Origin of the sequence: Methylomonas koyamae (assembly GCF_001644025.1) — a bacterium.
GTDB lineage: Bacteria > Pseudomonadota > Gammaproteobacteria > Methylococcales > Methylomonadaceae > Methylomonas > Methylomonas koyamae_A.
The window spans coordinates 1-44,708 of record NZ_LUUK01000012.1 but is presented as its reverse complement, the minus strand read 5'-3'; the positions used below and the strand labels follow the sequence as shown (position 1 = coordinate 44,708).

Genomic DNA, 44,708 nt, shown 5'->3' with positions numbered 1-44,708 from the left:
CAGTGCAACCCATCATCAACTTGCTGCGCGACCATCTGCTCGATGCCGATCTGATCCTGGGCGACGAAACCGTGGTTCAAGTGCTCAAAGAATCCGGCCGAGCCGCGCAAAGCAAAAGCTATCTGTAGGCACAAATGACCGGCTCCGGACCGCCGATTCGACTGTTCAGCTACACGCCCGGTCGTGGGGGCACTCATGCGCAGCCGCTGTATGACGGCATCAAACCCGGCACGGTGCTGATGAGCGACGGCTATGAAGTGTATAACGCCATTGCGGCGGTGCAGGGTGCCATTCACCTCGGCTGCTGGGCGCATGCGCGCCGCTATTTTGTCGAAGCGGAAGCGGCCATACCCAAGGCTGCACGCGGCCCGGAACAGCTGGCGACGCAGTTTATTGCGGCGATGGGCGAATTGTACGCCATTGAAGCTAAGACCAAAGACCTCCACGCCGAACAGCGCAGGCAACAGCGCCAGGAACAAAGCCGACCGGTTTTGGCCAAGATCGAAGGCTTGCTGCTACAGCATCTGCATGCAGTGACGCCTGGCAGTTTGCTGGGCAAGGCCCTGCAGTATCTATCGTCGCAATGGCCCAAATTGACGCGTTTCGTCGAGAATGGTGACTGGCCTATCGACAACAATCGCTGCGAAAACGCCATACGTCCCTTTGTGGTGGGTCGCCGAAACTGGTTGTTCTGCGACACAGTAGCCGGTGCCCATGCCAGCGCGAATCTCTATTCGCTCATCGAAACCTGCAAGGCCAATGGCATCGAACCCTACACCTATCTGGTGGCATTGTTCCGTCAGTTGCCACTGGCAAAAACCGTCGAAGACTTCGAAGCATTGCTGCCTTGGCGTCTCGCCAAGCCAACGGCTTAATCACTCTCTAACCGTTAGAACATTGTTCGATTCTGTTCAAGTACGTCATTCAAACATCGCTTACAAAACACAGAAACTTCCAAGCAAATCCAAATATAAAAAATCAATCAACTCAAATCAAAAACATTGAGTTCAGCTTTCTAATCAACGGTTTTTCAACATATCTATAAGTAAACATCCCAAAAACTAAGCAAATTACAACCATCATTACGACATAAACAGTCATCGGAAAATCGATATGAAGCCTTGTCAATAGGCGAGCCACAGCACCCAGAATAAACCCATGAAACAAATAAATACTGTATGAGGCATCTCCACACAGATGTAAAAACCTAGTAAACAGATTCTCTTCGCTCGCCCGATCCGATACGAACACGCAGGTTACAAAACAAACCACTCCAAATACAGCTATCTGGGCACTAACCAAAACGCCAGAATCAAGCAAATCGTCGTAAAAAAACAAAAACAAACTCAAAACAAAAAACACAACAATCATCGCGGATAGCTCATTCGTTATACCAAATGAGGGAAAATGCATACGTAACCGCGCAACCAGCATTCCACCGACAAAATAACCAAGTGAGTTCAAGTCAGTATAAAAATAAAAGCTTTTAAGAACATCCGAAGAATCCGCGGAAAGAGGGAAAAAATAGCTTAATAAGCAAAATACACCCAGTACTCCAGATACAAAAGCCAATCGCCATTGAGAGGCAACCAATATCGTCAATGCAAAAATCGTATAAAAAAACATCTCAAAATTTAACGTCCAGCCCTGCCCAAGAACCGGCTGCATTAATCCTTCATGGTTCACAAATGGAATAAACATAAAAGACAAAATCAACTGCTCGTATCCAACACTTACCCCTTGAAAACTAAGCTTTAAATAATAAATTATTGTAGCCCCGTAATACAATGGCAATATACGAATTAGCCTCTTAATCACAAAAATACGAAAACTAACCACGCCTTGTTTCAGTTTTTTTGTAGTTGTATAAATAATAAACCCGCTTATCAAGAAAAAAATTTTTACCCCAAGAGTGCCAGCTGGCATTGATCCAAAATCCCCACCTAAAACTTTTTTATAAAAGGTAAGCACTGCGTGGGCAACAACAACCAAAACCGCAGCGTATGCTCTTAGCCCCTGCAAAGCCAACAACTTCTGGCTGTATAAACTTTTTATCATGCCCCTATCCCAGAAAGAAACTTCGTTGCGCGAAATTGTAAATCAGCACCAAAAACAAGCGACAATTAAAATTTAGCGATATATAAACATCCGCAAACCCTCAAGACAAAAACCATCTTAAAATCGGCTCATCTATTAATCTTAAACAATCTAACCCAAACCAGATCGACAACAAAACACATCAAAAACCTTGGATTTGTAGTAAGATATCGTTTAACAAGACGCTTATCCTTGATCACCCTATAAACCCACTCCAGGCCGGAACGCTGCATCCATATCGGTGCGCGTCGGATATAGCCGGAATGAAAATCGAAAGCGGCACCGACGCCCAACTGCACAGGCACCTTGATTCTATCCAAATGGGCCGCGATCCATTTTTCCTGCTTAGGCGCCCCTAAACCGACCCATAGAAAGTCGGCCCCCGATTGATTGATCCTATCGACCAGCACCTGATCTTCCTCAGGCGAAAGCGGGCGAAACGGTGGCGAATAGTGCCCAACCAGTTCGGCCCGAGGAAACTGCTGGCGAGTGCGAAACACCAGCTCTTCCAATACTTCGTTTCTGCCGCCCAAGAAATAATGTTTCCAACCTCTCGCCTGCCCGACGTCCAGACACTTCAGCATTAAATCCGGACCGCATACTCGCGTGGCATCGACGTTATTAACATATTTGGCGTACCACACCAGCGGTAGGCCGTCCATGGTCGCCATCGAATTATTGGTGATATGCCTCAATTCGGCGTCGGCGCGGCACGATACGACCGTATGAACATTGGCAATGCAGACTTGATGTGGTATATCTGCTAGGACCCACTCCTGAAATATTTTCAACGTATCCTCGTATCCAAGGACCGGAAACGTCACCCCAAGAATCGTAATTTTTTTTACCGCTTGTATTCCGTGGACGGCGCCACTTTGTGTCTGTATCACTTTTATGGAGATTGTTATGTCAATGAGACTATTTCTACTTTTAGCATCGCTGCAAATTTGTTCGGTGTCAATGGCCCGAGACATTTACGTGTCACCTTCCGGTAGTGATTTACTGGATGGGTCCTCGGTCACCGTCAACACCAAAACCAAAACCGGTCCATTCAAAACGCTGGGCAAGGCCCAACAAGCAGTTCGCGACCTAAAAGCCACCGGCGGCCTAACGGAACCCGTTACTGTGCACATCGCGGCAGGCACTTTCCAACTTCCTTCAGCACTGGAATTCACCGACGCCGATTCGGGCGAAGTCGGCAAGGAGATCATCTGGGATGGAGTCAAAGGTGGAACTTTAGTAACCGGTGCCATTCAACTGAAAGGTTGCAGCGCTTATGATGAAAATCAACCTGAGCAAGTTCTTAACTGCCCACTACCGAATAGCACAGTCGCAAGTATTACACAGGAAACCGATTCCAGGATCAAAGGAAATGCCCCAAAATTTGAGGTCTTTGTCGACGATGTCAGAATGCAACTGGCACGCTGGCCAGATTACGGCTGGGCTTACGTAAGAACCCCATTGAATACCAATACTAAATTCAAGGCATTTCAAACCTTGCCCGACTTTCAATCCGAAACTAGTAATGCGCGTGTACATATTTATGCCGGTAACGACTATTTCGATCAGTATATCGGCGTGTCGAATATCGATCTTATCAACAATCAAATAGAACTCAGCACACCAACCAATAACGAAATTGGAGTAGGCCGCCGATTTTATATCGACAATGTAGCATCCGCACTGACAATAGAAAACGAATGGTTTTACGATAACGCGAATGAGCAAATATTATTTATTCCTCCTTATGGCAGCGCCGCAAAAAAAGTATATATATCGAATTCAAAGAATCTCGTAACTCTAACAGGCACAAAAAATATTAAATTTAGCAACTTAACGTTCAGACACAGCACAAGTTCGGCTATTGTATTGGACAACACCAATGCAATTATTCTGGATAATTTGGAAATAAATAACGTAGGCGGCGCGGGAATAAATGGCACTAATAGCACATCCGTCACAGTTAGCAATAACGTAATCCACAGCACAGGCCGCGGCGGAATAAGCTTATCCGGCGGCGACAGAGTCACACTAACTCAGTCCGGCAACAAAATACTTAACAATTATATTTACGAATATTCTGACATATTATTTAACATTGCAGACGCTATTATTGTTAACGGCGTAGGCGCGCTAATTAGCCACAACACTATTACAAACGGCAATGGCGGAGCAATATATATTAGAGGTAACGATCATTTTGTTGAAAGAAACGATATCTCTCGAATATGCATAACCTCCGGCGATTGTGGTTCAATCTATTCGGCAGGCGACTGGACTTATCGCGGCAATGTACTTCGATATAACTACATACACGATTCATACGGATATACTCTTAATTTAGATACGTTAAACGTTGATAAAAATATCATTCAGTATAAATACGATAGCGCCCGTGGCATATACCTCGACAACGGAGTAAGCGGCTTCAATGTATTCGGCAATTTAGTAGTGAATGCCGGCTATATAGGCATTCAAATTGGTGGCGGCAGAGACAACAACATCGAAAACAACATTGTAAAAACCAACAAAAAGGCAATATATATAGATTCACGCAGCCCGTATTACGACTGGAACATTAATCGGGATTCGCTCGATTCCATGCCAATCGATAGCCCTGTCTGGAAAACGAAATATCCAAAGCTATCAGAACCAATGAGCAACGAAACCTGGCCGGAAGGCAATCAGATCGTGAGGAATATATTTATTTCCACCACCTACCTAGGCTATTCGTTCAAATATCAGATCCCCTCCGTCGGTAATACTATTATGGACAACATTGTTTGGCATGCCACTAGTCAGTTAAGAATCGACTATAAAATATTGGATACTGGAGAATCGAAAGGTGGATCCCTATGGCCTGAATGGATGAAAAAAAACATTGAGCAGGGTACCATTAATGCCGATCCGTGCTTAAGCATAGTTGGTAAAAAAATTAGTTTGACGTGCGATTCGTCGCCCGCAATATCATTGGGTATTCAAGGCCTTCCTTCGGATTTTGGCATCGTGAAGTAAGCGGCGTGCCGCGCGGAAACCTTTCTATCCGCGCGGCAAAGCGCTAATACTGCGCAGAACCATATTACAAATAGATCGAGGCGGCGTCAGCATGAATAGATTCGATTACCTCGAGACCTTTCGCAAGACAGTAATCGCGATAATAATTGGGCAAACGGCCATAGTCCAGAGCGCGACGGCGACCGACTATTATATTTCCCCAAATGGTAGCGATGAAGCGGACGGACTATCTGAAAAACCAACATCACCAACAACTGGCCCCTTCCGTACACTGTTTAAAGCTCAACTATCGATAAGAGCGTTAAAAAAAACCGGCCAGTTTAGCGAACCTATAACGGTCCATGTCTCACCGGGAATATTCGATATAACCGAATCGCTAATTTTTGATGCCAGAGATTCTGGAACCACGGATAAACCAATTTTATGGCAAGGAGCGAGTCGCGACGAAACCATTATAACTGCTGGGAAAAGTCTTGCCTGCTCAGTAACAGAGACATCGCGACTGATATGCGAAATCCCGAAAACTCCGCTATCTGCCGAAAATACCACAGATCAAGATCAAAATAGCCGGTTGGATAATCTAAAACCGGGCTTCCAGATTTATATAAATGACACGAAGCTAACATTAGCCCGCTGGCCGAATGAGATGTGGGCGCATATCAAGCAACCTACCTCAACCAACCTGTCCTTCCAACCCTACGAACCGCCTCCCTTTCTGGATGGAGAAATAGACGGCTTACAAACTCATATATTTCCAGGCAACGGATGGTATGACGAATATCTTGACGTTGCAAATGTCAACCAAACAGGCAGTAACATATCACTGAAATATCCGACCAAATATCCCTTACAAGCCGGACGCCAATTCATACTCCAAAACCATCGCTCCTTACTTGACGCCCCTGGAGAATGGTATTTGAATTCCAACAAGAATACTGTCGAAATAATTCCGCCAATCAACAGTAATAGAGACATAATCACCATGTCTTTCACCCCGAACATACTTAGTATTAACGGCGCAAACAACCTCAAATTTTCAAATTTCACTTTTGTTTACAGCCGTAAATCTGCAATCACCGTAAATAAATCCCATTTCGTAGTATTCGGGAATGTTGATATTCACCACGCAGGAACAAAAGCGATAGATGTTAACGCAAGCGACAACATCAGAATTGAAAACAGCGTGATCCATGATACGGGAGGAGCAGGAGTAACCGTAGACGGTGGCGACTTAATAAAATTAGCTCCTTCAAGAAACATTATCGAAAACAATCATTTTTTTAATATTTCAACCAACATTTTCACTTCCCATCCAGCCATACTGGTATCCGGCGTCGGCACCACCATTTCTCATAATCTAATTGAGCGCAGCTCTAATATAGGAGTAATGATTTATGGCAATAATCACACCATTTCTGGAAACGAGCTGAATCACTTATGCCTTGATTGCGCGGATTGCGGTGCAATATATTCTGGCGGCAACTGGAGTTCTAGGGGCAATTTAATAAAACATAACTTCATTTCAGATATTATGGGTTATGGCCTGGACCATGTCGATCAAGTTGCAAACACTGCTATTTACAAATCGCCCGTGGAAGGCCGTGGAATTTATATTGATAACGGCTCAAGTGGTTTTGATATCTCCAACAATATTCTAATTAATCCCGGAGAAATAGGCATACACATTAACGGAGGTAGAGATAATAGAATTCGCAACAATTACATTGAAACCAATCAAAGCGCTGTTTGGATATTGAATCGAGAAAAGCGTATGGATTGGACGCAATTGCAAGAACGGTTAAAAAACTCACCGCATACGACAAAGGTCTGGAAGAACGCCTATCCGGACTTAGCCAAGCCAATGAACAATTACTTATGGCCGGAAAATAACGAAGTTTCAGAAAACATCCTCATTTCAACTAACACCGCCCAAAATTCGATATTTATAAGGTACGAAATCCCCATGAAATCAACTTCAATATATAAAAATCTAATTTGGAGCCAAAACTCGCAACCGGTCAATGTAAGATACCAAATACTGGATGAAGCATCTCCCTACAAAACAACAAATTGGCAAGATTGGATTAAATTTGGAACTGAATTAGACAGCATCTACGCCGACCCTTGTGCCACACTTCAAAATAAATCATTACAATTTTGCGAGACATCTCCAGCAAAGAAACTCAACTTTATTAACGCAACCGACCAAATTAGCATAACCAATTCTAAGTAAATGAAGCCATATAAAATAGGCGTAGATTACAATTTTGTAATCAGCATAACGAATAAGGTTAGATTGTGTGAGCAACGCGAACCACAATCTGAACCGGTTGTTGGACAAGCCTGGTGGCCACAGCGTTGACTGCATGCTTTATATAAGAAAATAGCTTTTCGGAGCACTTGGGTCACGAAGGCCTAATGATCGCTTCAAGCCCAGGAAACTCCCCGGAAGCATCGCCCCTGCCGCTTAGATGGCATCGGAAGCCCGTTTTTGGGGATGTTTTAGCCTGATTTTGGCCGAACGAAGCTGTCGACCTTAAAAAGGCCGATGATCGCTTGGCCGGCTGCGCTAATTGTTTACATAGCCTGTGACTTCCTCAACCCGGTTGGCCGGTGGGCATGGTCTGGCTGCGTAAGATCGGCGGGATGCGCGTTCCCACAATCCGCATTTCTCCGCCGCAGCAGGCGCAGGTGAATGGTGGCCGTTTTCTCAGCCATACCAGTGCCCGGTTTGGATTCAAGCCGATCAGGTATTGCAGCAAGCCGATCAGCCGTTTGCTGTTGGGGTGCAAAAAACCTAAGTTGCGGGCGCGCCTGAAGCCCTTGGGTAAAACATGCCGGAGGATCAGCCAAAGGAACTGGGCGCCGGGCAGCGTTCGAGTTCGCATTCGGCGGGTTTTACTGTCTTGGTAGCGAAACGTCACTTGGCCGTCCCTACAGGCGACAATGTCTTTTTCCTGGATGACGCCTTTATAAAGATAGCGTCCAAGATAAACCAGCGCCTTGTCGCCACTGCCGACGGACTTGACGTCTACAACCCAGGTTTCAGCGTAACGGGGCGGCAAATCAAGCCCGGCTCGCGTGATCGCCTCTAGCAATTTGGCGCGAAAGACCTTGGCCAATGTCTTGTGGTTGAACAAGTAGCCGGTTTGTTTTTTGTCTTGGCCTTTTTTACCGCGTTTGGTTCGCCACAAGCGCTTTTCCGTATCGATGGCCGCCGCAGGTATCACGCAATGGACATGCGGGTGGTAATCGAAGCGTTGGAATGGGTGTGCAATACCGTGATGGCGCCGGCATTCCCTTTGAGCTGCGGGTCGTTTTGCGCGAAGGTTTTCAGGGTCTTCCAACTACAGCGGGTCATTAAACTGTAAAGCGTACGTTGCTGCTGCCAAGCCAGCGACCTGAGTTCCTTGGGCAAGGTGAAGGTCACCAAAAAATACTCGGCGGGTACCTGCCTTTGCAATTGCCTTTCCAGCCATTGTTGAGATTCGTGAGACTGGCAATGCGGGCAGTTTCGATGGCCGCAGGAATGCGGCACGTAGACGTGTTGGGAGCAGTCGCCGCATTGTGCCAGCATGACGGGACTTTGTGAGGTGCGGCAGTGCTTCATGGCGGCCAGCGCCTGACGTTGATTGGGAAGAAGCCTATCCTGATAATCGGCTAGAAACTCGGCTTCGAAGGTTTCGATGATGGCGGGTAATAAAATCATCTGACCTTCCCCCAGTCGATGGCGAAGCCATTCATCAAGGCATTAATCGCCTCGCCGGCATTTTGGTTCGTGCCGTCGGTCAGATGGGTGTATCGGGCAGTGGTCAGCATGCTATGGTGGCCGAGGATTTTCTGCACTTCCAGCAGATCGACACCGGCTTCGATCAGATGGGTAGAGTAGCTGTGGCGAAGGCTGTGAGGGCTGATCTTTTTTTAAACCGCAATCTTCAGCTACCTTGCGCAACGTCGTTTGCACGCCGCCCCGATCCAGCGGCGTGGTCGCTCGACCCGCCCCATTCAGGCCGCCGTGACGATTAGGAAACAGTAGCACCGGGTTGCGATGAACTTGCCAGAAACGGCGCAGCAAATCCAAGGTCGCCGCCGGCAACGGCACCAGCCGATCTTTATTGCCCTTGGCATCGCGGATATGCACGCGCTGGCGGTCGGCATCGATATCCGCCACTTGCAGTCGCAAGCCTTCACCCAGGCGCAGACCCAGACTGTAGAGCGTGAAAAAGAACACCTTATAACTGAGGGTGCGGGTCGCCCAAAAAAGCTGCCGAGCCTCGTCCACCGTGACGATGTCCGGCAAACGCTGGGCTCTGGGCGGCTTGATCAGGCCGGGAGCGGCCCAAGGTTTATGCAGCACATGGGTATAATAGAACTTGAGGCCGTACAGATCGAGTTTGACCGAACTCCAGGAGTGCGACGCCAGCAAATCGGTGAAATAATCGGTCAACTGCGCTTCGGACAGGTCCTCAATCTGTTCGTCGAAATACTCGCCGACGCGGCGAATGGCACGGGCGTAAGCCTCTATCGTCTTGGGCTGCAAGCCTTTGAGCTTTAGGTGTTTAAGATGGGTTTGATAGTTTTGCTTGAAAGGGGATTCGGAAGATGTTGTCATTGACGCGTAACCTATTGATTCGTAGTAAAATGTTCCCTCGAAATGAGGGCTTGAGGTTACATTTTATAAACAACCAGACGTTGGGGTTCTTCTCCGCGTTAGCGGCTTCGTCCAACTATAAGATTAAGAGCGCCAGAAATAGAAACGCACAAATGCCACCCAAACTAATACAACACCCAATAAGCTACCTATCGTATCAACTAAAGCATCGCCAACACTTGGTGTTCTACCTTGAACAAATAGTTGTAACACTTCGGTGACCATGGCAAACAAAGCTATTTTAAAAAAAAAATGCGTTACATTTTCCCTCGCCGAACAATCCAAGACAGCAAGTGCAAAAAACAATAAGAAGTGTCCTATTTTAAAAATATCGAATGAAGGCAAAGAAAATGTGAAGTTAACTAGTCTCTTAATATCTAAACCATTCAGATGATAATCAACAAGAGCAGTTGTTTGAAATAAGGAGCCTAATTTAACCTTGAAGACTTCTGGAACTAATACACCTGCCAAGATTAAAAGAACACAAACACCTATCAAAAGGCGGCGATTGCCCGTATTATGTTCTAACAATAACGGCAACATTGCAAACCAAATAGCCAACACCCAAACTAGTAGCAAAACCCTGCGAATTACGGTGTGCGCATTATTAGGCTCAACAGGACAAAGCGACAATTGTTTAATAGCAACCACCCCCCTCTGATTTAATAACTCAAGACTTAAGCGTATTTGTATTGCCGAAGGTTCAATTTCAAATACTTTCTCAAACGAGTTCCAATTAGTATTCATATCCGAACTAAAAAGAACATGTGGGTAATCGTATCTAGCTTTATGATTACTATCGATAGAGAGCAAGATTATCCTAGCCTTTCCGCCGACCTGTGTTCTTTGCGCCTCTTTATTAAATAATGCAAGAGTCTTTACCCACAAAAAGCGGGGTAAACCGGAATGATTAATGTCGCAACTAAGCGATGCCGCAGGTTGACTAGAACTCGACCTTAATAAAATTTTATGGGTATTGGCGTCATACTCAAATACATTATTGCCTCGAGACAGCACCCAACTTTTAGCTTTGACACATTTTTCAAGCGCATCCATATCAGAATTTAGCCGACATATAAACCCAGGCACTGTTGCAAAAAAAAGCACGGTTATAGCAGCCAGTATTATCAATCCAACATATCGAGTATCTGTTGTCAACAGCATCCTGTTCTACGACAATTGTCAAAGGTTACTTAAGCTTTTAGTAAGCGCGACTTTAACGCAAGTAATGACGGCCTTTCTATGAATAGGAACATAAAGGACGCCAGTAGCAATGAGAAAAACAGCGGCACAAGAATCACAGAAATCGGGCTTGCAAAGCCATGTTTATATAACGAATAAATAATCACATACCCTACATTCTGATGAATCAGGTAAAGGCTGTAGGAAATACTACCCAAAAAGACCAACACCTTATTCGAAAGAAAACCCAACCGACCATTTACCAGAAAAATAAACGCTATAAAGTATGCGCCGCATATAATTGTGGTCGCAGGGGATATTAGAATCTCCAGGCAGAATGCAATAACAACATAACAATAAAGCCATTTACATTTTTGCGAATAAATCTTATAAAACATAATTCCTGCGATGAATAAATGCCCATAATCCAACACCAATAACTGTCTAATCTTTCCAGGAACATCAACTGTGAATAACTGATCGACTGCTAAGCATATGCATTCAGTAAGCAACCAAAACGCCATAGCAGTATCAAAGTATGCTTGTGGCACGACAAAGTATATGAAGGCAATAAGCACGTAGAATGACAATTCCACGTTAAGAGTCCAGTAAACCCCATCCACACTAGGCACCGAGAACCAATATTGAAGCATGGTTAAATTAATCAGCGCATCTTGTATTGAAACTTTCCGTTCGGTAAGTTCTGAAATTGAGACCACTACAAAAGTGATCAACACAGCGCACCAATATGCCGGAAACAATCTGATAATCCTAGACAGAACAAAATGTTTTACATATCGAGTTCTATTAAGGGTCATAAATATTACAAACCCGCTGATTAGAAAAAAAAGCTTCACGCCTTGCTTACCGAAATCAACACTCCAAATCGGATCTATTTTATGACCGAATAATTCATGATATCTGCAGGTATAATGATATAAAACGACCGAAACTGCGGCAACTCCCCTTAAAGAATCTAATTCTGTTAATCTGACCCTCGATTGAATAGCCATTAAATATTCCAAATATCATTATACATATATTGAAAACTGGATCGTAAGCTATTGAGATCAAACTCTGTTCTTGCTTTAACCAAAGCATTACTCGACAACTCCGAATATATTTCAGGATTTTTTACTAAAAACTCCACAGCGTGAACAACACCCATCATATTCAATGGCTGTATGATTAAACCGTTAAATTTATCAACTATAATTTCAGGTATTCCGCCAGCAGCCGTTGTAATCGAAGGAGTTGCCGAAGCCAAAGCCTCTAATAACGCATACGGAAGGCCTTCTTTAAAATATGTCGGAAATACAAACAACGAGGCCTTTTCCCATAGAAGCTGCTTAATGTTTCCAGTCACCAGCCCCAAAAACTTGCACTCGTCTTCTAATTTAAGCGCTTCCGCGACCTGCTTAAGCTCGTTTTCAAAAGGCCCCTCCCCGGCGATATCAAGATATATGTTTTTGTAACCTCTTGATTTCAGTTCGCTCAATGCCTCAATCACCTGTAATATTCCTTTTTCTCGAGTCAATCGACCTATATACAGTAAGCGAACGGCGTCTAGGCTGATTGACTTTGGCTTGACCGCTAAATTGCTGTCTATCGCGTTAGGCACTACCATTAGTTTTTTGTATTGACAAAAGGACTTGCCAAATTCCATTTCCCTTTGTGTGAGCAACACCACGACATCCGCATGCTTCAACACCATTCGTCGGAAACGCGATAAAAAGCATTTGGTTGCTAAAAAGAAATCATCGGGCTCCAAACCAGCATGTAATTGCAAAACGACCGGTCGGCCAAGAACTTTTGACAATGCGACAAATATCGAATCCCTAAAAAACCCTTTGTTGTCCATTGACGTATTGATATGAACGAGGCCTGGACGTTCTCGGAAGAGAACCATAACAAAACGCAAAGGGCCCAAAAAAAGGCGTAGAGATTTTCCAAGCTTAGTTTCATTACTTATAGGTGACCCTGTGCAAAAGTGTATAAACTGGCAATCGCTACCGTGAAAAGCAGAAATTAAATTCTCAAGATGAGTCGCTATGCCACTAGCGGTGCCTAACTGATTACCTGTCAATAAAATTTTTTTCATTATCGAACCCGTCATTTAAAAACTGGAAAAAATCTGTCGACAGCAAAAAACTATAAGCTCCGAAACTAAAATACGGCTTAATACATCCCATCGGTGTTAACATCTTTTCGAAATTTTACGGCGCAACTCATCGCAAACATCCCTATCAACCGAATACGTCGTGATGATAAAGATCGTGATCAAAGCAAGATTCCCTGCGACCGCTAATATCAAATAGTCCATTTCGGAGTTAACGTTATGCAATACCAATACTGCATAACAAGACCAACAAGCCGCCATAACATTCATCAATGTTGCAGGATATAAGCTTGGCCATATAAACCCATAATGCCTGGCTTTCACAATAACCCCGACCACCGCTATTGCCGAGCCTGCGAGCCATGACGCCCCGAGCCCAAGCGCTCCATAATCTATTAAAATCCCGATACAAAGCAAAGTACTAACAACCTGAAACAAGGCGATTTTAAACCGCGCCATACTGTCGCCTATAATCAATAAAATTCTACTTGATATCGAGTACAACACTAAGCCGTATACACCCCAGATCAGTACAACCGCCAATAGCAAACTCCCCATGTAAGCTGTTCCAGCGATCATTTTTATCAAAAACGGGGATAACGTAGAAAAGCAAGCGGCGATCGCGATAAATAGCGGAATCGTCGCTACCCAGCATACGCGGAATTTTTGGCGTAAATTCTCCATGCCTGATGAATAACTAGCGGATATGATCGGCACTAATGTCGTTACAAAGGGCTGATATAATACGTTTATTTGATCGGCAATTCGTTTAACAACATAATAATTAGCCAATGGCTCACTTCCAAATAAACTAGAAATCAATAAGGTATCTCCCCATACCCGTACGGCATTTACAATCGATTCCAAATAAAATCCCCAACTCCATTTCAGCCAAACCGGAGTTGTACAATGATTCAAATTAAACAGCCACGCTCTATGCTTGAAAAGCGCCGCCAAAACAAATGGCAACTGCCCTATCAGCAATCCATTCAACACAGGTTGAGCACTTATCTGCATAGTATAGAAACCTATCGCGCACAGCTTAGACAACATATCACTATAAATTCTATAAAAACCGAAGACATCAACTTTTCCGGTTAATTGAAAAGGTAAAGACAAAGCGTTAATTGCCATATACCCCAACAAAGGGAATATTAGATATCCAAAGTCATTTTCAGAGCTTTGACTTTTAAAAATAACACGGCCGATAAAGTCGGAATAAAAGATAAAGCATAACGCGACCAGAACAATCGCACCCAAATTTACTAACATCCCTTTGCGAAGAAGGCCAAAGGCTTTATGGGTATCACTAACCATAAGTTTTGGCACGTCTTTTTCTAAGAGCGTGTTTACCCCAAATGAAAACGTTGAGGTCATCAAAATGGCAAGCGATGGTACGATGCTGATATATGCAATATCGTCAGTAGAAAGCTTTCTTGCTATGTAAGCGAGTATAAATATTGAAAGTACTTTTCCAAATAACGTAAAAAAAGTTAGCCTAAAAAACCTACGCATATCACCCGTTTAAAAAGTTATCAAACATTTTCAATAGGCGCTGTCGTTTGTGTATTTTACTCACTCGTTGACCCGCTTCCGAGCACTTTGCCACGTATTGATCATAAGTCATGATCAGTTTGGCCGGTACTCCACCATACACGGAATTTGGCGGAACATCCTTGGTTACAACGGCACCTGCTGCCACTAAGCTATTCGGCCCAATCTTTACATTTGGCATTATTATCGCCCGTGCACCGATGAAGCAATTATCATAAATGCGAATTGGACCATAGCGCGTTACATCAGCGAGCTCATCGTATCGATCTCTATAAACCCATGTCCCGCCATCATGCGTAATAAAACAGACTTCAAAGGACAGCGTAACATGATTACCAATTCTAATTAAGTAAGGTTCAGACCCGTAATTAACCTTACCCATTGCTCTGAATCTTTCGCCAACTATCATGCCTTTCGATATGGCGTTTTTAATATGACGCCTATCCCTAATCTGCCTAATAAACTCAATCAGCATGCTCCAACCTCAGAATATATTTTATAAACATCAACCAAGTCATTAACTGATTTCTCTATAGAAAAATTTTTAATCACATGATTCTTACAATCCCTCGATATTTGATCTCTAACGGCTTCGGCGTGCCGTATTTTTTCAACAAAACTCAAAACATTATTGCTCTTTTCAATACTCCAGTCGAACGGAGTTATATCTTCAATATCGGAGAAATATGTTGTAACCGTTGGCGTTCCAACTGACAACGACTCTAAAACTGCGTTCGGAAAGCCCTCATATTCGGAAGTCAAAAACGAGACATCAGATTGACTTAGAATCTCCAAGACATCGTTTCGATTACCCAAAAAAACAATTTTGTCCCCATGCTTCATTAATTTATATTTGTTAAGAATAAAATCCATATACGTCCCACCGCTAATTTCCAATTTATTTCCTAAAAATACCACGCGCCATCGTGAGTCAAGACTTATCAATTCTTCCGCCACATTCAGAGCAAGCTCATAATTCTTTTGAGGCTTAATTGCGGCAACCATGCATGCTAGTTTAATATCGTTGTTACCAAAAAACTCCAATTTATAATCGGACGTACAAGACGCCACCCGCTTTTCTACCGATTCAACTTCAATTCCATTCCAAACCACATGGAATCTGCATTTTTCGAGCAATGGCAACCTTTTGACCGCAAATCGCCGACCTGAATTGCTATTCGCAACAACTGCGGTTATCAGCCAACATGTCAAGGCATCCGCTATTCGCTGTAGTGGCTTTATTTTATAGTTATGATTCCTCTCGGAGTTTATAATCGGTATCTTTAAACCATACCCCGCCAATCGAGCATACAGTTCAGCGTCATACAGATAACCGTGAACAATATCCGGCTGAAATTCCTTTACAATTCTTCTCAGCTGAATTATTGAAGAAAAATCCAATTTAAGCTTTTTATTCAAACTTTCGAATCCGACGCCCACATCTACTAGTTCAAACGATCGTGGATTGTAATTGCTCAAAGACACAATCTTTACATTATGGCCTTGCCTCACAAGCTCCTTGCTTAAATTAATAACCTGAGTTTCGGCCCCCCCGTACACCAAAGAGCTGACTACATTAATGATTTTCATCCGACGCACCTATTTATTGTTGACTGGTATATGAAAATCAATTTTTCTATCATTAAATCCAACGATACGTTTTCCGCGACCCATTTCGGAAAGATTTCCTCGCATAATTGGCGATCATCGTATGCTCTATGGATAGTGCAAGCCATTTCTACAGCATCAAAATTATCCACGATATAATTCTTAAGTGGCTCAATCATTTTAATATCGGAATAATTCGTGCTGGCAATCGGAACACCCAGTGTCATCGCCTCCATGATGACGTTAGGGAATCCTTCGTGCTTTGAGGTAAGAAAGAATACGTCGCTTTGTTTTATGATCGATATCACTTTATCCGTGTTTGGCGTAAGGCGGATATTTTGAGAGTTTTTTAGCCGAGAATACTTTGCTATTATCGTATTACAATGCGAATCTTTACTGCCCTCTATAGCCCCACCCACAAATAGCACCCGCCATGTCGGGTCCATACTAATTAATTCTGTAGCAACATCCAGCGCTAAGGCATGATTCTTCTGGGGCTTAATACTAGCTACCATTGTTGCTAATTTTATATTCTCCTGACCAAAATATTCTCTTTTAATGTCGATCGAATCATCTGATGCTTTGGCATTAATACTGTCTATATCGATGCCATTCCAAACCACATAAATGGAAGATTCCGGCAATCTGTATCTCGTCGCTGCAAATTTTGCACCTGCATGCGTGTTCGCAATAACTGCATCCGCTCTAAATCTTGTCAAGTAATGTAGCAATAATTGCCTGGACTTAAGCCTGTACTCGTGATTTCGCTCTGAATTTATCAAAGGTATTTTTAATCCTAACAAAGCGAAGCGGCTATAAATATCGGAATGAAATAAAAAACTGTGCACTAAATCCGGCTGCCAACGTATCAAGTTCCGCCGTATATCCTTAATCGCCTGCAAGTCCAACATGTGAGCCTTGTTTCCGATAAAATATTCTAATTTTCCAGACGTTATTTCATCTTGTAACTCGCTTAGCCTAGGCACTCTGTTTTCCAAAAAATATAGAAACACATCGATATTTTTGGAAATCAATCCTTTCACAGTCGCAATCACCTGTGTTTCGCACCCTCCATATACCAAGGATGACACCATTATCATTATTCGCATGGTTTGTTTTATCTCAGTTTAAAATCCAGATTAGGCCAATGAGGATTCGGCTCGCTGATCTTCTATGAGTGCTAACCCATACATTACCCATATTAAATAATTAAATGGATTGGGGTAAAATGAATTTCCGGTGAGCGCCATTAACAACCAGCTTATTAATGCATACCTGAATCCGAGATTTAATTTTGATACGCGCCATAACCGTCCAATTAATAGTGTCACAAATGTGAATCCGACAACCCCCATATCTAATAGTATTTGCAGGTAAGCGTTATGGGGATGTGAAGGTAGTGCTATTGTGCCTTGCTTAGTCTTTATTTTTTCACCCTTCCAAATCCCATATAATCCTTGGCCAAGTAAAATATTATTCTGCACAGTTTTCAGAGCGGGTATCCAAATATACTCAACCCGTCCCGCCGATACCTCATTGAGGTTTTTATTCCCTCCTTCCATACCGTATTGAACACGGGATATGATTTGAGGCAGAAATGCCAAAATCACCAAAAACGCCATTATGATTGCTAATAGATTATGCTTTACCGGTAATCTCCGGCTTAACAACAAATAAACGACTACCACTGCAACATAAGACATTCTCGAAAATGAAATTACCACCAACATTAATGCCGCCGCGATTCCGATTAGGCGCCCAATAGATGCCCCTTTGCGTAGTCCAACAACTAGGTATGCAAATATGCTAACCGCCAGCCCCCCCAATCCATTGGCGTGGAACCCGATATTTGCCGATATCGCATCGCGTCCGGTCGCGTATTCGCCATCTTCGGTTACACTGGCGCTTGGGATATCAACGATATAGAACAGTATCGCAAACCCAAGCATTATTACCGGAAGCAATTGGATTGCCAATTCTATATATTTTCCTCCTCTTATTGCTTTATATTTATAAACAATCCAACCCGCTACTAATAACTGAATCGCTTTAAATAAATCCTTTACAATCAAATCCCCCTTGGCAATCTTATATCCACCTGGGGGGTGCATTTTTTCAAAATCCAGCACCGCCCACAATACTGCCATAATATAAGCTAGAAAAAATATGGTAACTTGCGGCGCAAAAAAAACACCTTGCACTTTGTATTCATTTTTTTTTCTATTAAAGAAAACCATTGCGGCCGCAAGCAACCAGACTATATTTACAGGATTAAATCCGGTCATCCCCAGAACCTGCTGCGGCATCAGCTTCATATTATTCAATGGCAGCAAAATCACCATTAGAATAACGGTTAAATCAATGAACCTTAGCCTCATAATTTGTCACATTGGATATTTTGTTTAGATACTGCGTCCGCTGCAGTGCGTGACGCAACTTTGGACTTGTCGCCGAATTAATTTAATTCCACGACGACTATAGTCGAAGTTGCTGGCTAATACGCCTGCTCCCCGACAAAGCCCTTGAAGACGGTCATGAACACGATCTTAATGTCCAGCCACAGCGACCATTGGCGGATGTATTCCAGATCGTAGTGAATGCGGGCCTGCATTTTGTCGATGGTTTCGGTTTCGCCCCGGCAGCCGCTGATTTGCGCCAAGCCGGTGATGCCGGGTTTCATTTTGTGGCGTAGCATGTAGCCCTGAATTTGCTTGCGGTAATATTCGTTATGGGCAATCGCGTGCGGGCGCGGGCCGACGACGGACATTGTACCGCGCAGAACGTTAAGAAATTGCGGCAATTCGTCCAGCGATGTCCGCCGCAAAAACGCGCCCAGCGGCGTGACCCGGCTGTCGTTGGCGGTGGCTTGCTTGACGGTGTCGCCGTTTTCGCAGACCGACATCGAGCGGAATTTCCAGACTTCGATCGGCTCGCCCTTTACGCCGTAACGCAATTGTTTGAAGATGACGGGACCGGGCGAAGTGACCTTGACCGCGAGCGCAATCAGAAGCATCGGAATCGCGATCAGCGGCAAAATCAGCGAGCACAACACCAAGTCTTCCAGACGTTTGGCCATACCGTCCAACACCGAATTGAGCGGGGTGTCGAACACGCTGACTACCGGGATACCCTTGACGCTGCTGAGTTTGGATTGCATCAGGTTGAAGGTGAAAAAATCGGGAACGATATTCACCGACACCGTACTGTCGGCCAGTTCGCGGATCAACTGATTGATCCGTACTTCGGCGCGGAGCGGCAGGGTAATGTAGATATGGTCGATCTCGCCACGCTGACTGCGCTTTAACAATTCCTTGAAATCGCCGGTAATGTCGTCTTCTATCAACTCGCCTTGCTCGCGGCGTTGCGGGTTTTCGACGCGATCGTCAAAGTAGCCGGCAAAATGGTAGCCCAACCAGGGCATTTCGGTCAGCGCGATATTCAAGCGCTTGCCGAGTGGATTGGCACCCAATATCGCGTAATAACGGACATTCAAGCCGTGCAAACGCAGAAACGACAATGTCGCTCGCCGAAGCGTGTGCACCAATATAATGCCCAACGGCACCAGCGGAAACCACAACTCGAGCACTTGCTTGGAGAATTCGAAATCCGGCTCCAGCAAGTACACGCCGCTGGACACCACCGCAAACGAGCCTATCCACGACAGTAAAATCCGCAATGCATCGTCGAACATCGGGTCGCCGCGCCAACCGTGATAGATCTCTTGATGTTCGGCGAAGATACCGAACAACACCGTACAAGCGATGAAGAGGATCAAATACTCGCGCGTGAAAGGGATTTGATAGAGCTCCAGCGACGCAAACATCGACACAAAAATGATCCCGGTATCGATGGCGCGTTTAACCCCTTGCATTTCAGGCCGCAAGGGACGGATAAATCCTTTTGAGCGAAGTTGGTTCATATCCAGAAGTTATAGACTATTCGTTGAACATCCGATTGATCCGCGCTGATCCAATAATTTATCAGCACTTTATTTCAGCCCCATGAATCTAGGCTCCCTACCCGACTATCGATTCGGCCTTTCGGTGTTTTAAGTCGTTGCAAACACTGATAGGCCGCTTCTATAAGCCAGCCGTTCGATGCGGCGACTGGATTCAAACGTAACTGTCAGCAAAATGCACACCAGTTATCCCTGCTAGCCGGGAAGCCCCCGACGATTGCCATACCTCTAAACGCTGGTTCCACTCGTGGCCCACCGCAGCAATGTCAAGCGTGACCGAACACACCATCCCGAGTGCGCCTTAAGGATACACCGATAAGCCAATCTTCATCAGGCACAACACGCGCTAAGTGCCCAGTGCCCGAGTTTTTTGCCGACCATCCATAGAGTTGCAACCGCACCATCTTGGTTCATCATCACGCCGACAAAGTCGCAAAACGCCTTTCGGCGATACCTTTAGCCTGCTAATCAATGCTTTACGACTCCCCGGCCCGAATGCAAGCATTCCCGCAGCCGTAAACAAACGGCCGATTTATACGCGAACGGCATTCCGATCTGTCGTTTTTAATGACATCCTAATGTTTTCGTCATCGGTTACCCCACTTTTCCAAGTTAATAATGATGCAAAAATCCATTCCGTGAAAGTTTTTCCAGGAAAAGTTCCGTCGCTTGTTCACGTCACGCTCGGAAAACGGTCACGAATTCGGCCTACACCGCCTTGGATAAATCGCAGGAAAGCCTCGCGCGGCTTAGTCATTTTGTTCCGCCCTTCCCGCGCGGACACGGTGTTTGCGTGTTTATCCCCGCCCAGGCCTTTGACGGGCCAGCAAATGCTCCCAATTTAAATCCGGCTTGCGGTTAAAATCTCGCCGTTAACGTTAATTCGGACTTCTCATGTCAAATACCTTTATCTCTCAAAAACCCATTCCTCCTCGCGAACGCCTGATCATGGCGCTGGACGTCGCCAGCATCGCCGAAGCCCAAGCCCTGGTCGAGGAACTGGGCGATTCCGTGGTGTTTTATAAAGTCGGTATGGAACTGTTTATGTCCGGCGACTATTTCGGCTTTATCGAATGGTTGAAGGCGCGCGACAAGAAAGTCTTCGTGGACCTCAAGTTTTTCGACATACCCGCCACCGTCGGGCGAGCGATCAAAGCCCTGAGCAGCAAGGGCGTGGACCTGGCAACGATACACGGCAACGATTCCATCATGGAAGCCGCGGCCGAAGCCAAGGGCAATCTGAAGGTCTTGGCGGTGACGGCGTTGACTAGCCTGGACCGGGGCGATTTGGACGACTTGGGCTTTCAATGCGATGTGCGCGAATTGGTGCTGTCGCGCGCCAAGCGGGCGCTGCAAATTGGTTGCGACGGTATCGTGTCGTCGGGCATGGAAGCGGAATTGATTCGCGCCCAGTTGGGCGACAAGTTATTGGTGATTACGCCGGGCATACGACCGGTCGACAACCGGGAAGACGACGACCAGAAACGGGCGGTTAGCGTCGAACAGGCCATCCAAAGCGGCGCCGATTATTTGGTGGTGGGCCGGCCGATCCGCGACGCCGCGGACCGCAAAGCCATGGCGGAAAAAATCCAGCGGCAAATTGCGGCTCAGTTTGAATAAGCATCGAGGCAAACCGAGGTTTGCACTCCGGTAGGGTCTGTTCGAGTCGCTGTGCGGAGTGCAAATCTCGATTTGCCGTGTTCGCGGGTTGGCTGGCGTTTCGTTCGACGGCAAAAGACGGCATAATGGTGGAATTTTTTGATAGCCGCTTCCCATCCGCGCCATGAAACCAGCTCCCAATATCTATCTGATCGGCCTGATGGGTGTCGGTAAAACCACGATAGGCAAGCAGGTCGCGAAAGCGATGCAATGGCCGTTTTACGACAGCGACAAGGTCATAGAAGAAACCACCGGCACCGACATCCCGACCATCTTTGCCTACGAAGGCGAGGAAGGCTTTCGCAACCGGGAGCAGGCGATGATTCGCCAATTGACCGGACTGGACGGCATCGTGATGGCAACCGGCGGCGGCTCGATACTGCGGCCGGAAAACCGCGAGGCCCTGAAAACCCGCGGCTTTGTCGTCTATTTGCATTGTTCGATCGACAAAATCCTGCACCGCACCAAACACGATACTCAGCGGCCGCTGCTGCGCACCGAGAATCCGCGCCAGCGTTTGCAGGAACTGTTTGCCATCCGCGATCCTCTGTACCGGGAATGCGCGGACTTTAGAATCGATTCCGGCATGTTGCCGGGCAAGACCGTCGTCAAAACCATTTTGCAGCAATATCAAGCCGCCCTGGAGAACCATGAAAGAGCTGCGAGTTGAACTCGACAAGCAACGAAGCTATCCGATTTATATCGGCGCCGGCCTGCTCGGCCAAGCCGAGCTGCTGACCCGGCACGTCCGTTCCAAGCAGGTCGCGATCGTCAGCAACGACGCGATCGCGCCGCTGTATCTGTCCAAGGTCTTAGCCGGGCTTGGCGATTACCAAACCGAAACGGTCATCTTGCCTGACGGCGAACAGTACAAAACCCTGCAATATCTGGAAAAGATTTTCGACGGACTGCTGGCCAACAAATTTAGCCGCAATGCCACGCTAATCGCGCTGGGCGGCGGCGTCATCGGCGACATGGGCGGCTTCGCGGCGGCCTGCTACCAGCGCGGCATCGCCTTCATCCAGATTCCGACCACCTTGCTGGCGCAAGTCGATTCATCGGTCGGCGGCAAGACCGGCGTCAACCATCCGCTCGGCAAGAACATGATAGGCGCGTTCTATCAGCCGCAATGCGTGATCGCCGACGCCGACGTGCTCGATACCCTAGACGATCGCCAATTGTCGGCCGGCTTGGCCGAAGTGATCAAATACGGCCTGATCCGCGATCCGGAGTTTCTGGACTGGCTGGAAGCCAATATGCCGAAGTTGCTGGCTCGCGACAAAGCCGCCTTGGCTTATGCGATCGAACGCTCCTGCGCCAATAAGGCGGCGGTAGTCGGCGAAGACGAATTCGAAAACGGCGTACGGGCCACCTTGAACCTGGGCCACACCTTCGGCCACGCCATCGAAACCGGTTGCGGTTACGGCCAATATCTGCACGGCGAGGCGGTGGCGATAGGCACCGGCTTCGCGGCCGACTTGTCGCGCCGGCTGGGTTATCTGAGCGATGCCGATGTCGCGCGCGTGCTGGCGATTTTGCACGCCGCCGGCCTGCCGACCCGGCCGCCGACCGAGATGAGCACCGAGCAATATCTGGACTTGATGGCGGTGGACAAGAAAAACGTCGACGGCAAGATTCGGGTGATTTTGTTGGAAGCGCTCGGCAAGGCCTTGTTGCCGATCAGCGTGGAGAGAGCGCCGTTGCAGGCAACCTTGAACGCTTATGCCGGATAACGAAAATCTGACTTACAGCTACCAAAAGCGCACGCTGGATCATAGGCCCGAGCGCAGCCTATTGACGCCGGAGCGCGCCCAAAAGCTGGACTTGTTGGTGCATTTGCTGAGCAATCTGCAGCAAGCCCTGGTCGTCTGCGGCCCGCCGGGCATCGGCAAGACCACGCTGCTGGAAGCCTTGCAACAAAGCCAGCGCGAACAATGGCAAATCTCGCTGTTAAAAGCGACACCGGCGTCGAGCTTCGAGACTATCGTCCACGAATTGTTGCGCAGCCTGAATATCCCTAATCTTGCCGCCAGTTTCGATTTGACTCGACTGCGCGAACTTTGCGGCAAGCAGGCGGTGGTGCTGTTGATCGACGATGCCGGCCATCTGATGCCGGGGCTGATCACGATGTTGATCGAATTCGCCGATTCGCTGCCGGGCCTGCATCTGGTATTCGCACTGAGCCACGACCAATTCAGCATCAAGGCCGGTACCGACCGGCGCATCGAAGACGCCCACGTCATCGAACTGCCGCCGCTAAAGCAGCGCCATTATAGGGATTTTCTACAAAACCTGTCGGCTCTACCGGGTTCCGCCATTTCGTTCAACGCCGTCACCGATCCGTTGATCGAAGCGCTGTACCTGGAAACCCACGGCATTCCCGGCCGGATACTCGAAGAATTGCCGAAACTGGCCGAGCAACAAGGCCGGACCGGCGCGCGTTGGGGCTTGTGGCTGGGAGTCATCGCGGTGATCGCCGGCACCGGGGGTGCAATGGTTTGGTTGTGGCCGAACAATGACGAGAAAACCCTCGTCGCCGCGCCGTCCCTCGGCAAGCCGACGAGCCAAGTGCTACCGGCCGAGCCGGTGAATCCACCCGCCCAGGCCCCGGCTGAAACGCCGGCACCGGCATCCAAACCGCTTACGGAGACCGCACCGGTCGCTCGGGCCGGCGAGCTTACCGCCGACGCGGCAAAACCGGCGCCGTTGCCAACACCGCAATCCACCCAGCCGCTTCCAACTCCGCCGCAAACGACTAAAGCCGCGCCGGCCGAAAACGAACCAAACGCCGTGCAAACCGCGTCGGCACCCGTCGCAGCGCAGCCCGCGCCAGTGGCTGCTCCCAGCCTTCCGGCGCCGATTGCGGCAAGCACTGCGGCGACTCCGCCCGTTGCGCCGCCGACACCGGCCGTGACGCCGACGGTTCCGAGCAAAACCGAATCCGCGACGCCGCCGGTCATCGCCGGCAAGCCGCCCGAAAAGCCGGCGAAACCGGCCAAGCCGTCGGATCAGGGCGATAGCGACTGGATTGCCGCTCAACCGGGCACTCATTACACGCTGCAAGTCATGACGCTGTCGAATAAAGCCGGCCTGCCGCGCTTTTTCAAAAAATACGCGGAATACAGCGAGAGTCTGAAGTACTACACGATTCGCCAAGGCGACCAGGAAAAGTTCGTGCTGATTTACGGTTCGTTCGCCAGCCCGGCGGAAGCCAATCAGTTTAAAACGCTGATGCCCGGCGAATTTCAAACCGCCCAGCCGATCCGGTTCAAGGCCATTCAAAAAGACGGCAAACGCTGATCACTCACCACCTTCTCACCGATGACAACAATAGAAAACGACTTATTCCTTAGAGCGCTGTTAAAACAACCGGTCGAACGCACCCCGGTCTGGATGATGCGCCAAGCCGGCCGCTATCTGCCCGAATACCGCGCTACCCGCGCCAAAGCCGGCAGTTTCATGCAACTGTGTACCAACCCGGAACTGGCTTGCGAAGTAACCCTGCAACCTTTGGAGCGCTTTGGCTTCGATGCCGCCATCCTGTTTTCCGACATTCTGACGATACCGGACGCGATGGGCTTGGGTTTATCCTTCGCCGAGGGCGAGGGCCCGCAATTCGCCCATCCGATCCGCACTGCCGACGACGTCAAGCGCCTGCCGATTCCCGATCCGGAAACCGAATTGCGTTACGTCGTCGACGCCGTGCGTCTGATCAAAACCAATCTGCGCAACCGACTGCCGCTGATCGGCTTTTCCGGCAGCCCGTGGACCTTGGCGACTTACATGGTGGAAGGCAAGGGCAGCAAAAGCTTTCAGAAAGTCAAAAGCATGATGTTCGAGGAACCGGCCTTGATGCATCAAATGCTGGACAAACTGGCGCAAGCGGTGGCCGCGTATTTGAACGCCCAAATCGCCGCCGGCGCCGACGCGGTGATGCTGTTCGACACTTGGGGCGGCATGCTCAGCCATGACGATTATCTGGAGTTTTCGTTGCGCTACGCCCGCCAGGTGCGGGAACTACTGAACACCCAGCGTGACGGCCGGCAAATCCCGACCATCTTGTTCACCAAGGGCGGCGGCTTGTGGTTGGAAACGATGGCCGACACCGGCTACGACGCACTGGGCTTGGATTGGCAGACCGACATCGCCAACGCCCGCGCCCGAGTCGGCGCCAAGGTGGCTTTGCAAGGCAACATGGACCCGATTACGCTATATGCCAAGCCCGAGGTGATCCGCGCCAAGGTCGGCAAGATCCTGCACGACTTCGGCCACGGCACGGGCCACGTGTTCAATCTCGGTCACGGCATTTTGCCGGACATCGCCCCCGAGCACGTCAAGGCGATGGTCGATGCCGTGCGCGAGTTCAGCCCGCAATACCACGCGGCCGACTAATGTGGTTTCAAAAGCGCTTGCAATTGGCGGCCAAACCGCGCGGTTTTCATCTGGTCAACCGGGAGATCGTTAGCCAATTGTCCGAAATCCGCGAACTGGAAGTCGGCCTGCTGCATCTGTTTTTGCAACACACCTCGGCCTCGTTGGCGATCAACGAAAACGCCGACGCCGATGTGCGCCGCGACCTGGAAAGTTACTTTTCCCGAGCGGTGCCGGAAAATGAACCTTACTACCGTCACACCCTCGAAGGAGCGGACGACATGCCCGCCCACATCAAGACCGTGATCCTCGGCAGCTCGCTGACGATACCGGTCGGCGACGGCCAATTGGCATTGGGCATCTGGCAAGGGATTTATTTATGCGAACACCGCAATCACGCGGGGCCGCGCACGATTATCGTAACGCTGAATGGCGAATGAAGAGGCTCTTATGAAAATAGCGAAAATTTCCGTTTTAACGCTGGCTACGATGTTCAGCGGTCTGTTATTCGCCGAGGAATCCAGCCAACCCGAAATGACCGTCTACCGCAGCCCAACCTGCGGTTGCTGCGGCAAATGGCTGGAGCATGCCGAAAACAGCGGCTTTAAAATCAAGGACGTGATCAGCTCGGACATGGATCAAATCAAGGCCCGTTACGGCGTGCCGGAGAAATTGGCGTCCTGCCACACCGTCGTCGTGGACGGCTACGTGATCGAAGGCCACGTCCCGGCCGCCGACGTGCAAAAATTGCTGAAGGAAAAACCCGCCGTCGCCGGGTTGGCCGCGCCCGGCATGCCGATGGGCAGCCCCGGCATGGAAATGGGCGGCCGCCAGGATGACTACAAAGTCGTGTCTTTCGATAAGGATGGGCATTACGCAGTTTATGCCGAACACGGTAACGGTCGCTGATCGGCTGGCACGGCAAACCCGCCCGGCTTTTACCAGCCCGGTTTAAGCCTAGCTAAACAGCGATAACCGAGAGTGGACCTCAAATCAAGAACGCCAAGTCTTGTGTTCTGACGCGGCTGGATTCGGCGTCCTCCGTCGGAATGAGGGTGTCGTAAAAGTCGAAACAGAACCCTCTCCCCAACCCCTCTCCCGCAAGGAGAGGGGCTTTTACGACACCCTCCGAATGACGGAATATCGTTATCAAATCGCAAATTTAGGTTTTTTGATCCCTTCATCCCGGCCACCTCTCGCCGGGCGGGGGTATTGCCCACTCCTCCGGCCATGTTGAATATCCGCCATTTCGCCAATACCATCGTCGGCAAGCCCGGCAATATCGGCGTGCGCACCGAGCGCATCATCCGCGCGCTGTCGGCCCAAGGCGATAGCGGCTATTGTTTGTCACGCCAAGCTCAACTCAAATCGCCAGGCTTTGTCTACCGGGACATGGGCTGGCTCGGCCATCTCCCCAGACTGTTGAACGCCACCCGAATTTACCTGGCGCCAGGCTTTAATCATCGCTATCCGGACGTCAAATTGTTCGAGTGGTTCGCGGCCCGCCACTGGCAAGAAGCCAGCGCCGGACCACGGCCGATCGCCCACGTCTGGGACGCCTGCCCGCGATTGCTGACGGCATTGAAGACGGCCGGTATTCCGGTCCTGTTGGACATGCCGGTCGCACCGACCGCGTATTCACTGCGCATCGCCGAGCAATACGACCTCGATTTTCTGATGACCCATCGCAGCATGCTGGATTTCGAGCAAGCCGCGTGCGAACTAGCCGACTTGATTGCCGCGCCATCGCCGTTCGTCGCCGAGGAATTGCGACGCATCGGCGTGACGCCGGACAAAATCCGCATTGCCGAATTCGGCGTGGACCCGCGTTCCGACCCAACTAAGCTACACCCGCCCAAAAGCCCCGGTGCTCCGCTGGACTTCTGCTTCGCCGGCAACATTAACCGCCGCAAGGGCGTCGATCTGCTGCTGGATACCTGGCGCGATCCGGCCTTTGCCGGCGACAGCCTGCATTTGTGCGGCCGGCTGTATCCCGAAATCGATGTCGCAGCCGCCACCAACCCGGTACTGACGCCGGGTTTCGTCAACACCTTCGAATACCTGCCGAATTGCGATGTGTTTGTCTTTCCCAGCTGGCTGGAAGGTTCGGCCAAGGCGGTGTTCGAGGCCATGGCCTGCGGACTGCCGGCCATCGTCAGCGATGCGTCCGGCTCGGTGGTGCGCGACGGCATCGACGGCTTCGTGATCCCGGCCGGCGACCGCGACGCGTTGCGCGAGCGGATGTTGTGGTTCAAGGCCCATCCCGAACAAATCCGCGCGATGGGCGACAACGCCCGCGCGCGAGCGCGCCAATTCAGTTGGGACGGTTACGCCGCCAAGGTTATCGAGCTGTATCGGGAACTCGCCGACCGCGCCCACGCTTGCGTCGCTCCGATTGACAAGGCCGCCCGCTAAGTGGAGAATCCGCCGGCTACGCGGGGAGCTAGCCCGCTCAATCCATTGACCTATCACCCGTGTTCAGCAAATTAAAGTCTCTTCGCGAATATTTCCGAGTCTTTCTGGCCGACAACCGCCTGCTGTTCGCCGGTATCCGCCAGCGGCGCGGCGCCAAGGCCAAGGAATATTTGCTACGCCGTAACATTCATCGGCTGGAAAAAGGCTTGCGCAACCCGGAATGCCGGATTCCGTTCGGACAAGCCTATGCCGGCCAAACCGAACGCGACTTCGAAACCTACCGTTCGCAATTGCCGCCAGCCATCGCCGATTGGGGCGACCACGTCCTCGCCGAATATCGGCAACGACACGCCAATCCGGAGCTGCCGGTCGAAGCGCCGGCCGACGTCGCGATCCCGCTCGATGCACCCGACTACGCCAGCTTGCGCGCCGCCTTCGCCCAACGCACAAGTTGCCGGCATTTCATCGCGCCTGCCCCCGCCGGTGACGCCATCGCCGAGATCCTGCACGACACCCGCCATATACCGACGTCGTGCAACCGCGAAGCGTACCGAATACTGATCGTCGAAACTCCGGAAAAACGCAACTGGCTGCTGGCAAACAGCATCGGCCTGACCAATTTCACCGGCGTCGAGCATTGCACGGTGCTGGCCTTCGTCGCCGACCTGGCGGCGGTGAACCATCCGCGCGACCGCCACGTGCCGGTCATGGATTGCAGCTTCGCCTCCTTGTTGTTCGCGCTGGCCGCGCAAAGCCGGGGCTTGGCCACTTGCTATTTGAACTGGCCGATCCGCCCAAACACCGACCGCCAATCCCGCGTCCTTCTGAATTTACCCGCCACCCAGAAGATCGTATTCTGTCTGTTGGTCGGCCACCAAAACCCCGCGCTTTCCAGCGGTAAGTCACCGAAAAGCGGACGCATTTGCAAGGTTTGATCGTGAAAAAACAGGTATTGCTGACCGGCTTCGGCTACGAAAATTTCGGTTCGCGGCTGATGTTCGAAACCGTCGCCCATCATTTACTGGATGGCGCGGCGCCGGTCATCGAAATGCCGCGAGGCTCGCAGTGGCACGCCTGGTACCGGGGTTATTTCTTGATGCCGAACGCGCTGATCCGGCGCGGCCTGGACCGGTTGTGCGCGCGACTGGCGCCCGGCCCGTTCGCCCGGCTCGGTTTTAAAACGCTGACCGACATCGGTACGGTACTGGACATCAGCGGCTATTTGCACGACCACGCGAATGCGCCGATGCTGATGAACAATAAGCTGCATTTGTTGAGGCTCGCCAAGTCCGCCGGCGCCAAGATCGCGTTTTTGCCCCATTCGCTGTCGATTCAGCAAACCGCGCACCGCTCTATTTTCCAAGGACTCTACGCCTTGGCCGACGTCGTATACGCCCGGGACGCACATTCCCACGCCGCCGCCGGCGCGCTCGGCCTGTCCCAGCCCATCGGCCTATGCTCGGACTTCGTGTTGTGCCATCCCCGGCTGGCCGCGTTCGAAACCGCGAACGACCCGGCAGCGCGCGACGTGCTGCTGGTGATTCCCAACTTTAAATCGCAAACCGCCGACATCGTCGCGGCCGCCCAACGCATGCTGAGCGCTCACGGAGACGCAATCCGGAAAGTGGTCATCGCGTCGTTTTATACCGGCGAGAAGGCCGCCTACCTTGAAGAAATCCGCGCCGCGCTCGCCGGTAGCGTCGAGGTTAGCATCGCGGCCGATCCCGAAGCGGTATGGGACTGGCTGCCGCGAGCGCTGATTTGCGTATCGGCACGCTACCACGGCTGCTGCCTGGCCTTATACGCGCAAGTCCCCTTGCTGACGGTCGGCTGGTCGGAAAAATACGAATCGCTACTAAAAGCTTGGCAATATCCGCTGAATTTGGTCGACGCCGACACCGTCGAAGCCGGGCGCGCGTATTATCGAGGCGCTTACCGGCAAAACCGCGCCGAGAAACTGGACGAGGTCCGCGCAATGTTTGCCGAGTTGCGGGCGCGTCTGGCGAATGCGGACTAGACCGGCTCTGGCGGGTTCCGCCTACACCGGCGAAACCCGCCACGACAGTATTTGGTAGGACCGGATGCCGGCTCCGTCCCGCCCCCAGCGCGCCCGAACCCGCGCGGTACTTAAACCGATCTGGCTGCGCCTGCTCAGCGTTGCCTCGCAAGGCCTGTTTTTATTGGTCATGCAATGGCGCTGGCCGTTCGCGGAAATCGGCGAATATATGAGTTTGCTGGCCTTGTTCAATCTGTCAACCTTGCTGACGGCGTCGGGACTGGATAAGCAATTGATCCGCCGCCGCGCGGCATTGTCGCTCGATAAAGCCGCCAGCGACGCGTTGATCGATCGCGCCGCGACTTATGCCGGTCTGATCAGCCTAGCGTGGGCGGCGGGCCTGTTCGCCACTTTGTATCCGGAACCCTTATCCGCCGGGTTTTGGTCTATGTTGCTGTTCTGTGTGGCCGGTTGCGGATTTCGAATTCACGCCGCCAAAATCGCCGATCCAGAGCGTTACGCCGAGTTGCTGGACGCGCAATTGGCGCAGGGAACGGCGTTACGCCTGGGCTTGACCGCCGCGCTGGTTTGGTACGGCGACGCGCTGCAAATCGTCACACTGGAATTATTGGGCGGCTGTTTGAGCAACTTGCGAATCTGCCGTTACTATCGGCTGAGCGTCAATCTGTCGTTGCGCCGACTCGACCGCGACTTCCTTTATCAAGCGATGACGCTGTTTTTCTCCAAATTGCTGCAACAGTTAGGCGTGCGCTACTTGCTGCTGATTCCGGCCGCGCAAGCCGATTTCGGCAGCGCCGGCCTGTTCGGTTATTTGCAAAAGGTCTGCGGCCTGGTGACCAACATCGCCGACTTTGTGCTACAACGCCTGCATGTCCGTCACGGCCTATTCCGGCAAGATCGCGATTTGGGCGATCAATACCGACGCGGAGCCCGCTGGGTGCTGGCGACTTCGGTGCTGCTCAGCACCGGGTTGGCGGCATTGGCGCTGGCGCTGGAACAGGGCTGGAACGATACCTTGCTGGCGGCCTTGGCCATTTTGGCCGGCTCGCCGTTCTTGGTGTGGCGGACGACGCTGAGCAACGCCATCACCCAACGCCAAGTCTATTGGGTGTCGCCGCTGAGTTATTTGCCGGCCACGGCCTTGCTGGCCTTGCTGGCCGCGCTGGAGTTGACCCAGCCGCTGGCGCTGGCGCTGGCCTTGCTGGTCAATACCGTATTGAACGTGGCGACCGCGAAATTGCTGCTGGCCTGGTCCGGCGCGGAAGGGCGTCCGGCTTAAGCCCGGCCGTTCCCACGCCAAGTTTTTTGCTTGTTCGGCCGAAAAAACCGCTTCATGATCGTTAGTTGAAAATATTGGAACCGCATGCGCGTTATTTACATCACCCGTGCCAGCTTGTCCGCGTCCGGTGCCCAGGCCCGTCAAATCTTGTCGATGGCCCAGGCCTACCACGACCGGCTGGCCGGGCAATTTCTGCTGATTTCGCCCGGCGGGTTGAGCGGCAATCCGCCGTTCGCGCACCGTCCGCTGCCCTGGTCGGCCAAGCAATGGCAACGCTATATCCGAGCCTGTCTGGCGGCGTTGAGCGGTGCTCGTGCCGAGCGTTCCGCGCTATTTGTCACCCGGGACATCGTCGTCGCGTTCTGCGTGATTTTCGCCGGCGGCCAAGTAGTTTACGAAGCGCACGATCAACCGCACGGCTGGCTGCCCAAAACCCTGTTTCGGCTATTGAACCGAGCGGGCCGCTTTAAAATGACCACAAATTGCCTGGCATTGGCCGAACACTACCGCAAGGTCTACGGCTTTAGCGACGCCAACCTGCTGCCGGCCCACAATGCCGCCTTCCCGGAAGCCTACGCGCCGTTGCGTGCATTGCCGAAAGCCGCGCTCAGACAACGCCTGAATTTGCCGACCGATACACTCTTGGTGGTACATACCGGCAGCCTCTACAAAGGCGGCGCCGAACTGTTCGAATATCTGGCGCGCGGCCGCGAACAGATCACTGTCGTGCATGTCGGCGGCAAGGACGGCGAGTGCGCGGTTTGGCGCGACTACTATCGCGACCGTGGCCTAAGCAACGTCCAGTTCGTGCCGCACCGCCCGGCGGACACGATACGCGAGTACCAGGTCGCCGCCGATCTGCTGTTTTATATGACAACCCGGCATTCGCCGATTTACTGGTGTACCTCACCGCTGAAATTGTTCGAATACATGGCCAGCGGCACCCCGATACTCGGCGCCCGCATCGGCTCGATAGGCGAAGTCTTCGACGACAGCGTCGGGTTTTGTTTCGATCCCGAGCAAGCGACCAGTATCAACGCCGGCTTCGAAGCATTCCTGAGCGACCCAGCCGCCGCCGCGCGCCGTGCCACCAACGCGCTGAGCGCCGCCGAACAACGTTATTCCTGGCATCGGCGCGCCGAAGCGATCTTACAGTTTGCCGGCGGGAATTTTTGATGGCCCGTATCGCGATCTTTTCCAAGTACTTCGGTTACAACATCGGCGGCGCCGAACACAGCACCTTGGAGCTGTTGAAACGCCGCGAAGCCGCCGGCGACAATATCACCGCCGTCATCGTCGCCAATCTGCGCAGCCACGGCGCCGAGTCGCTGCGCATGCCGCTGCCGGACACCTGGCACATTCGCTCGATTTCGCTGCCGGCCGATACGGTGCGCTTCCGTTTTTTCGCCTACTGGCGCAACCGCGCCGCGCTAAGCGAACTCGGTAGCTCTTTGAAGGATTTCGACGCACTTTACGCTTACGGCCTTTACGCACCGGCGGTAATCAACGCTTTTACCGGCCAAACCGTGTATCTGGTGCGCGACGAATACGGACTGGGCTGGAACCGGAACTACCGGCAAGGCTTGAAAAGATGGTTGTTCGCGCTGTACCGGCTCGCCGAATGGCCGCTGGAGCGCTTGTGGTTGCGCGATTTGCGCCGTGCCATCGCCAAGTCGCGGCTGATCGCCAATTCGCGCTTTATCGCCCAGGAATTGCAGGGCTTGGCGCCGGACGCCCCCATCGACATTGAATATCCCGAGCTGGATACCGCGACGCTACAAGCCGATTTCGCGCGCCATGCGGCCGACGTGTCGCACAAAGGCATCGTCCTGATCGGCGACAATATTCTCAAGGGCGGCGATATCGCCCGTAAAATCGCCGCGCGTTTGCCCGGCGAGCGGTTTTATTTGTTCGACCGGCGCAACCTGACCGAGCAACGCGACGGCAATCTGATATCGATGCCGTGGCAATCGCCGGGCCGGGTTTACGCCCACGCCAAACTGGTCATCGTCCCGTCGCGCTGGCACGAAGCATTCGGCCGCGTGGTGCTGGAAGCGCAAGTCCTAGGTATTCCCGTCGTGGCTTCGGCGTGCGGCGGCCTGCCGGAGGCCATCGGCGACCCGACGGCGTTGGTAGCCGATCCGGACGACATCGATAGCTGGCTGACAAAAATCGCCGAACGTCTAGCGCCGGCCGTCAATCACCGTTAACCCAAGCAGACCACCGTGAAACTGATCTACGACGCCCGCCCGATCGCGCTGCAATACACCGGCCTGGGCCGCTACACCGCCTCGTTACTGTTCGCCCTGTTGAACAGTCCGCGCCGCGCCGACCTGACCATCGACGTGCTGATCGACCGAGGCTGCGCTCCCAACGGCATGCACTACCAGGCCCTGCAACCCTATCTGGAACGCGGCGCTTGCCGCTTACACACCGTCGATGCGCCGCCGATTTCGTTCCGTCAACACCTCGCGGTGGCGCGCTGGGTCAACCGGCAAGGCGCCGACCGCTATTTCTATCCGCATTTCGACATGCCGCTGGGAATCAAGATACCGAGCGCCTTCGTCGTCCACGACTTGATTCCTCTACTAGTGGACGGCTATGTGCAATCGCTAGGCTTCGCCAAGAAACTGTATTTCCGACAAATGCTGCGCCACCACGTCGCCGGGGCGCAAGCCTGTTACGCGGTGTCGGCCACGACTCGCCGGGATATTCTTGAACAGGTCGGCGAACGCTGGGCGGATAAAGTCCGGGTGGCTTACGAAGGACCGGTGCTGACCGACGCCGTCGGCAACATCGGGCCACCACTGCTGAACCCGCCGTATCTGCTTTACGTCGGCGACCGCCGTCCACACAAACATCTGCGCCGCATCGTCGATATTTTCAAGTTGCTGCGCGACCGTCACGGTTACCAGGGCCGATTGGCCTTGGCCGGTTCGCCGCGAAACTTCGATTTCGATTTGGACGCCTATATCGCCGACCGCACCGACATCAGCGTACTGGGCAACGTCTCGGACGCCGAACTCCTGGCGCTGTATGCCCATACCGACGCCTTATTGTTTTTATCGGCCTACGAAGGTTTCGGCCTGCCGGTGGTGGAAGCCGCCCGCTTCCACCGCAAAATCGTCGTGTCGGACGGCGGCTCGTTGCCGGAAATCGCCCCGCCCGGCGCCTGCCGGATTCCCTGTTCGCTAGCCGAGGTGGCGGCGGCCGAGCGCATCGCCGCCTATCTGGCCGACACTATTCAGCTGGATCTGAGCGACTACAATCGCAGCTATACTTGGCGGCGGGCGGTTGAAGCGATTTTCCCGGAAGCGCTGGCATGAACACCTTTACATACAATATTCGAGGACACTGAAACCATGTGTGGTTTTGCCGGCATCTTTCAGCCCAACGGCGGCGATTCCACGCGTCTTGACGGCAGCCTCGCTATCATGAACGCCACGCTGAACCATCGCGGCCCGGATGACAGCGGATTGTGGCTGGATGCAGAGGCCGGCTTGGGTTTGGCGCATCGGCGCTTGGCGATCCAGGATTTGAGTCCGGCCGGCCACCAGCCGATGCCGTCGGCTTGCACCCGCTACGTCATCGCCTTCAACGGCGAAATCTACAACCACTTGGCGCTACGCCAACAGTTGGAACGCGAAAACCGCGCGCCGGTCTGGCGCGGTCACTCCGATACCGAAACCTTGTTGGCGGCCGTGGCCGCCTGGGGCCTGGAACAAACCCTGGCCGCCTGTGTCGGCATGTTCGCGTTCGCGTTGTGGGACCGGCGCGAACGCGTGTTGACGCTGGCCCGCGACAGGCTTGGCGAAAAGCCGTTGTATTACGGCCGGCAAAACGGCACGCTGCTGTTCGGCTCGGAGTTGAAAGCGCTCAGAGCGCATCCGGATTTTCGCGGCGAGATCGACCGCGAAGCGCTGACCCTGTTTCTACGTCTGAGCTACGTGCCGGCCCCGCTTTCGATTTACCGGGGTATCGGCAAATTGCCGGCTGGCTGTTACGTCCGTTTCGCCGGGCGCGACGACCCGCAACCGGTCGCGTATTGGTCGGCGGCAAACGCGGCGGCGGCCGGGATCGACTCTCCGTATCCCGGCACCGAAGCCGAGGCGGCCGCCGAATTGGAGCACTTGCTGAACCAATCGATCGCCGGTCAGATGCTGGCCGACGTGCCGCTCGGCGCGTTTTTGTCGGGCGGCATCGATTCGTCGTTGATCGTCGCGCTGATGCAAGCGCAATCGGCCAGGCCGGTAAAAACCTTCACGATCGGCTTCAACGAAGCCGGCTACAACGAAGCCGAATACGCCCACGCGGTGGCCCGCCATTTGGGCAGCGAGCATACCGAACTCTACGTCTCGGCGGCTCAGGCCCGCGCGGTAATCCCGAATCTGCCGACGATTTACGACGAACCCTTCGCCGACGCCTCGCAAATTCCAACCTGGCTAGTCAGCCAATTGGCGCGCGAGCAAGTGACGGTCAGCCTGTCCGGCGACGGTGGCGACGAATTGTTCGGCGGCTATAACCGCTATTTCCTCGGTGCCGGTTTATGGCGCAAATTGGCGCCGTTGCCGCCCGTCGCACGCACCCTCGCGGCGAATCTGTTAACCGGCTTCGGCGCCGAACAGTGGAACCGGCTGGCCCGATTAGCCGCACCGTTATTGCCGAACGCCTGGCGCTACGCCAACCCCGGCGACAAATTGCACAAACTGGCCGGCGTGCTGCATGCCCGCTCGCCGGACGCGCTGTATCGGCATTTGATTTCGCACTGGCGGGAACCGGCCGAGTTGGTCGTCGACGGCCGCGAGCCGGCAACGCCATCGCCCGACGCTCGTTTCGGTTTCGTCGAACGCATGATGCTGGCCGACACCGTCGGCTATCTGGCGGACGACATTCTGGTCAAGGTGGATAGAGCGGCGATGAACGTCAGCCTGGAAACCCGCGTGCCGTTTCTAGATCACCGATTGGTCGAATTTGCCTGGCGCTTGCCGTTGGCGATGAAAATCCGCGGCGGCCAAGGCAAGCATATCGTCAAACAAGTGCTTTACCGCCACGTGCCGCTGGCGTTGCTGGAGCGGCCGAAGACCGGCTTTTCGATTCCGTTGGACCAATGGTTGCGCGAACCGTTGCGCGACTGGGCCGACGACCTATTGAACGAACGCCGCTTGCGCGAGCAGGGTTTTCTAAAACCGCGACCGATAGTCGAGGCCTGGCAAGCCCACCGAGGTGGCCGGTTAAATTGTCAATACCCGCTGTGGAACGTATTAATGTTTCAGGCATGGCTGGAAAAGCAGACGGGCTAGGCGGATAATTCGGTCATGGCAAACCCGAAACTGCTCTATTTCGTCACCGAGGACTGGTATTTCTGCTCGCACCGGATGGCGTTGGCCAAGGCGGCTCGAGCCGCCGGCTTCGACATCAGCGTCATGACCCGCGTCACTCGCCATGGCGACGCGATCCGCGCGGCCGGCTTCGAACTGATCGACCTGCCGGTCGATCGCGGCGGCACCAATCCGTGGATCGAATTAAACACCTTGATGCAAGTGTGGCGGGCCTATCGCCACCTAAAACCCGATCTGGTCCACCAAGTCGCGCTGAAGCCGGTACTTTACGGCGGCATCGTCTCATTGCTGATGCCGGAACTGAAAACGGTCAACCTGTTGGCCGGCCTCGGTACAATTTTTTCGTCGTCACACCAACGCGCCAAATGGCTGCGGAAAGTGGTCCAGCCGCTGTTCAGCCTGTTGTTCCGGCGCCCCAACAGCCAAACCATCGTCCAGAACCGCGCGGATTACGCGTTGTTGCGCGACCAGTTGCGGGTTCCCGAGTCGGCCCTGCACCTGATCAAGGGTTCGGGCGTCGATACCGACGAATTCCGCGCCGTCCCGGAACCGCCCGGCCGGGTAACGATAGCCCTGGTTTCCCGCTTGCTGTGGGACAAGGGCATCGGCGAGTATGTCGCCGCCGTCGGCCTTTTGAAACGCAAGGGCCTGGAGTTTGACGCGTTGCTGGTCGGCAGCCCCGATCACGAAAACCTCGCGCCGATCAGCCAAGCCCAATTGACGGCATGGAACCGACAAGGCGACGTCCGCTGCGTTGGCCACGTCGACGACGTCGCCCACTTCTGGCGCGACGCGCACATCGCGGTGTTGCCGTCGTTTTACGGCGAAGGTATTCCCAAGAGCCTGATCGAGGCCGCCGCCAGCGGCCGCGCCATCGTCACGACCGACACGCCGGGCTGCGACGAAATCGTCGCCGACGGCGAGAACGGCTATTTGGTGCCGGTCAAGGACGTACCGGCCCTGGCCGCCGCGCTGGAAAAACTGCTGACCAACCCCGAGTTGCGGCAAAGTATGGGCCAAGCCGGCCGCCGCAAGGTCGAACAGGAATTCTCCGACGCCATCGTGCTGGCGCAAACACTCGCGGTGTATCGGCTCTTGCTCGACGCCGCCCCCGACTAAACCCAACTCCAGCCGCATCCCTGTCCACTTGATGAACGACGCGATCCGCTCGATTTTAATCACCGGCGCCAACGGCTTTATCGGCTCGGCCCTACGCGACGCCTTATGCGTGCGCGGTCATGCGCCGAAAACCGCCGGCCGCGCCACGACGGCCGGCATCGATTTCGCCTGGGACATGGCCGGCGAAGCGGCTTGTCCGCCCGAGTTGCTGGACGGTATCGATACCGTGTTCCATCTGGCCGGCAAGGCCCATGCGCTGGCCGAAAATCGCCAGGACGAGGCCGAGTATTTCGCGGTCAATACCGCAGGCACCCGCAAATTGCTGGAAGCCGCCAAAGCGGCGGGCGTGCGGCGTTTCATTTATTTTAGCAGCGTCAAGGCCGTCGGCGATGCCGAGCAAGCGCCGTGGGACGAAACCGCGTCCGCGCCGGCCGACACGCCTTACGGCCGCTCCAAATACGCCGCCGAGCAGTTGGTATTGCACGGCGGCTACGTGCCGCATCCGGTCGTAATCCGGCCGTGCATGGTGTACGGCAACACCAACAAGGGCAATTTGCCGCAGATGATACGCGCCATCCACCAAGGCCGGTTTCCGCCACTGCCGGAAACCGGCAACCGGCGCTCGATGGTGCACGTCGCCGATCTGGTCGAAGCGGCGATCCTGGTGGCGGAACACCCGGCCGCCGCCGGCCAAATCTATATCGTCACCGACGATACGCCCTATTCCACCCGGCAAATTTACGACTGGATTCGCACCGCGCTGGGCAAACCGCCGGCGCGCTGGCGCGTGCCATTCCAAGCTCTGCGCGCCGCCGCTCGGTTCGGCGACGGCCTGAACCGGCTGTGCCGGCAGCGCATGCCGTTGGATAGCGACACCTTGCGGAAATTAACCGATTCGGCCTGGTATTCGTCTGCTAAAATCCGCCGGGAACTGGGCTTTACTACCACCCGCAATCTTCGGGACGCCCTGCCCGACCTGATTCGCTATTTGACCTGATCCGCGTGCTGCTTTTCTTCCTCGTCGTTTGCCTGTCGGCCGGCCTGACCGGACTGATCCGTCTTTACGCCTTGCGCAACCGCGTGCTGGACATCCCCAATCAACGCAGCTCCCACACCACGCCAACCCCGCGCGGCGGCGGTTTGGCGATGGTTATTAGTTTCGCGGCCGCCTCGGCTTGGCTATACCTCGGCGGTCGTTTACCTGCCGACGCCGCGCTAGCCTTGGCCGCCGCGCTACCGGTCGCCGCGATCGGCTTTCTCGACGACCATGCCGAAGTCAGCGCCCGTTTAAGACTGGCCGTTCATCTGCTGTCGGCCGGCACGGCCGTCTGGCTGCTGAACGGTTTACCGGCCGTGCTAATCCCGGCGCCGCTGGACGGATTATTGGGCGGGCTGATTTGGCAAGCGGGCAGCCTGGGCTATGCCTTGGCGTTGTTGGGCTTGGTCTGGTCGTTGAATCTGTTCAATTTCATGGACGGCACCGACGGCATCGCCGCCTCGGAAGCCCTGTTCGTGTCGGCGGCGCTGGCCGGCTTGCTACATTACATCCACCCCGGCCTAGCAGCAACGGCGCTGGCCTTAGCCGCCGCCAGCGCGGGCTTTCTGATCTGGAACCGGCCGAAGGCGAAAATCTTCATGGGCGACGTCGGCAGCGGCTTCATCGGTTTGGCGCTGGGTTTGCTGATCGTGCTGGCCACGCGCGAAGCCCCGGCTCTGCTGTATTGCGGCGTCATTCTTTACGGCTTGTTCATCGTCGATGCCAGCTACACGTTGGCGTGCCGCGCGCTCGGCGGCCAACGCTGGTACGCGGCGCATTGCTCGCACACCTATCAACACGCCGCCAAGCGCCACGGCCACGCCAACGTCTTGCTGGCCTGCTGGGCGATCAATCTGCTTTGGCTGTTGCCGATTGCATTTTGGGTGTTCTCCCGCCCCGCTTACGCGCTGGCGGCGATCGCGCTGGCCTACACGCCGCTGATCCTGCTCGCCCGGCATTATCAAGCCGGCCAACCCGAGTTTCAGCCGTGACCTGGCGTTTCCGCTCGCGCACGACGATCTTTCTGCACGATCTGGCGATGGTGCCGCTGGCCTGGTTCGGCGCTTATTGGCTGCGCTTTAATCTGCACGCGATTCCGGACGAATACCTGTATTCGGCGTTTCTGTTTCTGCCCGGCGTCATCGGCGTCCAGGTCGGGCAATTCTGGCTGTTCGGCTTGTACCGGGGCGTCTGGCGTTATTCGTCGCTGCCCGATCTGATCCGGATCGGCAAGGCGGTGTTAAGCGGGGTGTTTTGGATCGCCTGCGGCCTGTTTCTTTACAACCGTCTGCAAGGCGTGCCGCGCTCGGTGGTACCGCTATACGTGATCATTCTATTCTCGCTGCTCAGCGTGCCGCGTTTGGTGTACCGGTTTTGGAAGGAGCGGGCCTTCGTCGAGCGGGTCGGCCGGCGGGCGTTGATCGTCGGCGCCGGATCGGCCGGCGAAATGCTGGCGCGCGACCTGCTTGCGAATCACGACAGCGGCTACGTTCCAGTCATTTTCGTCGACGACCATCCCGGCAAATTTCGCCGAGAGATTCGCGGCATCCGGGTGGCCGGCAACGCCGAGCAAATTCCGGAATTGGTCAAGCAATGGGACATCGAAACCGTGTTGATCGCGGTGCCGTCGGCCAACGCCGCGCAGATGCGCCGTATCGTCGAAATCTGCGAAGGCTGCGGCGCCGATTTCCAAACCCTGCCGTCGGTCAAGGAGTTGTTGAGCGGCGCGGTCACCAAGGCCAATCTGCGCAGCGTCTCGATCGAAGACATTCTGGGTCGGGCGCCGGTCAAATTGGACTGGCCCGGCATTCAGGCCCATCTGCGGGATAAGACGGTGTTGGTCACCGGCGGCGGCGGTTCTATCGGTTCGGAACTGTGCAAGCAACTCGCCAAGGTAAAACCCCGGCGACTGATCGTCTTGGACCAATGCGAATTCAATTTGTACAAGATCGACGCCGACCTGGCCCGGCTGTTTCCACAATTGCCGCGCGTCGCGGTGCTCGGCGACGTGGCCGACGTCTTAACCGTGCAACGCCTGATCGAAACCGAGCGTCCGGAAATCGTGTTCCACGCCGCCGCCTACAAGCACGTGCCCTTGTTGGAATATCAGGTCCGCGAAGCCGTGCACAACAACCTGATCGGCACCAAAATCCTCGCCGAAGCCGCCATCGCCGGCGGCGTGGCGCGCTTTGTGTTGATTTCGACCGACAAGGCGGTCAATCCCAGCAACGTGATGGGCGCGACCAAGCGCGCCGCCGAAATCCTGTGCCAGAACCTGGACCGGCCGGGCTCGACCCGCTTCACGACGGTGCGCTTCGGCAACGTGCTGGATTCGGCCGGCAGCGTCGTGCCGCTGTTTCGCGAGCAAATCAAGGCCGGCGGCCCGGTCACGGTCACCCACCCGGACATCACCCGCTACTTCATGACGATACCGGAAGCCTGCCAGTTGATCATGCAGGCCGAAACCGCCGGCGCCGGCGGCGAGATTTTCGTGCTGGACATGGGCGAGCCGGTCAAGATCCGTTATCTGGCCGAACAAATGATCCGGCTCAGCGGCAAAATCCCGGATCGCGACATCGCGATCGAATACGTCGGCTTGCGTCCCGGCGAGAAATTGTACGAAGAGCTGTTCCATGAACAAGAGGCCTTGCAAGCCACCGGCCTGCCGAAACTGCGGCTAGCCAAGGCCAGGGTCTATGACAGCGGGGAATGGCTGGCCAGCATCGAACGCATGCAGGCCGGCTGCCTGTGCCGCGAAGCCGGCGAGCTGCTATCTTGTTTGAAACAATTGGTCCCGGAATTCCAACAACAAACCTAATTCTACCTTGTCAGATTCTCGGTAGTGCTCGTCATTTCGGCAGGGATTGCCGAAATCCAGACCCCACCGACGGATCGAAGCTTGCCATCCATGGCACTGGATGCCCGCTTCCCACCGGGCATGACGGCGTTGCGTAAATCTGATCATGAAAATGAAAGCCAGTGGCGGAGCGGCTGTCGCCGCGATGGACAGCGTTCCAATACCGGATTGGGGGCGGTGTCCGGCGACATTCAGAGTAAACCGGATTCGAGACCATCGATCCTCTCATGTTCACCCGATTAGCTTATCGCGGCGGCGACCGTTGCCTAACCGACCTCAACCAACTCGTTAAATCTCGGAAATCAGAATATGCAAGCAATTCACGCAAAATCCCCGCGCGCCGAGCGCGCTTACGCGATGCTCCGCGAGCTTAGGCGGCGTTTCGTGAGCCAACTGAACCCAATCGCGGTCCAATTCGGCGACGGCCAGCCATTCGAGCCGATCGAATGGCTGCGCGACCAAGGCCGGCACGGCGGCGGCGCCCGCTACATGGCCACCGACCGGATCGCATTCAACCGCGCATCGATCAACACCTCGCAAGTCCAGTACGACGACGATCCCGCCAAGAAGCTGGCTTCCGCGTCAGCGCTTTCCACGATCATCCATCCGAACAACCCGCTGGCGCCGTCGGTACACATCCACATCAGTTGGACCGAAATGAAGGACGGCAACGGATACTGGCGGATGATGGCCGACCTGAATCCGTCGAACCCGATCGAATCGGACACGACCCGGTTTACCGACTGCCTGAAACAAGCCGCGCCGGCGCTCTACGACGAAGCCGCGCGACAAGGCGACCGCTACTTCTATATCCCGGCGTTGGAACGCCATCGCGGCGTCAGCCACTTTTATTTGGAAAACCATAATAGCGGCGATTTCGACGCCGATTTGGCGCTGGCCCAGGCCGTCGGCACGGCCGCGATCGATACCTATTGCGCGATATTGGCGGCGGCGCTGGCGACCCGTACCCAACCCAGCCAGGAACACCGCCAACGCCAGCTCGAATACCACACTTTGTATCTTTTCCAAGTATTGACCTTGGATCGCGGCACCACTTCCGGCTTGCTGGTACACGATCAGAACGACATCGGCATTCTGGCTTCGTTGCCCGCCCAAATTCATCGCGGCTTGCTGGCCTCGTGGCTCGCCGGAATGCCGCCGCCGCAAGACGAATTGCTGCGCGGCCTGCTGGCCTGTCTGCCGGAAACCGACCCCTGCCCGATCGAAGACGCGACCAAGCAAGCGTTCGCGGCTTGCCTCAGGCAACACTATACCGCACACCCGGAAGCCATAGACTTGCAAGCTAGCGGCAACTCCATTCCGCCGACGGTCAGCAATCATCGTTGACGAAAATGGCTCAAACTTGCCAAAGAAGTCAAGCCTGTCGGGAATGAGCCGAATCACAACGAAATTGAAGGGTTTTAGAACGCCGGCTTTCGCGGGGGCTTGGTAATTCCTGTCACGACAACGCCCTTACCGTTCCCCTAGCCTTCGGCTCTACGAAAACCCGGCCGCCGGGCTTTAACCAATATGGTAACGAACCATGAACTGCGCGGCTTTTTGCGCGGCTCCGGCGCATTGCGCGCTTGGGGGGCTATCCCAAACTCGCCATTTCCATGACTTTGCAAACCGTTTTCCAGTTGCGATCCGTCATTGAAATACCCAAAAGTTTCTCTGAGTTAGCAGCGAGCCTTGACCGACCAACCCCATCCGGCGCGTGAAGGTAAAACACGTGCTCGGTTAACAGAAAACGTTCGCTACTCGTTCTTAGGGCGGCAAGCTTCTCCAGGTTTGGATTTTTTGGCGATGCGGAGAGAAAACCGAGGTGTAAGCTACTCGGGGCGATCACCGCCTCGGGAAATGGATTCTCCGCGATGGCTTTGGAGAGTGCTTCGAGAGTAAGAATGTGAATATGCGGCTCGAAACCACGGCGCATATTGATCTCGGCGGAAAGTTGCTTGGAAAGATGAGCTAGGTTTTTTTCAGTACTCTCAAATACCGCGTTGCCGCTTTGAATATATGTCCGGACCTTCCGTGCCCCGATGTGTTCCAAGGCGACAACAAGTTCCTTCATCGGTAGCGAACGGTTGCCACCGACATTAATGCCACGAAAAAAGGCGACGTAAGTATTCATATTGGCAGTACCAGAGTAAATCTCTAAGCGACCGAACATTCGACATAAGAGGCGCGCGCCACAGTACAAGCTCCGATTAGCGCAGCGTAATCGGAGGAACGCAATCACATACGTCCGATTACGCTACCGCTAATCGGACCTACGGTCCTACGAGACTCGCCCGGCTGCGCGTATTGATTGAGCAACGTTGCGACCACGACAGGTTTTCTCCCCTGATGCCGCGCCGAGCACCGAAGGGTTTGAGCGGGATTTGACCGGCAACTCGATAAGGTGCGCCGATAGGATGTGCCGACGCAAG

The 44,708-nt window shown here is 53.1% G+C and carries 36 protein-coding genes and 2 pseudogenes; 23 read left to right on the top strand and 15 right to left on the bottom strand.

Features of this window, described 5'->3' with window-relative positions; genetic code table 11:
* The first annotated feature begins 2 nt into the window (after positions 1-2).
* Positions 3-875 (top strand): annotated as a pseudogene (tnpC, locus tag A1355_RS01185) (IS66 family transposase).
* A gap of 112 nt (positions 876-987) precedes the next feature.
* Here tnpC and A1355_RS01180 read toward each other — a convergent pair.
* Both A1355_RS01180 and A1355_RS01175 read right to left on the bottom strand, forming a co-directional pair.
* Positions 988-2,058, bottom strand: a complete 1,071-nt coding sequence (locus A1355_RS01180; RefSeq protein ID WP_064024148.1) for an acyltransferase family protein — start codon at positions 2,056-2,058, stop codon at positions 988-990.
* Positions 2,059-2,186: 128 nt separating this feature from the next.
* Complete coding sequence (locus tag A1355_RS01175; RefSeq protein ID WP_082885284.1) at positions 2,187-3,071, bottom strand: WecB/TagA/CpsF family glycosyltransferase; 885 nt, start codon at positions 3,069-3,071, stop codon at positions 2,187-2,189.
* 4 nt (positions 3,072-3,075) lie between these two features.
* Between A1355_RS01175 and A1355_RS01170 the strand changes: the two genes are divergently transcribed.
* Both A1355_RS01170 and A1355_RS01165 read left to right on the top strand, forming a co-directional pair.
* On the top strand, positions 3,076-5,112 hold the full coding sequence (locus A1355_RS01170; RefSeq protein ID WP_197471681.1) for a right-handed parallel beta-helix repeat-containing protein: 2,037 nt from the start codon (positions 3,076-3,078) through the stop codon (positions 5,110-5,112).
* Between the two features lie 91 nt (positions 5,113-5,203).
* Complete coding sequence (locus tag A1355_RS01165; RefSeq protein ID WP_064024144.1) at positions 5,204-7,345, top strand: right-handed parallel beta-helix repeat-containing protein; 2,142 nt, start codon at positions 5,204-5,206, stop codon at positions 7,343-7,345.
* Positions 7,346-7,709: 364 nt separating this feature from the next.
* On the opposite strand, the pseudogene A1355_RS01160 reads toward A1355_RS01165, so the two are convergent.
* The 12 genes and pseudogenes from A1355_RS01160 to A1355_RS01110 form a co-directional block, all read right to left on the bottom strand.
* A pseudogene (locus A1355_RS01160) lies at positions 7,710-8,821 on the bottom strand (IS91 family transposase).
* Positions 8,818-8,985 (bottom strand): hypothetical protein, encoded by a 168-nt coding sequence (locus tag A1355_RS26365; RefSeq protein WP_331710098.1) that lies wholly within the window; start codon positions 8,983-8,985, stop codon positions 8,818-8,820. The pseudogene A1355_RS01160 and the gene A1355_RS26365 overlap by 4 nt, the downstream one beginning before the upstream one ends.
* Positions 8,933-9,724, bottom strand: a complete 792-nt coding sequence (locus A1355_RS01155) for a tyrosine-type recombinase/integrase (RefSeq protein ID WP_064024142.1) — start codon at positions 9,722-9,724, stop codon at positions 8,933-8,935. The genes A1355_RS26365 and A1355_RS01155 overlap by 53 nt, the downstream gene beginning before the upstream one ends.
* A 123-nt stretch (positions 9,725-9,847) precedes the next feature.
* Positions 9,848-10,921, bottom strand: a complete 1,074-nt coding sequence (locus A1355_RS24215) for a VanZ family protein (RefSeq protein ID WP_197471679.1) — start codon at positions 10,919-10,921, stop codon at positions 9,848-9,850.
* 35 nt (positions 10,922-10,956) lie between these two features.
* A complete protein-coding gene (locus A1355_RS01145) occupies positions 10,957-11,958 on the bottom strand; it encodes an acyltransferase family protein (RefSeq protein WP_064024137.1) in 1,002 nt (333 codons plus the stop codon).
* Positions 11,958-13,046: a glycosyltransferase family 4 protein gene (locus A1355_RS01140; protein WP_197471678.1), complete on the bottom strand. Its 1,089-nt coding sequence runs from the start codon at positions 13,044-13,046 to the stop codon at positions 11,958-11,960. The genes A1355_RS01145 and A1355_RS01140 overlap by 1 nt, the downstream gene beginning before the upstream one ends.
* A 96-nt stretch (positions 13,047-13,142) precedes the next feature.
* On the bottom strand, positions 13,143-14,579 hold the full coding sequence (locus A1355_RS01135) for a lipopolysaccharide biosynthesis protein (protein ID WP_064024133.1): 1,437 nt from the start codon (positions 14,577-14,579) through the stop codon (positions 13,143-13,145).
* A gap of 1 nt (position 14,580) precedes the next feature.
* Positions 14,581-15,093, bottom strand: a complete 513-nt coding sequence (locus A1355_RS01130; RefSeq protein WP_064024131.1) for an acyltransferase — start codon at positions 15,091-15,093, stop codon at positions 14,581-14,583.
* Positions 15,087-16,208 carry a glycosyltransferase gene (locus A1355_RS01125; RefSeq protein ID WP_064024129.1) on the bottom strand — a complete coding sequence of 374 codons (1,122 nt, stop codon included), beginning with the start codon at positions 16,206-16,208 and terminating at the stop codon, positions 15,087-15,089. Before A1355_RS01125 ends, A1355_RS01130 begins: the two co-directional genes overlap by 7 nt.
* Positions 16,205-17,320 carry a glycosyltransferase family 4 protein gene (locus A1355_RS01120; RefSeq protein ID WP_269454740.1) on the bottom strand — a complete coding sequence of 372 codons (1,116 nt, stop codon included), beginning with the start codon at positions 17,318-17,320 and terminating at the stop codon, positions 16,205-16,207. Before A1355_RS01120 ends, A1355_RS01125 begins: the two co-directional genes overlap by 4 nt.
* Before the next feature lie 45 nt (positions 17,321-17,365).
* A complete protein-coding gene (locus tag A1355_RS01115) occupies positions 17,366-18,568 on the bottom strand; it encodes an O-antigen ligase family protein (protein WP_064024125.1) in 1,203 nt (400 codons plus the stop codon).
* Positions 18,569-18,720: 152 nt separating this feature from the next.
* The gene (locus A1355_RS01110) at positions 18,721-20,097 is read right to left on the bottom strand and encodes an undecaprenyl-phosphate glucose phosphotransferase (RefSeq protein WP_231883511.1); all 1,377 of its coding nucleotides are present in this window, start codon (positions 20,095-20,097) and stop codon (positions 18,721-18,723) included.
* Between the two features lie 981 nt (positions 20,098-21,078).
* Between A1355_RS01110 and pyrF the strand changes: the two genes are divergently transcribed.
* The 20 genes from pyrF (at position 21,079) to A1355_RS01010 (ending at position 43,623) form a co-directional block, all read left to right on the top strand.
* Entirely contained in the window at positions 21,079-21,804 is a 726-nt protein-coding gene (pyrF, locus tag A1355_RS01105) for an orotidine-5'-phosphate decarboxylase (protein ID WP_064024121.1), read from the top strand.
* Between the two features lie 163 nt (positions 21,805-21,967).
* Positions 21,968-22,513 (top strand): shikimate kinase, encoded by a 546-nt coding sequence (locus A1355_RS01100; RefSeq protein WP_064024119.1) that lies wholly within the window; start codon positions 21,968-21,970, stop codon positions 22,511-22,513.
* A complete protein-coding gene (aroB, locus tag A1355_RS01095; protein WP_064024117.1) occupies positions 22,494-23,576 on the top strand; it encodes a 3-dehydroquinate synthase in 1,083 nt (360 codons plus the stop codon). The genes A1355_RS01100 and aroB overlap by 20 nt, the downstream gene beginning before the upstream one ends.
* Positions 23,566-25,143: an AAA family ATPase gene (locus A1355_RS01090; RefSeq protein WP_064024115.1), complete on the top strand. Its 1,578-nt coding sequence runs from the start codon at positions 23,566-23,568 to the stop codon at positions 25,141-25,143. The genes aroB and A1355_RS01090 overlap by 11 nt, the downstream gene beginning before the upstream one ends.
* A 21-nt stretch (positions 25,144-25,164) precedes the next feature.
* Positions 25,165-26,235 (top strand): uroporphyrinogen decarboxylase, encoded by a 1,071-nt coding sequence (gene hemE / locus A1355_RS01085; protein ID WP_064024114.1) that lies wholly within the window; start codon positions 25,165-25,167, stop codon positions 26,233-26,235.
* Positions 26,235-26,654 carry a secondary thiamine-phosphate synthase enzyme YjbQ gene (locus tag A1355_RS01080; protein WP_064024112.1) on the top strand — a complete coding sequence of 140 codons (420 nt, stop codon included), beginning with the start codon at positions 26,235-26,237 and terminating at the stop codon, positions 26,652-26,654. The genes hemE and A1355_RS01080 overlap by 1 nt, the downstream gene beginning before the upstream one ends.
* Positions 26,655-26,664: 10 nt before the next feature.
* Positions 26,665-27,123 carry a DUF411 domain-containing protein gene (locus tag A1355_RS01075; protein WP_064024111.1) on the top strand — a complete coding sequence of 153 codons (459 nt, stop codon included), beginning with the start codon at positions 26,665-26,667 and terminating at the stop codon, positions 27,121-27,123.
* Positions 27,124-27,426: 303 nt separating this feature from the next.
* Positions 27,427-28,629, top strand: coding sequence for a glycosyltransferase family 4 protein (locus A1355_RS01070; protein ID WP_157197689.1), 1,203 nt, complete (start codon positions 27,427-27,429; stop codon positions 28,627-28,629).
* Positions 28,630-28,688: 59 nt separating this feature from the next.
* On the top strand, positions 28,689-29,564 hold the full coding sequence (locus tag A1355_RS01065; RefSeq protein ID WP_064024107.1) for a nitroreductase family protein: 876 nt from the start codon (positions 28,689-28,691) through the stop codon (positions 29,562-29,564).
* A 2-nt stretch (positions 29,565-29,566) separates the two neighbouring features.
* Positions 29,567-30,646: a polysaccharide pyruvyl transferase family protein gene (locus A1355_RS01060; RefSeq protein ID WP_157197688.1), complete on the top strand. Its 1,080-nt coding sequence runs from the start codon at positions 29,567-29,569 to the stop codon at positions 30,644-30,646.
* A gap of 64 nt (positions 30,647-30,710) precedes the next feature.
* Positions 30,711-31,925: a hypothetical protein gene (locus tag A1355_RS01055; protein WP_064024103.1), complete on the top strand. Its 1,215-nt coding sequence runs from the start codon at positions 30,711-30,713 to the stop codon at positions 31,923-31,925.
* Positions 31,926-32,009: 84 nt separating this feature from the next.
* Entirely contained in the window at positions 32,010-33,101 is a 1,092-nt protein-coding gene (locus A1355_RS01050; protein WP_064024101.1) for a glycosyltransferase family 4 protein, read from the top strand.
* Positions 33,101-34,135, top strand: coding sequence for a glycosyltransferase family 4 protein (locus tag A1355_RS01045; protein ID WP_064024099.1), 1,035 nt, complete (start codon positions 33,101-33,103; stop codon positions 34,133-34,135). The genes A1355_RS01050 and A1355_RS01045 overlap by 1 nt, the downstream gene beginning before the upstream one ends.
* 15 nt (positions 34,136-34,150) lie before the next feature.
* Positions 34,151-35,251 carry a glycosyltransferase gene (locus tag A1355_RS01040; protein WP_064024097.1) on the top strand — a complete coding sequence of 367 codons (1,101 nt, stop codon included), beginning with the start codon at positions 34,151-34,153 and terminating at the stop codon, positions 35,249-35,251.
* A gap of 36 nt (positions 35,252-35,287) precedes the next feature.
* Positions 35,288-37,225 carry an asparagine synthase (glutamine-hydrolyzing) gene (asnB, locus tag A1355_RS01035; protein ID WP_064024095.1) on the top strand — a complete coding sequence of 646 codons (1,938 nt, stop codon included), beginning with the start codon at positions 35,288-35,290 and terminating at the stop codon, positions 37,223-37,225.
* Positions 37,226-37,240: 15 nt separating this feature from the next.
* Positions 37,241-38,383 carry a glycosyltransferase family 4 protein gene (locus tag A1355_RS01030; RefSeq protein ID WP_064024093.1) on the top strand — a complete coding sequence of 381 codons (1,143 nt, stop codon included), beginning with the start codon at positions 37,241-37,243 and terminating at the stop codon, positions 38,381-38,383.
* A gap of 31 nt (positions 38,384-38,414) precedes the next feature.
* A complete protein-coding gene (locus A1355_RS01025; RefSeq protein ID WP_064024091.1) occupies positions 38,415-39,380 on the top strand; it encodes an NAD-dependent epimerase/dehydratase family protein in 966 nt (321 codons plus the stop codon).
* A gap of 5 nt (positions 39,381-39,385) precedes the next feature.
* Positions 39,386-40,411, top strand: coding sequence for a glycosyl transferase (locus tag A1355_RS01020; RefSeq protein WP_331710097.1), 1,026 nt, complete (start codon positions 39,386-39,388; stop codon positions 40,409-40,411).
* Entirely contained in the window at positions 40,408-42,237 is a 1,830-nt protein-coding gene (locus A1355_RS01015) for a polysaccharide biosynthesis protein (protein ID WP_064024087.1), read from the top strand. Before A1355_RS01020 ends, A1355_RS01015 begins: the two co-directional genes overlap by 4 nt.
* A 348-nt stretch (positions 42,238-42,585) precedes the next feature.
* Positions 42,586-43,623, top strand: a complete 1,038-nt coding sequence (locus A1355_RS01010; RefSeq protein WP_064024085.1) for a coproporphyrinogen III oxidase — start codon at positions 42,586-42,588, stop codon at positions 43,621-43,623.
* A gap of 247 nt (positions 43,624-43,870) precedes the next feature.
* On the opposite strand, the gene A1355_RS01005 is transcribed toward A1355_RS01010, so the two are convergent.
* Complete coding sequence (locus tag A1355_RS01005) at positions 43,871-44,410, bottom strand: DUF1697 domain-containing protein (protein ID WP_064024083.1); 540 nt, start codon at positions 44,408-44,410, stop codon at positions 43,871-43,873.
* Between the last annotated feature and the right edge of the window lie 298 nt (positions 44,411-44,708).

Excerpts from the sequence above, each read along its gene's own strand:
- A1355_RS01115 (WP_064024125.1), bottom strand. The coding sequence starts at position 18,568 with ATGGTGATTTTGCTGCCATTGAATAATATGAAGCTGATGCCGCAGCAG.
- A1355_RS01010 (WP_064024085.1), top strand. The coding sequence starts at position 42,586 with ATGCAAGCAATTCACGCAAAATCCCCGCGCGCCGAGCGCGCTTACGCG.
- A1355_RS01025 (WP_064024091.1), top strand. The coding sequence starts at position 38,415 with ATGAACGACGCGATCCGCTCGATTTTAATCACCGGCGCCAACGGCTTT.
- A1355_RS01165 (WP_064024144.1), top strand. The coding sequence starts at position 5,204 with ATGAATAGATTCGATTACCTCGAGACCTTTCGCAAGACAGTAATCGCG.
- A1355_RS01090 (WP_064024115.1), top strand. The coding sequence starts at position 23,566 with ATGCCGGATAACGAAAATCTGACTTACAGCTACCAAAAGCGCACGCTG.
- A1355_RS01080 (WP_064024112.1), top strand. The coding sequence starts at position 26,235 with ATGTGGTTTCAAAAGCGCTTGCAATTGGCGGCCAAACCGCGCGGTTTT.
- A1355_RS01155 (WP_064024142.1), bottom strand. The coding sequence starts at position 9,724 with ATGACAACATCTTCCGAATCCCCTTTCAAGCAAAACTATCAAACCCAT.
- pyrF (WP_064024121.1), top strand. The coding sequence starts at position 21,079 with ATGTCAAATACCTTTATCTCTCAAAAACCCATTCCTCCTCGCGAACGC.
- A1355_RS01140 (WP_197471678.1), bottom strand. The coding sequence starts at position 13,046 with ATGAAAAAAATTTTATTGACAGGTAATCAGTTAGGCACCGCTAGTGGC.
- A1355_RS01180 (WP_064024148.1), bottom strand. The coding sequence starts at position 2,058 with ATGATAAAAAGTTTATACAGCCAGAAGTTGTTGGCTTTGCAGGGGCTA.
- asnB (WP_064024095.1), top strand. The coding sequence starts at position 35,288 with ATGTGTGGTTTTGCCGGCATCTTTCAGCCCAACGGCGGCGATTCCACG.
- A1355_RS01075 (WP_064024111.1), top strand. The coding sequence starts at position 26,665 with ATGAAAATAGCGAAAATTTCCGTTTTAACGCTGGCTACGATGTTCAGC.
- A1355_RS01145 (WP_064024137.1), bottom strand. The coding sequence starts at position 11,958 with ATGGCTATTCAATCGAGGGTCAGATTAACAGAATTAGATTCTTTAAGG.
- A1355_RS01175 (WP_082885284.1), bottom strand. The coding sequence starts at position 3,071 with ATGTCTCGGGCCATTGACACCGAACAAATTTGCAGCGATGCTAAAAGT.
- A1355_RS01030 (WP_064024093.1), top strand. The coding sequence starts at position 37,241 with ATGGCAAACCCGAAACTGCTCTATTTCGTCACCGAGGACTGGTATTTC.
- A1355_RS01110 (WP_231883511.1), bottom strand. The coding sequence starts at position 20,097 with ATGCAAGGGGTTAAACGCGCCATCGATACCGGGATCATTTTTGTGTCG.
- A1355_RS01135 (WP_064024133.1), bottom strand. The coding sequence starts at position 14,579 with ATGCGTAGGTTTTTTAGGCTAACTTTTTTTACGTTATTTGGAAAAGTA.
- A1355_RS01100 (WP_064024119.1), top strand. The coding sequence starts at position 21,968 with ATGAAACCAGCTCCCAATATCTATCTGATCGGCCTGATGGGTGTCGGT.
- A1355_RS01050 (WP_064024101.1), top strand. The coding sequence starts at position 32,010 with ATGCGCGTTATTTACATCACCCGTGCCAGCTTGTCCGCGTCCGGTGCC.
- A1355_RS01055 (WP_064024103.1), top strand. The coding sequence starts at position 30,711 with ATGCCGGCTCCGTCCCGCCCCCAGCGCGCCCGAACCCGCGCGGTACTT.
- hemE (WP_064024114.1), top strand. The coding sequence starts at position 25,165 with ATGACAACAATAGAAAACGACTTATTCCTTAGAGCGCTGTTAAAACAA.
- A1355_RS01005 (WP_064024083.1), bottom strand. The coding sequence starts at position 44,410 with ATGAATACTTACGTCGCCTTTTTTCGTGGCATTAATGTCGGTGGCAAC.
- A1355_RS01125 (WP_064024129.1), bottom strand. The coding sequence starts at position 16,208 with ATGAAAATCATTAATGTAGTCAGCTCTTTGGTGTACGGGGGGGCCGAA.
- A1355_RS01045 (WP_064024099.1), top strand. The coding sequence starts at position 33,101 with ATGGCCCGTATCGCGATCTTTTCCAAGTACTTCGGTTACAACATCGGC.
- A1355_RS01130 (WP_064024131.1), bottom strand. The coding sequence starts at position 15,093 with ATGCTGATTGAGTTTATTAGGCAGATTAGGGATAGGCGTCATATTAAA.
- aroB (WP_064024117.1), top strand. The coding sequence starts at position 22,494 with ATGAAAGAGCTGCGAGTTGAACTCGACAAGCAACGAAGCTATCCGATT.
- A1355_RS01120 (WP_269454740.1), bottom strand. The coding sequence starts at position 17,320 with ATGGTGTCATCCTTGGTATATGGAGGGTGCGAAACACAGGTGATTGCG.